Origin of the sequence: Bradyrhizobium sp. 87 (assembly GCF_023073015.1) — a bacterium.
Taxonomy (GTDB): Bacteria; Pseudomonadota; Alphaproteobacteria; order Rhizobiales; family Xanthobacteraceae; genus Bradyrhizobium; species Bradyrhizobium canariense_D.
The window spans coordinates 1-55,183 of record NZ_JADPIQ010000107.1; the positions used below are offsets into that span (position 1 = coordinate 1).

At 62.4% G+C, this 55,183-nt stretch carries 61 protein-coding genes and 1 tRNA gene (1 of these 62 cut by a window edge); 41 read left to right on the forward strand and 21 right to left on the reverse strand.

Annotated elements, in window-relative coordinates:
* Positions 1-367 precede the first annotated feature (367 nt).
* The 5 genes from IVB50_RS27275 to IVB50_RS27295 all read left to right on the forward strand — a co-directional run bounded on the left by IVB50_RS27275 (position 368) and on the right by IVB50_RS27295 (position 2,204).
* On the forward strand, positions 368-709 hold the full coding sequence (locus IVB50_RS27275) for a hypothetical protein (RefSeq protein WP_247298164.1): 342 nt from the start codon (positions 368-370) through the stop codon (positions 707-709).
* A 375-nt stretch (positions 710-1,084) separates the two neighbouring features.
* The gene (locus IVB50_RS27280) at positions 1,085-1,327 is read left to right on the forward strand and encodes a hypothetical protein (RefSeq protein ID WP_247298168.1); all 243 of its coding nucleotides are present in this window, start codon (positions 1,085-1,087) and stop codon (positions 1,325-1,327) included.
* Positions 1,328-1,381: 54 nt separating this feature from the next.
* On the forward strand, positions 1,382-1,648 hold the full coding sequence (locus IVB50_RS27285; protein WP_247298170.1) for a hypothetical protein: 267 nt from the start codon (positions 1,382-1,384) through the stop codon (positions 1,646-1,648).
* Positions 1,645-1,977 (forward strand): hypothetical protein, encoded by a 333-nt coding sequence (locus IVB50_RS27290; protein ID WP_247298172.1) that lies wholly within the window; start codon positions 1,645-1,647, stop codon positions 1,975-1,977. The genes IVB50_RS27285 and IVB50_RS27290 overlap by 4 nt, the downstream gene beginning before the upstream one ends.
* Positions 1,944-2,204, forward strand: a complete 261-nt coding sequence (locus IVB50_RS27295) for a hypothetical protein (protein WP_247298174.1) — start codon at positions 1,944-1,946, stop codon at positions 2,202-2,204. Before IVB50_RS27290 ends, IVB50_RS27295 begins: the two co-directional genes overlap by 34 nt.
* 124 nt (positions 2,205-2,328) lie before the next feature.
* Here IVB50_RS27295 and IVB50_RS27300 read toward each other — a convergent pair whose 3' ends face one another.
* Positions 2,329-2,907, reverse strand: coding sequence for a hypothetical protein (locus IVB50_RS27300; protein ID WP_247298176.1), 579 nt, complete (start codon positions 2,905-2,907; stop codon positions 2,329-2,331).
* Positions 2,908-3,309: 402 nt separating this feature from the next.
* Between IVB50_RS27300 and IVB50_RS27305 the strand changes: the two genes are divergently transcribed.
* Together IVB50_RS27305 and IVB50_RS27310 are read left to right on the forward strand one after the other, a co-directional pair.
* Entirely contained in the window at positions 3,310-4,401 is a 1,092-nt protein-coding gene (locus IVB50_RS27305) for an acyltransferase (RefSeq protein WP_247298179.1), read from the forward strand.
* A gap of 399 nt (positions 4,402-4,800) precedes the next feature.
* Positions 4,801-6,057: a serine hydrolase gene (locus IVB50_RS27310; protein ID WP_247298181.1), complete on the forward strand. Its 1,257-nt coding sequence runs from the start codon at positions 4,801-4,803 to the stop codon at positions 6,055-6,057.
* A 646-nt stretch (positions 6,058-6,703) separates the two neighbouring features.
* Here the strand turns inward: IVB50_RS27310 and IVB50_RS27315 are convergent.
* The 3 genes from IVB50_RS27315 to IVB50_RS27325 form a co-directional block, all read right to left on the reverse strand.
* On the reverse strand, positions 6,704-6,916 hold the full coding sequence (locus IVB50_RS27315; protein WP_247298184.1) for a hypothetical protein: 213 nt from the start codon (positions 6,914-6,916) through the stop codon (positions 6,704-6,706).
* A 2-nt stretch (positions 6,917-6,918) separates the two neighbouring features.
* Positions 6,919-7,278: a hypothetical protein gene (locus IVB50_RS27320; RefSeq protein ID WP_247298186.1), complete on the reverse strand. Its 360-nt coding sequence runs from the start codon at positions 7,276-7,278 to the stop codon at positions 6,919-6,921.
* An 85-nt stretch (positions 7,279-7,363) separates the two neighbouring features.
* Positions 7,364-7,930, reverse strand: a complete 567-nt coding sequence (locus tag IVB50_RS27325; RefSeq protein ID WP_247298189.1) for an RNA ligase family protein — start codon at positions 7,928-7,930, stop codon at positions 7,364-7,366.
* Between the two features lie 281 nt (positions 7,931-8,211).
* Between IVB50_RS27325 and IVB50_RS27330 the strand changes: the two genes are divergently transcribed.
* A complete protein-coding gene (locus tag IVB50_RS27330; protein WP_247298192.1) occupies positions 8,212-8,445 on the forward strand; it encodes a hypothetical protein in 234 nt (77 codons plus the stop codon).
* 697 nt (positions 8,446-9,142) lie between these two features.
* On the opposite strand, the gene IVB50_RS27335 is transcribed toward IVB50_RS27330, so the two are convergent.
* Together IVB50_RS27335 and IVB50_RS27340 are read right to left on the reverse strand one after the other, a co-directional pair.
* Positions 9,143-9,388: a hypothetical protein gene (locus IVB50_RS27335; protein WP_247298195.1), complete on the reverse strand. Its 246-nt coding sequence runs from the start codon at positions 9,386-9,388 to the stop codon at positions 9,143-9,145.
* Positions 9,389-9,883: 495 nt separating this feature from the next.
* On the reverse strand, positions 9,884-10,192 hold the full coding sequence (locus IVB50_RS27340) for a hypothetical protein (protein WP_247298197.1): 309 nt from the start codon (positions 10,190-10,192) through the stop codon (positions 9,884-9,886).
* 193 nt (positions 10,193-10,385) lie between these two features.
* Between IVB50_RS27340 and IVB50_RS27345 the strand changes: the two genes are divergently transcribed.
* On the forward strand, positions 10,386-10,775 hold the full coding sequence (locus tag IVB50_RS27345) for a response regulator (RefSeq protein ID WP_247298201.1): 390 nt from the start codon (positions 10,386-10,388) through the stop codon (positions 10,773-10,775).
* 174 nt (positions 10,776-10,949) lie between these two features.
* On the opposite strand, the gene IVB50_RS42310 is transcribed toward IVB50_RS27345, so the two are convergent.
* From IVB50_RS42310 to IVB50_RS27355, 3 genes are all read right to left on the reverse strand, one after another.
* Complete coding sequence (locus tag IVB50_RS42310; RefSeq protein ID WP_346771310.1) at positions 10,950-11,636, reverse strand: AIPR family protein; 687 nt, start codon at positions 11,634-11,636, stop codon at positions 10,950-10,952.
* A complete protein-coding gene (locus tag IVB50_RS42315; RefSeq protein WP_253076221.1) occupies positions 11,621-12,646 on the reverse strand; it encodes an AIPR family protein in 1,026 nt (341 codons plus the stop codon). The genes IVB50_RS42310 and IVB50_RS42315 overlap by 16 nt, the downstream gene beginning before the upstream one ends.
* A gap of 432 nt (positions 12,647-13,078) precedes the next feature.
* Positions 13,079-14,494, reverse strand: coding sequence for a site-specific integrase (locus IVB50_RS27355; protein ID WP_247298204.1), 1,416 nt, complete (start codon positions 14,492-14,494; stop codon positions 13,079-13,081).
* 832 nt (positions 14,495-15,326) lie between these two features.
* Between IVB50_RS27355 and IVB50_RS27360 the strand changes: the two genes are divergently transcribed.
* Positions 15,327-15,716, forward strand: a complete 390-nt coding sequence (locus IVB50_RS27360) for a nuclear transport factor 2 family protein (protein ID WP_247298205.1) — start codon at positions 15,327-15,329, stop codon at positions 15,714-15,716.
* 196 nt (positions 15,717-15,912) lie between these two features.
* Here the strand turns inward: IVB50_RS27360 and IVB50_RS27365 are convergent, their stop codons facing one another.
* The 3 genes from IVB50_RS27365 to IVB50_RS27375 all read right to left on the reverse strand — a co-directional run bounded on the left by IVB50_RS27365 (position 15,913) and on the right by IVB50_RS27375 (position 19,090).
* Positions 15,913-16,608, reverse strand: coding sequence for a DUF899 family protein (locus IVB50_RS27365; protein WP_247298207.1), 696 nt, complete (start codon positions 16,606-16,608; stop codon positions 15,913-15,915).
* A gap of 278 nt (positions 16,609-16,886) precedes the next feature.
* Positions 16,887-18,272 (reverse strand): chromate efflux transporter, encoded by a 1,386-nt coding sequence (gene chrA / locus IVB50_RS27370; protein ID WP_247298209.1) that lies wholly within the window; start codon positions 18,270-18,272, stop codon positions 16,887-16,889.
* Positions 18,272-19,090: a chromate resistance protein ChrB domain-containing protein gene (locus IVB50_RS27375; RefSeq protein WP_247298211.1), complete on the reverse strand. Its 819-nt coding sequence runs from the start codon at positions 19,088-19,090 to the stop codon at positions 18,272-18,274. Before IVB50_RS27375 ends, chrA begins: the two co-directional genes overlap by 1 nt.
* A 193-nt stretch (positions 19,091-19,283) precedes the next feature.
* Between IVB50_RS27375 and dmeF the strand changes: the two genes are divergently transcribed.
* From dmeF to IVB50_RS27390, 3 genes are all read left to right on the forward strand, one after another.
* Positions 19,284-20,228 carry a CDF family Co(II)/Ni(II) efflux transporter DmeF gene (gene dmeF, locus IVB50_RS27380; RefSeq protein WP_247298223.1) on the forward strand — a complete coding sequence of 315 codons (945 nt, stop codon included), beginning with the start codon at positions 19,284-19,286 and terminating at the stop codon, positions 20,226-20,228.
* Between the two features lie 86 nt (positions 20,229-20,314).
* Complete coding sequence (locus tag IVB50_RS27385) at positions 20,315-21,154, forward strand: N-acyl homoserine lactonase family protein (RefSeq protein ID WP_247298225.1); 840 nt, start codon at positions 20,315-20,317, stop codon at positions 21,152-21,154.
* An 83-nt stretch (positions 21,155-21,237) separates the two neighbouring features.
* A complete protein-coding gene (locus tag IVB50_RS27390) occupies positions 21,238-22,116 on the forward strand; it encodes a DMT family transporter (RefSeq protein ID WP_247298226.1) in 879 nt (292 codons plus the stop codon).
* On the opposite strand, the gene IVB50_RS27395 is transcribed toward IVB50_RS27390, so the two are convergent.
* Together IVB50_RS27395 and IVB50_RS27400 are read right to left on the reverse strand one after the other, a co-directional pair.
* The gene (locus tag IVB50_RS27395) at positions 22,113-22,304 is read right to left on the reverse strand and encodes a hypothetical protein (protein WP_085353412.1); all 192 of its coding nucleotides are present in this window, start codon (positions 22,302-22,304) and stop codon (positions 22,113-22,115) included. The two genes, IVB50_RS27390 and IVB50_RS27395, sit on opposite strands and share 4 nt — an antisense overlap.
* A gap of 31 nt (positions 22,305-22,335) precedes the next feature.
* The gene (locus IVB50_RS27400) at positions 22,336-23,493 is read right to left on the reverse strand and encodes an MFS transporter (RefSeq protein WP_247298227.1); all 1,158 of its coding nucleotides are present in this window, start codon (positions 23,491-23,493) and stop codon (positions 22,336-22,338) included.
* Between the two features lie 184 nt (positions 23,494-23,677).
* Here IVB50_RS27400 and IVB50_RS27405 point away from each other — a divergent pair, with 184 nt between their 5' ends.
* The gene (locus tag IVB50_RS27405) at positions 23,678-24,937 is read left to right on the forward strand and encodes an adenylate/guanylate cyclase domain-containing protein (protein WP_247298228.1); all 1,260 of its coding nucleotides are present in this window, start codon (positions 23,678-23,680) and stop codon (positions 24,935-24,937) included.
* Positions 24,938-25,051: 114 nt separating this feature from the next.
* Here the strand turns inward: IVB50_RS27405 and IVB50_RS27410 are convergent, their stop codons facing one another.
* Entirely contained in the window at positions 25,052-26,296 is a 1,245-nt protein-coding gene (locus IVB50_RS27410; protein WP_247298230.1) for an MFS transporter, read from the reverse strand.
* Positions 26,297-26,463: 167 nt separating this feature from the next.
* On the opposite strand from IVB50_RS27410, the gene IVB50_RS27415 reads away from it, so the two are divergent.
* Positions 26,464-27,816 (forward strand): Nramp family divalent metal transporter, encoded by a 1,353-nt coding sequence (locus IVB50_RS27415; protein ID WP_018458388.1) that lies wholly within the window; start codon positions 26,464-26,466, stop codon positions 27,814-27,816.
* 121 nt (positions 27,817-27,937) lie between these two features.
* Here the strand turns inward: IVB50_RS27415 and IVB50_RS27420 are convergent, their stop codons facing one another.
* From IVB50_RS27420 to hemB, 3 genes are all read right to left on the reverse strand, one after another.
* Complete coding sequence (locus tag IVB50_RS27420) at positions 27,938-28,714, reverse strand: arginyltransferase (RefSeq protein ID WP_018458387.1); 777 nt, start codon at positions 28,712-28,714, stop codon at positions 27,938-27,940.
* 163 nt (positions 28,715-28,877) lie between these two features.
* Positions 28,878-29,417 carry an RDD family protein gene (locus IVB50_RS27425; protein ID WP_007611123.1) on the reverse strand — a complete coding sequence of 180 codons (540 nt, stop codon included), beginning with the start codon at positions 29,415-29,417 and terminating at the stop codon, positions 28,878-28,880.
* A 338-nt stretch (positions 29,418-29,755) separates the two neighbouring features.
* Positions 29,756-30,817 carry a porphobilinogen synthase gene (hemB, locus tag IVB50_RS27430; RefSeq protein ID WP_247298233.1) on the reverse strand — a complete coding sequence of 354 codons (1,062 nt, stop codon included), beginning with the start codon at positions 30,815-30,817 and terminating at the stop codon, positions 29,756-29,758.
* 122 nt (positions 30,818-30,939) lie between these two features.
* On the opposite strand from hemB, the gene IVB50_RS27435 reads away from it, so the two are divergent.
* From IVB50_RS27435 to IVB50_RS27510, 16 genes are all read left to right on the forward strand, one after another.
* Entirely contained in the window at positions 30,940-31,437 is a 498-nt protein-coding gene (locus IVB50_RS27435; RefSeq protein ID WP_007611119.1) for a DUF6163 family protein, read from the forward strand.
* Between the two features lie 406 nt (positions 31,438-31,843).
* Complete coding sequence (locus IVB50_RS27440) at positions 31,844-32,362, forward strand: MarR family winged helix-turn-helix transcriptional regulator (RefSeq protein ID WP_018456861.1); 519 nt, start codon at positions 31,844-31,846, stop codon at positions 32,360-32,362.
* Positions 32,363-32,565: 203 nt separating this feature from the next.
* Complete coding sequence (locus IVB50_RS27445) at positions 32,566-32,802, forward strand: hypothetical protein (RefSeq protein WP_026233256.1); 237 nt, start codon at positions 32,566-32,568, stop codon at positions 32,800-32,802.
* A gap of 37 nt (positions 32,803-32,839) precedes the next feature.
* Positions 32,840-33,061: a hypothetical protein gene (locus IVB50_RS27450; protein WP_018456859.1), complete on the forward strand. Its 222-nt coding sequence runs from the start codon at positions 32,840-32,842 to the stop codon at positions 33,059-33,061.
* Positions 33,062-33,308: 247 nt separating this feature from the next.
* On the forward strand, positions 33,309-34,607 hold the full coding sequence (gene glyA, locus IVB50_RS27455) for a serine hydroxymethyltransferase (RefSeq protein ID WP_018456858.1): 1,299 nt from the start codon (positions 33,309-33,311) through the stop codon (positions 34,605-34,607).
* Between the two features lie 29 nt (positions 34,608-34,636).
* A complete protein-coding gene (gene nrdR / locus IVB50_RS27460; protein ID WP_247298235.1) occupies positions 34,637-35,119 on the forward strand; it encodes a transcriptional regulator NrdR in 483 nt (160 codons plus the stop codon).
* The gene (ribD, locus tag IVB50_RS27465; RefSeq protein ID WP_247298237.1) at positions 35,116-36,264 is read left to right on the forward strand and encodes a bifunctional diaminohydroxyphosphoribosylaminopyrimidine deaminase/5-amino-6-(5-phosphoribosylamino)uracil reductase RibD; all 1,149 of its coding nucleotides are present in this window, start codon (positions 35,116-35,118) and stop codon (positions 36,262-36,264) included. Before nrdR ends, ribD begins: the two co-directional genes overlap by 4 nt.
* Positions 36,264-36,887, forward strand: a complete 624-nt coding sequence (locus IVB50_RS27470; protein ID WP_018456855.1) for a riboflavin synthase — start codon at positions 36,264-36,266, stop codon at positions 36,885-36,887. Before ribD ends, IVB50_RS27470 begins: the two co-directional genes overlap by 1 nt.
* A gap of 72 nt (positions 36,888-36,959) precedes the next feature.
* Positions 36,960-37,451, forward strand: coding sequence for a 6,7-dimethyl-8-ribityllumazine synthase (ribH, locus tag IVB50_RS27475; RefSeq protein ID WP_018456854.1), 492 nt, complete (start codon positions 36,960-36,962; stop codon positions 37,449-37,451).
* Positions 37,452-37,453: 2 nt separating this feature from the next.
* Positions 37,454-37,951 (forward strand): transcription antitermination factor NusB, encoded by a 498-nt coding sequence (nusB, locus tag IVB50_RS27480; protein WP_007611091.1) that lies wholly within the window; start codon positions 37,454-37,456, stop codon positions 37,949-37,951.
* Between the two features lie 176 nt (positions 37,952-38,127).
* Positions 38,128-39,126 (forward strand): thiamine-phosphate kinase, encoded by a 999-nt coding sequence (thiL, locus tag IVB50_RS27485; protein ID WP_026233255.1) that lies wholly within the window; start codon positions 38,128-38,130, stop codon positions 39,124-39,126.
* A 235-nt stretch (positions 39,127-39,361) separates the two neighbouring features.
* Complete coding sequence (locus IVB50_RS27490; protein ID WP_026233254.1) at positions 39,362-41,482, forward strand: sodium-translocating pyrophosphatase; 2,121 nt, start codon at positions 39,362-39,364, stop codon at positions 41,480-41,482.
* A 650-nt stretch (positions 41,483-42,132) separates the two neighbouring features.
* Positions 42,133-43,041 (forward strand): class I SAM-dependent methyltransferase, encoded by a 909-nt coding sequence (locus IVB50_RS27495; RefSeq protein ID WP_245288454.1) that lies wholly within the window; start codon positions 42,133-42,135, stop codon positions 43,039-43,041.
* Positions 43,038-44,588, forward strand: coding sequence for an amino acid adenylation domain-containing protein (locus IVB50_RS27500; RefSeq protein ID WP_247298239.1), 1,551 nt, complete (start codon positions 43,038-43,040; stop codon positions 44,586-44,588). The genes IVB50_RS27495 and IVB50_RS27500 overlap by 4 nt, the downstream gene beginning before the upstream one ends.
* Before the next feature lie 35 nt (positions 44,589-44,623).
* On the forward strand, positions 44,624-46,102 hold the full coding sequence (locus IVB50_RS27505; RefSeq protein ID WP_247298240.1) for a hypothetical protein: 1,479 nt from the start codon (positions 44,624-44,626) through the stop codon (positions 46,100-46,102).
* Positions 46,099-46,371, forward strand: coding sequence for an acyl carrier protein (locus IVB50_RS27510; RefSeq protein WP_007603436.1), 273 nt, complete (start codon positions 46,099-46,101; stop codon positions 46,369-46,371). Before IVB50_RS27505 ends, IVB50_RS27510 begins: the two co-directional genes overlap by 4 nt.
* 78 nt (positions 46,372-46,449) lie before the next feature.
* Here IVB50_RS27510 and IVB50_RS27515 read toward each other — a convergent pair whose 3' ends face one another.
* Together IVB50_RS27515 and bamE are read right to left on the reverse strand one after the other, a co-directional pair.
* Positions 46,450-47,451, reverse strand: a complete 1,002-nt coding sequence (locus IVB50_RS27515; protein WP_026233252.1) for a tripartite tricarboxylate transporter substrate binding protein — start codon at positions 47,449-47,451, stop codon at positions 46,450-46,452.
* 85 nt (positions 47,452-47,536) lie between these two features.
* Complete coding sequence (gene bamE, locus IVB50_RS27520; RefSeq protein WP_018456846.1) at positions 47,537-48,022, reverse strand: outer membrane protein assembly factor BamE; 486 nt, start codon at positions 48,020-48,022, stop codon at positions 47,537-47,539.
* A gap of 98 nt (positions 48,023-48,120) precedes the next feature.
* Between bamE and IVB50_RS27525 the strand changes: the two genes are divergently transcribed.
* The 7 genes from IVB50_RS27525 (at position 48,121) to IVB50_RS27555 (ending at position 52,837) form a co-directional block, all read left to right on the forward strand.
* Entirely contained in the window at positions 48,121-48,672 is a 552-nt protein-coding gene (locus tag IVB50_RS27525; protein ID WP_026233251.1) for a ubiquinol-cytochrome C chaperone family protein, read from the forward strand.
* Complete coding sequence (locus tag IVB50_RS27530; protein ID WP_026233250.1) at positions 48,669-49,232, forward strand: DUF177 domain-containing protein; 564 nt, start codon at positions 48,669-48,671, stop codon at positions 49,230-49,232. Before IVB50_RS27525 ends, IVB50_RS27530 begins: the two co-directional genes overlap by 4 nt.
* 297 nt (positions 49,233-49,529) lie before the next feature.
* On the forward strand, positions 49,530-50,591 hold the full coding sequence (gene plsX / locus IVB50_RS27535) for a phosphate acyltransferase PlsX (RefSeq protein ID WP_247298243.1): 1,062 nt from the start codon (positions 49,530-49,532) through the stop codon (positions 50,589-50,591).
* Positions 50,588-51,568 (forward strand): beta-ketoacyl-ACP synthase III, encoded by a 981-nt coding sequence (locus IVB50_RS27540; RefSeq protein WP_026233249.1) that lies wholly within the window; start codon positions 50,588-50,590, stop codon positions 51,566-51,568. Before plsX ends, IVB50_RS27540 begins: the two co-directional genes overlap by 4 nt.
* A gap of 133 nt (positions 51,569-51,701) precedes the next feature.
* Positions 51,702-52,043, forward strand: coding sequence for an integration host factor subunit alpha (locus IVB50_RS27545; RefSeq protein WP_018456841.1), 342 nt, complete (start codon positions 51,702-51,704; stop codon positions 52,041-52,043).
* A 27-nt stretch (positions 52,044-52,070) separates the two neighbouring features.
* Positions 52,071-52,649 carry a MerR family transcriptional regulator gene (locus IVB50_RS27550; protein ID WP_018456840.1) on the forward strand — a complete coding sequence of 193 codons (579 nt, stop codon included), beginning with the start codon at positions 52,071-52,073 and terminating at the stop codon, positions 52,647-52,649.
* A gap of 110 nt (positions 52,650-52,759) precedes the next feature.
* A tRNA-Pro gene (locus IVB50_RS27555) sits at positions 52,760-52,837 on the forward strand.
* 61 nt (positions 52,838-52,898) lie between these two features.
* Here IVB50_RS27555 and IVB50_RS27560 read toward each other — a convergent pair.
* A complete protein-coding gene (locus tag IVB50_RS27560) occupies positions 52,899-53,327 on the reverse strand; it encodes a hypothetical protein (RefSeq protein ID WP_018456779.1) in 429 nt (142 codons plus the stop codon).
* Positions 53,328-53,363: 36 nt separating this feature from the next.
* Between IVB50_RS27560 and IVB50_RS27565 the strand changes: the two genes are divergently transcribed.
* From IVB50_RS27565 to IVB50_RS27575, 3 genes are all read left to right on the forward strand, one after another.
* Positions 53,364-53,837, forward strand: coding sequence for a hypothetical protein (locus tag IVB50_RS27565; protein WP_247298245.1), 474 nt, complete (start codon positions 53,364-53,366; stop codon positions 53,835-53,837).
* A 665-nt stretch (positions 53,838-54,502) separates the two neighbouring features.
* The gene (locus IVB50_RS27570; protein WP_018455146.1) at positions 54,503-54,850 is read left to right on the forward strand and encodes a hypothetical protein; all 348 of its coding nucleotides are present in this window, start codon (positions 54,503-54,505) and stop codon (positions 54,848-54,850) included.
* Between the two features lie 231 nt (positions 54,851-55,081).
* Positions 55,082-55,183, forward strand: the 5' portion of a protein-coding gene (locus tag IVB50_RS27575) for a hypothetical protein (protein WP_157642930.1). The gene runs 285 nt beyond the window's last position; only the first 102 of its 387 coding nucleotides appear in the window; the start codon lies at positions 55,082-55,084; the stop codon falls past the right edge of the window.

The window sequence follows — 55,183 nt, forward strand, 5'->3', positions numbered from 1 at the left end:
CTGCCTCGATGGATTGGTCTGGCTGGTGCGCGATGATGGCTGAGCAGAGCGCGGACAGCGGACAAAAACGGACAATGTCCGGTCTTGTCTGCTTGTCCGCTTCCGGACGGACACGGACACACCCCTATAGGGGTGTCCGTCTGTCCGGAGGACCGTGGGGGTCGAGGGCAATTCGTTGGTCGCCACGGCGCGGCCCGGCCGCATTGGCCGACCACATGGCAGCAAGCCGGGGAATTCTACGGTTACGCTGCTTTGAGCGTGGACCAACAGGAACAAGGAGGTTCGGACATGGAGCACTGACCTTATCTGCGGCGGACGTTAGGTCCGAGAAACAAGTCAACGCGTGAACATGAAACGGAGTCAAACAATGACTGAAATCCAAAGCGACCACTGCGCCACCGGCATCACCGAGCAGCCGGAGACGATCCTTGCGGGCCAGAAGCGCGCGCGCTCGTCTGCTGGGTCGATGCGTGCTGCCATCAAAGCTTGGCCGAAGCTCCGAGAGATCAAGAACGTGCTTCCGGAAATCTGTGGGATTGGGTTTCTTGCTTATGACACGGAGTTCGCCGAGGAAAGTGAACTGGACACGGTCTCGGCCTACTGGGAGTACCTGAAGCTCGCGGGTGAGGACTTCGGTGATCGGACGAACGAGCTGGAGCTTGCAATCAAAACGTTAACGGCGATCCTTGCAGCCAAGCCCAACGCCTAGCAGTCGAAGGCAGCACGTAGCGGCGCCCGCCGGTCCGACCGACCGGCGGGACAGAGACTAAAAGGTTCTTCCTACAAGGGGGCCATCGCCGATGAACTCGAAAAGACGCACAAGGAGCTGGACGCGAAACGCGAGCTGATCAAGGTGCAGCCCACGCTCGACGCCAAGCAACCGTATCGCGGGCTGCGAATTTGAACGGCTGCGTGATCTGTACGGCCTCGCGCGGGGCGCAGCGGATCGAAAGCTGGTCGGGGGGGTATGTTCAAACATGGCCCAGCAAGGCCCCAGAACCGCACCGGCTCGTCCTTACGCAGTGAGATTAGATTCCTAGGAGGGGGTTGCCATTTTGACGGCATTTAGCCCGGGAGGTCCACCGTGAAAATCAAGCCGAAGGCGCACCTTGCACCGACGGCCGCCGCCCAGCGCATGCGGGAACACCGCGCGCGCCGGGCGAGCGGCGCTACGCGAGTTGCGATCGATCTCGACTGGAACGACGTGGATTGGCTTCGCAGCCAGGGCGTGCTGCAGGAATGGAACGAGGCGGATCGGAAAGAACTCTCAAAAGCTTTGAAGCTGGCGCTGCGGAAACTCGCAGCGTTACGGCGTAACGAGGGTTGAGATCGCGATCTGCTATTGAGAACGTTGAGATCAAACACGTTGAGGGCAGGACAAATGGTCGTCCGGTTGACTGCGAGCGAGCTGGAGTATGGGCGGCGGATCGCCGCAATAAAGGCAAAGTGCCGGGTGGTTCGGCTTTCGCCCGAAGTCGACGATCTGATTCCTATTGCTCGGCTGGAAAAGCGCATCCGCGAACTGCTGTGGCATCGCGACCCCGAGAACGTTTCGGCTGCGCGCATACTGGTTCGAGAACAGTCGCGGTTGCAGCTTGCCTACGAAAGGCGGCATGGCAAGCCGGCGAACACGAAGCACATGCCATGAACGTTCCAACTCTCGAAGAGCGCCGTGCGATCGAAGCACAGGTTTCGCCCCAGCGGCGAGCCGAGATCGAAGGCCTCGTCAAATCGCTGGCCCCAGTGATCGGCGATTTCGTGCTGGCAGCAATCACGCCGCTGAAAAAGCGGGTCAAGGAACTCGAGTCGCGCCCGACACTGCGGTACCTGGGCATTTGGGATGCATCGCGGACGTATCAGCCGGGATCCTTCGTCACACATTCCGGCTCGGTCTGGCATGCCGACGTGCAAAGCACAGGCATTCGGCCGGGGGAAGGCGGCTTTTGGAAACTGGCAGTGAAGCGTGGCTCGAAATGAAAGTATTGGATCAAGCGAACGCCGAGTTGTGTCGCCATCGCGATCTTGCGCTCACCGCCTATGCGCGGCGTCTGCTTGCTCGCGGTGAAGACATTGACGGGGAAGAGTTTCGTGCGGCTTTGTCGAAATACGCCGGCGAGCTTGAGGCGTGGCGGACCAAAGCCATGGATGCCTTGCGGCAATTTGTCGAGGCGATGATCGAGCGGCCGTCCGCGACGCTGCATTAACTGGCCGCGCTTAGCGCATCCAGGAGTTCGTAAGCGCCGTTAGTCTGCTGTTGTGGGAAAAGCGGAAGTCGCGATTGCGTAGTTCGACTTCCGAGTCTGACTTCAACAGCTTGACTAGCTGCTTTCACCGGGTTCTGCTTTTTAAGCGATACATCAACACTTCATGGGTTTCGATTTGCTGATCTTGTCGGAACATCTGTAGGAAGGTCGAAACAGCTTCAAAAATGACCTTAGCGGCAAACAACGTTCTGAAGGGTTGATGCGCAATTCTTCTCAGTTGCGCTAGCTTGGCGAGCTTGCCGCCGAGGTTCCCGCTTTTAAATGATCGACCGTACCACACAGCAGCTCTCAACTGGCTCAAGCGCCCATGTTGTGATTGATAGTGCGTTCCAAGCCAAAATTGCGCATTCCAGTTGCCCTTAAGAGCGAGCTTACGAAGTTCACGTAGCCCTTCTGGTACGCCGCGAAGCTGAAGGAAGCGGGCTCGATGCAAAACACCGTTCTCTTGACCGGACGAAGCGGCACGATCAAACCAATTCCATGCCGTCACGAAATCCGGGTCAACGGCGTCGCCTCGGGCATACTCCCAAGCGAGAGCCAACTGAGCGTCAACGTCGCCGGATGATGCAGCAGCAATCCATTCCGGAATTTTGCTGCGGCGTTTGGTGCGCTCATCAGCGCGGCTTGGTAGTGCTAGTCGCATCGTTTAAGCAATGCCTCTATGGCCCGCGCGGAGTGTCACTCATACGACATTAAGGAAACATCACTCTGCGACTAGCAATTGGAAGCGACGTTCGTCCGCTTGTGGCCCGAAGGCGAAGGTAGCCGTCGTGTCGGGGCCTCGGCAGTCCGAGGCCAAACCGGCCATCGGTAAGGCGCGGGCAAATCGACGCGGACCGACGGATCGGCTTTGTTCCAACGCTCTCTTCCGACGAAAGTCGTAGAGGTGCTAGTTTAGGTTGTAACGTTAGGAAATTTGCAATCTATTCAACCTTAACTTGCGTCGGAATGCAATTCCTTCAAGGCGCGAAGAAACCTCCTTGAACGTGGCACTTCAACAATAACAACCCAATGCGGCGGCGCCGCGATTTTCCTGGAGGCTCGGTTGGCACTCCCAAATAAATACAATCCCGCACTAGATGGACTGCGGGCCCTGGCGATTGGCCTTGTCATTCTGGGGCACTGCCGCGTTCCCCTGTTCCGCCAAGGCTATTTTGGCGTCGATATATTCTTTATCCTTAGCGGCTTCCTGATTACCCGACTCCTTGTTGACGAATTAGACGCAACCGGACGAATCGCGCTGCGACGTTTTTATCTGCGCAGATTCCTTCGCCTCGCGCCGGCTCTCCTAGTATGCTTGAGCGCATATGTTCTGGTCGCCCCATGGCTTTGGCCGCAATATGAGGTCATCTCACACATCCGGGACGCGGGACTAGCAGCATTCTATCTGGCCGACTATTCGCAGGCCTTTTGGCGTAGTCCGAACGTGCTCGTTCACATGTGGTCGCTTTCAGTTGAAGAGCACTTCTACCTTATCTGGCCGCTGGCAATCCTGGTGTTAGCTCGCATCGATCTCCGTTGGAGTCTGTACGGTCTCTTGGCGCTCTACCTGCTTGGCAGCGCGTGGCGCATCTTCGAGTATGAAAGTATGGGATGGGACGCTACCTATTATCGTTTTGATACGCGCTTCAGTGGGCTGGTGTGCGGCTCCATGCTGTCGATGTTCCTGCAAAACAAAGCGCCAATCTCGAAGAGCGCGGCCGATGCAGCGGGCGTCGGCGGGTGGACGGCGCTCGTTGTCTGTCTCTCTATCGGCTACTGGGGCGCCCCCTGGTCCCTTGTCGTGATGACGCCTCTGGCTCATGTGGCCGGTCTCTGTTTGGTTATCTCAGCCTCAACACAAAGCTCCTGGGTCAACTCGATCTTGTCAGCGCCGCCCTTGGTCGGCATCGGTGTCATCTCTTACGGGATGTATCTCTGGCACTATCCCGCAGCTTTTTATCTTAGAGAGTTGATGCCCTGGTACCTGACCGCTCCAATCGTACTGGGCTTTTCAGTCATCGCGGCTGCGGGCAGTTACCTGAGCATTGAGCGACCGCTCAACCGATATCGCCGCAATCTCGGGGCTGATCACAACGCAAGCGCAGAAAGCGACGGTCGAGCGTCACAGCCGGCACTCGCTCCGGCAGCAACGTAGCTCTCCTATTCTCTGTTCGGCTTAAGGCTATTGCGCAGGAACTCCTGACGTCGAGCACGCTGAGACCGTGGCGGCGAAGTCTGCCTGTGGCCCATCGCTGCCGTCCACAGCGCGGCCGCTAACGTCCGCATTGGGGGTTACTGCCGTCATGCCTCTCGGAATTTGGGAAGGCAGCCGTGACCCAAAGCTGACCTCGCTCAAAAGCTGTAGGCCATTGACACAGCACGCTGCTTGGCTCAATGTTACTCACCGTAGCATTCGTGGTGAGGAGCAGTTGGCCCTCTCCAGCGATTTCGAGGTCGGATGGGCCAGGTTTGCGAACCGCGATTTTATCACTCTTGCAAGCGGCGCAGCGGTAGCTCCGATACCAGCGCCGGGAAAGTACTCTCGCGACGCTCTGTGCTGACCGGACTTGCGGCAACCTGCGTTGCGGCGTCGGCGAAATGGAGTTGGGCTGCTGAAATCGGTGGTGGTCCGTCCTTTTTCGCCGATGGCCCGGACGCCGAACTTTACGGCGCGGCCGAGAACTACCCGATCAAGGACCGATGGAGGATCTTCCAGCCCGGCAATCCGGCCTCGCCAAAATACCGCGTCGGCGCATTCAGTCATTACGATGAGATATTCCCGACACGCCACGTCGATCGCGCGGCCACATCCTGGCCATTCAAGCGAACGCCGGCGGATGTCAGCTACCACTACAAGGGAAACCGCGCTTCGCTTGCGGATTATCTGTCGCGCAATCCGGTGACGGGCCTGTTGATCGCTAAGGACGACCGGATTCTGGTTGAGTGCTATCAGTACGGCCGCACCGATCGAGACCGGCTGATATCGCAGTCGATGGCAAAATCTATCACTGGCATGCTGATAGGGATCGCGACCGCAGAAGGCGCGATCAACTCGATCGACGATGCTGCGGAGACCTATGTTCCCGGCTTGAAAGGCACGGAATACGGTGCAACGCCGATCCGCGCGCTGCTGCACATGTCGTCTGGCGTGAAGTTCGGTGAAGAGAACGATGAAGCGAAAGGCAGCGGAGACGACCTCGATCGCCTGTGGGGCGACATGGTGCGCAAATACTGGTTTTCCCAAAAAGGCACCGTTGCCAGCATCGCGCAATTCAACCAACGGATCGCGCCGCCGGGGACGCGATTCCATTACGCCAGTATCGAGACGGACGTGCTTGGTCTCGTGCTGCATTACGCGACCGGTCAATCAATGTGCGGCTATCTCCAGGAAAAAGTTTGGCAGCCGATCGGCTCGGAAGCGGATGCCAAATGGCTGATTGATGCGGAAGGCCGTGAGGTAGCGCACGGGTTCTTCAATGCGGTACTGCGCGATTACGCGCGGCTCGCCCGTCTGCTGGCCCACGACGGAGCGTGGGAAGGCAAACAGATAATACCTGCACAGTGGATGATTGATGCGACCACGGTGCTTGCCTCCGAGACGTATCTGGCAAAAGCCGAGGGAGGGTTCGGGTACGGCTATCAGGTCTACCTGTTTCCCGGCAGCAGACGGCAATTCGCGCTCTTGGGGCACCTCGGGCAGCGTATCCTCGTTGATCCGCCCTCGAAGCTGGTCATGGTGCAGACCGCCGTCGATGAAAAGTCCCCCGAAATCTGGCGTCTGTGGTCGGCCGTGGTCGCGCAGTTCGGGTGACGCCACCTTTTCTCCCAGGGGAAGAGAGGTCCTCCGCCCTCGACGTCGGAATAGAAAAGCCGAATGAGCTGCAAGGTCTGCTTCTGGCCCTGCGCTCCCGTTCAGGCGTGCCGCGACATGTCGGTTCTGAGGGGTAGACCGGAAGTTTGCAGCGGAGTGCTAGACTGACGCTTTTGACCCCGCAGCAGTCGCTTGCGGTGCTCATTCACTTCGGATTTCAGCTCTTCGCCCATGCGGACACCCGCGCCCTTGTTCGGTCGGCTGCAATCGCAGCGTCTAAACCTTCGTATGTAGTTCTTTCGTCGGATTTGACGTGCACTGAGAAATCCAAATCGGTAAGCATGCGCTTGGGACATGTGGGCGGGTGCGGATGATCAGGGCAGCACGGCAAAGCTCTGAAGAGTGCCGCAAACTCGTGGCTGAATATCGAGCACTCGCCAACATTGAAGGTACGACAAAGCGGGTCGCCAACCTGCTTTTAAACGTGTCCCGAACCTACGCTGGCCTTGCCGCCACCCTCGATTTGCTTGAGCAGGTCCAGAACGAGGAGGCACAACGGCTCTCGCACCAGCCTAGGTCAGATCCACCGGAACCATAGGTGTGCTATTTGTTCCGCTTCAGCCGGTAAGCCGCGTGGCCGCTCCGCCTATTCCGGCACCTCCGCTATCGGCCTTGGATGCACCCGTTCATTGACCAAAACCTCGGTCATGGCATCTCGGAGGCTGTCGCGATCGAGGATGCGGAGCAGCCGGTCTATGGTGGCCTCGGCATCGCAGTCGCGCGTGAGGTAGTCGGCCAGCGCCTGCATGGCGTCGTCATAGCTCTGCTCGATCTTCTCGGGGGGGGTGAGGCACGCCATGCTCAAGCAACTCCACGTAGTGGAAGCGCCAGTTGGACCGCAAAGGGCCGGGTAGCATTCGCTTCGATGAAGGCCCGCAAGGCCGGCGTGATCTCGGTGTTGCCGGCGGCGCGCTCACCAAGCTCATCTGCGACTTCGCCGGTCGCGTCGCGGGACCAACCTTCAATGGCATTGAAAACCACGATTCGGACCGGATAGGCATACTGGCCGGAGATGAGGTCGCGGAGCACGGTCTCGCGATCGGTGTCCTGCTCGTCGGTCTCGCGCCAGGAGCAGCCAGCGCGCGCGCCGAAGTCCTCCAGCACCAGGTAAACATCCCGGTCGAGCCGATCCAGCGGCACGATCGACGGCGCATGACGCATGACGCAACTCCTACTCAGGGAGCAATTGCGCTGCTGGCTCATCGTTCCCGTGGGCTCGGCCCACGCCATCGGTCGACCAGTTCCTTCAAAGCTCCCGTCCGATCGCGGGATGGCTGCGGTTCTTCACCTTGAGCCAGTGCTTCTGTCGGCCCCCGCGATATGGCCGATCGCGATGCTTCGACACGAGACCTTCAAGGCCCATGCGACACGCCGCCAGGAACAGCTCCGGCCCGATCTCGCCGCGCTCGAACGGCGCGGCGGTGATCCCGTCTGGCCGGCGGGCCAGCAGCCGCGCCAGGTTGGTCTTGCGCAGGTGTAGCGGGAGCTGCCGGAGATCATCCCCTCCGATGGCGAGAACATCGAAAGCGTAGAGCTGCACCTTGTGCTCGTGCTTGCGACTGTGCAGCGCGTTGAAGTCGGAGACGCCATCGACGCCGAGCACCACGGCCTCGCCATCGATGACGAAATGCTTCTGCCGGCTCTTAAGCGCCGCCTCGACGATCCATGGATAGCGCCTGGTCCAGTCGGTGCCGTTACGAGAGAACAGCCGCACGCGCTCGTTCTCCGGAATGACCAGCATCCGGTAGCCGTCGTGTTTGATTTCGTGAATCCAGTCCGGTCCTGACGGGACCTGCTTGCCGGTACTCGCCAAGCAAAGCTCGTACGCTTACGCATTTGCCACAGATAGGGCTTTGCGGGCGTTTTGGGAGTAGGGAACAACCGGCAATCAAGGGCATTCCCATTCAGCTACCATTCGGTCATCTGAGAGTCCCAAGGGGTTGATCGCCAAGGAGTTGTAAGACATGCGCAAACTAGCACTCGCAGTGGCTGCCGTTGCGGCTCTTTCAGTGTTCCCAGTTTCAGCTTTTTCACAATCTATCGAAATCGGACCTGGCGGGGTCCGGGTGGATGACGGCCGCCGGGCGAGAGGCGGTGGACAATGTGAACAATTGCGCCTTGCCTGCGAAAACAAGGATAGGCTGGGAGAGCAAGGCGAAGGAAATTGTCGCCGCTATCGCGAGACCTGCCAACGGCCCGTTCGGCAAGATGTTTGCGGCGAGCTACGATCCGCCTGTCTCAACAAGGATCGGTTGGGCGAGCAAGGTGAGGGTAATTGTCGCCGCTACAGAGAAACGTGTCGCGGCGGGCGTATGTAGCCAATTCTAGGAGCTTCTGCGCGCAACGAGAGGCCGCCTCGCTGGCGGCCTCTTTGCGTGCCGGTTCACGCTGACGGCCCCGCTGTTCTCCGGGCGAGAACAGATTGTGATTTTAATAAATCTTCGTTCGTTCCTCGCGCGTGTATTTATAAGCGGAACACCTAGAAGTACGGCCGCCTCAGTTGGCGGCCTGATGCTGCTCTCTTTTCGGGGGGCGCCTATAAGTTAGGCTATTTGGAACTTGTGTACACTCTGGCACTTAGTGAGTCCTCCGCGAGGGCAGCACTGTGGACCGCGATTTTAAGAACGAAGTCTTTTCCAGCTATCAGCCAAATCCAGTGAAGCCGTGCAATCAGTGTGGCCGCCAGCCGATCTTTGCGGCGAAGATGCTCAACACCCAGACCGGTGGGATCGTTCGCATGTTCAAGTGCCAGTGCGGTGAGCAGACCTGGACCGAGAGTAAAGAGTAGTCGGTGGCCGCCAACTGACCGCTCGCCCTAGCTGCTCCGTCGCAAATCACAATCGCCTGATTTGACTTCGGCGGCCCGTCGCCGGGCATAATCGTTCCGTTTATGGAACGAAGTCAGGGACTACCGCGCTTACATCCTCAACGATGAGGGGCATATCATCGGCGTGCCTAAACTGAATTGTGCGGATGAGGATGAGGCTAAACAGCGGGGTGTAGACAGAGGCCAAGTGAGGCGGCCTTAATTGATCTCGTGGCGGAGCTTCCGCTGTAGCTCGCGTTGATCGTTCGCATATTCCTCAGCCACTAGGCGAGCTTCAGCCGTGCGTCCGATTTGCTCAGCGCTTCGCGCGAGGTCGTCGTAGTTCTTGGCAACACTGCGAAGCGCATCTCGCGTTTCGGGATACTCGCAGTTGTCTGCCTTGGCGCGAAGCTCCTCCGCGCGAGTCCGCCAGTATTTCGCCGAGTGCATGCACTCGATGCCCATGGCCAATCCCCTGATATGGTCCTTCCTGGGTAACGGGTTGTAGCGGTCCCGGCCCACTGAGGCGGTCTTACTATTCGATGCGGTTTCTATGCCAGGCGTCCCTGATCTCACAGGCGAGGATTATCAATATCGTCAGCACCACGACAGGCGCGGCGAGCGTTGCCATCATCGTAAGCATCTTTGCAGCTTCCCGAGCAACAATGCTCGGAAACATGCAGACCGCCCGTTTGTTCCAAAAATGAAACCCGGCAGGCTGCTGAGGGTATGAGGCTTAGGGCGGCATGTCCTCAGGGCCTCACCAATGAGCGAGCGGATCGGCTCCGCTCCTTTCCCGTGCGCAGACAAGTTACGTTTCTCGCGGTCTAGCGGCGGCTCGCGCCGACATAGTGACGCGGCGCTCAGGCTTGTGCGCGAGATCAGCCGCGCGTTTGGCGCGTAGGCCGGCATTGCATCGCGGAAGCGCTCGCCCGCTTGCTCTCGAACCTTGTGGCGTGGTCACCGCCGGACTGCGGTCTCCACAAACTCCTGCACAGAACTTGGCACGTCATCGTACTCGACAAAACGGCGACGCAGCTCGTCGGCAATATCTACCGTCACGTCGCGCGACCAGCCCTCGGCGGTATTGAACGCGACGATCCGCACGGGATGACTAAATTGGTCTTCCAAAAGGCGGCGGAGAAGTGATGCGCGGTCACTGTCTTTTTCGTCAGCCTCGCACCAGGCGCGCCCGAAGCTGCCAAAATCGTTCAGCACAAGATAGGTGTCGTGATCGACATGCGGCACGATGGAGGGGGAGCGAGGCATACACAGCAACTCCCGTTGGAGCGAAGAGGAACCTTACCGTGTTCCGGCCACCCTGTGTAGGGGCGCATTCGGGAATTTGGAGGTATATCAAGCGGATAAGCCCCGACAGGCCCAAGCTGCTGCTCAGCGGTAATATCTTCCGGAACAAGTGTGCACTTTGTAACTTAAGCTAAGGGTTCAGGGGAACTTCGGTGTGAAAGAGTTGCTGCCGGTCGTTCTCGTCGTCGAAGACGAGCACGCCATTCAGGGGTTCATCGAGGACGCACTCAACGAGGCCGGCTTTGGCGCCGTATCCTTGTCATCAGGCGAAGAGGCGCTGATGATACTCAGCGCCGACAAAGAGAAGTTTCGCGCTCTGCTGACAGATGTCAATCTGGCGGGTCGATTGAGCGGTTGGAAGGTCGCCAAGCGCGTGAGCGAGATCAAGCCCGACATGCCGGTGATCTACATGACGGGTGTCTCGGGCGACGAGTGGCCTTCTCACGGCGTGCCGGGCAGCATCCTTCTCACCAAACCGTTCGCACCAGTTCAGGTCGTCACCGCTGTCGCTCAGCTTCTGAACGTTGCCTCGACAAAAACATAGGCCCGTTTCAGTTGCAGCCATTCAGCCAATGGATTGGCGGCTTCTACCAAGGGACCGCTGCTTACCACTCGGTTGAGCGCGAGGATGGCGGCCCGGCTTGTGGTGGCGCTGTCACCGGCATCCGACCCTAGCCGATGCCTCCTTGAGCCGAGAAAAAGCACGCTAGTGTAGGAATCACAATGTAGCGCAATAAAGCATCAGCTCTTCGGTGAATTTCGCTTCGTGAAGTTTGTCGCGATCCAGACTCGCTCCAGCCACCGCATCGATTGCTTTAAGGGCCTTGTCGAACAGCGCGTCAGCTTTTGAGGCGTCCCAGAGGCTCTCGCAAATAGCTTCGCAGTACTTGTCCATGGCATTCGCGTTCCATTTCGGAATTGGACTGCTGTTGCCCAGCAGTCGAACCGCCAAGAGAATTTGGAATCTTGCAACCTTGTATTTGCTGTCAACCTTCTGATTGCGGAAAAGAAACTCCAGTAGGTACAGCGCGTAAGCTGAGGTGTAATAGGGATAGAGCTTGTGCTCATGAATGAAAATATCCTTGCCTACACGCTCTGAAAGACTCTTATAGCGGCGAACCGTGCTGTGAGGTTCGGCAAGAAACATCGCAGAAAAAGCCCGAACAGCATTCGTTTGAAGCACGACGCGGGTTTTCTCTATCGGCAGACCATCGTATTGGCGAGAACGTCGCTCATAGTACAGTCTCTTTCCTTCCGGAAAATTCTTGAAGAATGCTTCAAGATGTCGGGCGAATGTGGTGATAGCAAAGAACTGCTCGCTGGTGACTTCAGTCTGTTTGTTTGTTGCGTGAATAATATCCTCAATCACTTCCTCGTCCTGCGTCCAGATCAGACGCAGTGGCACGAGGACGGTTTCATCGAGATGCTCCTATTTTCGAAAAGAACGTGGCTCGTCTGACAGCCGTTCACAATTTGAAAGTCTTCAATGACGAACTTGCTCCCAGTGTGCGTCATATTCCTAGCAATGATCGTTATGCCATTGTTCATCAGCACGAAGCGTTTTCGGCGATCCGACTTAAGGGTCGCGCGAATTTCGTCATTTACGTCGTTATATCCCTGCCAGTCGCGAACATTGTCGTAGAATACGCTTCGCACGACTTCGTCATTGTCGCAGACAATCGGGAGATAGTGCAGCGCGGGTATGAAGCCGACAAACGCTTCCTTCACTCCTGGAATCTCGGGGATGTCCTGTCGGCTAGAGAATGCAAACTCTCGCGAGATGGAATTCTTCGAGAAAGTATAAAGTTTTAAGATGTCCGCCGCCCCAATGAGGTTCACGTCCACCTCACTAAAATACTCCAACGAAACAAGCTCTTGCATTACCTTCGCGGACCTAGCCGCGAGAGACGCATCGCCAACCACCTTTCCGGTGGTCACGTAATAGAGCAGGCATGCGGGATTGCCCCGCTTGAACTTGCTGCTCCGTGCATAGATTGCGCGCATGATCTCAACAAAATCCATGATGCGTGCATTACGAGGTTCTTTAGTGCTGGGATCAAAAAACTCGCCTACCCCGTAACCAAAGCTTCCCAGCTTGGCGGCCTCGAAGTTAGACCCTCGGTCCGCTTGAACGAAGATGAACACGACGTCCAAGTAGTCAGGATTGTCGCCGAGCATATCCTCAAGCTGATCTCTGTCTGTAACGAGAATGCCATTCACGACGATTCCGATAGCGTCAATGCCTAGGTCCCCACCTGCGCCTACGACAATCTCTTTTGGGTCGAAGGTCTCCGAGTAATGACGCTTTACGACGATGAATCCACAAAGGTGCTCAAATCGCTTATCCTCCTGCAATGCTTCGATCTGGAATTCCTTGGAAAACTCGGCCAACAGACCTTCAGTGATCATATCCATGACGTGCCCCCTCCCAACGGCTGGCTTTCTTGAAGCCGATTCGGGAGCCTTCACGATGGCACAATGCAAGGTAGTAACGGGAGGATCGGGACGCTTGTCCCGGTTATTCACAGGCCGATCATTCGAATCAGGCGGTAAGCCCTTGCCCAACGGCTTGCTAACGGCATTCCTCCGCCTCTTTTCGGAACCTGTTTGCATCTATTTCGGTCATGGCAAAGCATGTAGGGCGCTGGTCAAGCACTGCCAACTGGGGCGCGTTACTTCCAAATTTCTTCCTTTCCTAAGCACCAAAGTCCACATCAAGCCTTTCTCCCTCCGTCTGCCGGGACGCGGTAGCTTCATCAAGGGTCAAGGAAGGCGGGGCCGTCACCTATTCAGAAGCCGCGCATGGGCGGCTTCTGTTATCCTTGGCGCAAACGGTTGGGCAGTGAATTAGGCTGCGGCCCCCAACTCCGCCACGACAGACGCGGCGCCGACGATCCGCCGCAGCTCGGCTGCGATGCCGTCCAGCACCGCGCGTTTCTGGTTCATGCGCTTCGAGCGGACATAGACGCCGGTCACCCGCTGCACCCTCTCGCCATCGTCCTTGGTCACAGCATGGTCGAGGCACTTGGCAATAGCCGCCTCTGAGAAGCCGAGTTCGCCAGCCAGCGTCGCAGCGGTGCGGCGCAGATCATGCGGCGAGAACGGCTTCAGGCCCAGCAACTCGCACAGGCCGGGCGTCTTGGTCTTGCCCTTGCACTTCTCGTGCTTGGTGCCGCGCAGCGCCGTCGCCATCACGGTGCGATGGATCGGCTGCCCGGGATAAACCGGGCTCTCAAAGACGAACTGCTGATCGGTCCTTGCGAGCGCCTCCTTGACGATCTCCACCGCAAGCGACGAGAGCGGTTGTTCAATGACCCGACGCTTCTTGACCCGCTTAGCCGGGATGCGCAACAACGGCGCGTCGCCGTCGAGATCAATCAGCTCGTCACGATTGGCGGCGACCAATTCGGCCGAGCGGAGCATGGTGACCAGCTCGAACTTGATCGCCAGCCGGGTGCGGCGATCCCACGGCAGGTTGTCGCGATCTAGGCCATGCCAAAGCGTTCTGATCTCGCCCTCGCTCAAAACCCGCTTGCGGGCGTGCTCCGTTGGCAGCTTGGGCAGGTTGAAGCAGGGGCGGCATGTTTCGGGGACGTAGTCGCGGCCTGCCTCCGACGCCCAGCGGTACAGGCCGGATACGGCGCGGCGCGTGTGCCGGGCATTGCTGATCGAAGGCCTGCCATACTTGCCGTCGAGGATGTCGTTCGACAGCTCTGCGATATCTTGCCGCGTCACGTCGCTGGCGATCTTGTTGCCCAGCGACGGATTGACGAACCGCCGCAGGTGGCTGGCGACGTTCTCCCAGCTCTCTATGCGGGGGCGTTTTTCGCCGTCAGCCTTCTGTTCCAATTGCTGCATCCAGTCGATGCGAGCCTCAACGATCTCCGCCACCGTTCTGCCGTGCTTGCCCTTTGCGGTCTTGGTCTGACGCAGTTGCTCGACCAGTGCCGCCGGATCGAGGGCCTTCAGCGCGTAGACCTTGCTGCGGGCATCCTCGACTCCGAAGGTCTCGGGATTGTAGACACCCAGCACCGTCGAGCGCTGCTTGCCCGTCGCGGGATCGGTGAACTTGAGATTGAAGGTCGCCACGCCAGCCGGAATGATGCTGACATAGAGTCCCCGGCACTTGCGGTCATAGACCTTGGTGCGCTCGTTGACGCGCTTCTGGCAGAGGCGGTCGGTGAGAATGGTGCTGGTGCGGCGGGGGCGCTTGGCAACTGGGGATTTTTCCCCAGTTGGTTCGATGATGTCGGTGCTGGTCATGTGCTTTGGCTTTCCTGCTTTTGGGACTTAGGGCCAGGCCCTAGATTTGACGAACCCCGCAGAAACGCCCCGCAACAAACCTAACCAAAAAGGCTTGTTTTCATAGGGTTTTCATAGTTTCGGCGTGTTTCACCGAATGCCAAAATATAGACCACACGACTTGTTCGTCCGCGCACGTCCTCGCTGGGACTTCGGGTGCTGGCGTGTGCTCACACCCGAAGCCATGCCAAGACGCTTTCGGCATCGTGTCGTAGGCACGAAAGCCATTGCTCACAGCCGAAGCCGCCCTGCAATGCCTATTATGCCCGACGCCGTCGCGTCCATCGCTGCCCAGCCCGCGGTTCGTGACGATCGCGATCCGCCCCTTGTCTCGGGCCAGGGTATGTCGCTTATACGTCAAATCCGAATTTCGGTAAAGTGGAATGTTTTACGAGGTGGGCTTGACGGGCGATGTGGCGGAAGTGGTCGTCGCTGTTTTGCCCGACGGGCACGGGCAGGCGAGGACGACGGCTTCGCCCAAAGAGTTGAGACGGCAGCTTTTGAGGACAGAGAGTAAGTCCGCCGGCGCGGTCATCATCGACGGCTTGTGCCCCTGGACGGACATTCAACGGAAACCTCGAAATTCCTCATGGAATTCTGGCCAAGCGCGTGCAGCGCGAGCCCGGAACGATTTTTACCGAAGGTTGTTAAGGCTCAAATTATCTGATGTCGCTTCTATCGTGGCATGACGCCAGCAAGGGAAGGCGCTTTCGCCCAGCTTGAGACCCCGAGCTCTTTGTTGAAGAGTCGCGGTCGGCCTTACGTTCGGTCGAACTCTAAAAGGAAAAACGGCATGACGAAAAGCACGCTCGATCTGGCACGTGCCAGGTTAAAGGCATACGTCGATAAGGATCGGACAGCGATCGAAGCGCTTCTTGCGGACGACTATCACTTCTCAAGTCCAATCGACAATGAGTTGGATCGTGCGACTTATCTGCGCCGTTGCTGGCCCAACAGCGAGAAGACCAATTCGTTCGATGAAGTCATCGCGACCGAGGATGGAAGCCGAGCAGTCATCGTCTATGAGGCAGCTGCCGCAGGGGGGCACAGGTTTCGTAATTGCGAGGTAACCACTGCTCGCGGAGACAAGATCGTTCGGGTGGAAGTCTACTTTGGATGGGATATGCCTCACAAAGCGCCGAAAGGCGGCTCCGTCGAAAATGACGGCGAGGGTCACGCTTAGCGGGATGCCGGTCGAGCTACGATCAACAACGCAGCTTTGGCATTTGTAGGCCCTTGGTCTCATCCCATGCGCGGTCATCCACGTCTCGACCTCGTCCGGGTTCGTCAGGATCACAGGCATCGCTTTCGCGCGGATGGCATTGCAACATGCTAGCGAAGCCGCGCGCGCATTATCACTATCACTGACGGCAGGAGGCTCAGTAAGCGAGCTTTGGGTACCAGTCGGTGCCGCGGCCTTCTGGCGTGGTATCGAGGATGGTCCAGAGCGGATCGAAGTCGGGCGCGCCGCGCGGATCCTGTTGGGGGTCGGCCATCGTGCCGCTCATCTCGCCGGACCAAAAATGTCGGATCGTGCCGTCGCGCTGTGTGAACACGCTGTAGCCGGGCACGTCGGCATCCTCGGCGCTGACATAGTCGCGCGTGTAATCGCCGGAGATGTCAGAGAAGACCTTGTGCCGCGTCCAGCCGCGCGCCTTCTTTGCCTCGATCAACCTGGCGATCGGTGACCGCGCGATGAAGACGAACCCGATACGCTGCTCGATGTCGGGTAATTTGTGCTCCCATGTGCTCATGAATGAGGTGCACATCGGGCAGGGCGTCTGCCGCTGCGGCCCGAACATGTAGCTGTAGACCGCGAGCGTCTGCTTGCCGTCGAACAAATCGACGAAATTCACTTTGCCATTCTCGCCTTCAAACACGTAGTTTTTCTTCACCTCGCCGCCGGGCGGAAGCGCCCGGCGCAGTTCAGCGACAAGCTCGATCTGACGACGCAGCTCGATCTCCTTCGTCAGGAGGTCTTGCCGGGCGCGGCGATAATCGACGCTTTCGTTGGGAAAATGAGCCTTGTTCGTACCAGCAAGCTCCGAAGCAGGCTTCAGGATGGAACTATCCATTGCATGACCTCTGGTTGGGGCCGATATCTGGGAAGACGTCCGGCGGCACCTCGTTCCGACACCTTCGCTCAACTATTTGGAAAGCGCTCGGTTGGTCCAAAAGATCCTGCTGCGGGTCGCTGCGGTGTTTCGAGCGCGCGTGGCCTCTAGGCCAAACGCCTGCTCATCAAGGTCGGTCCTTGGGTCCTTGCCCCTGAGCATAGTCGCCATGCAACCCTGACCGCTTAGCGATGCCTTCCATTGGCAAACCGGACGTGACGAACCAATCAGTCGGTGTCCTAGATCACCCCCGCCAGCCGCAACGCCACGCCCGCCGCGCAACTGCCGGCCAGCACCGTCAACATCCCCAGCTTGAACCGGAAGATCGCAGTTGCCGCCGCGATCGACAGCAGCAGCGCGGGGATGTCGATGCTGGTCAGCACCGGCATGTCGAAGTCCAGCGGAAACGCATGCACCGGCACGGTCTCGCGGAACAGCGTGTGCAGCGCGAACCAGATCGAGAGGTTGAGGATCACGCCGACGACGGCGGCGGTGATAGCGCTCAGCGCGCCCGCAAGCCCGGTGTTGCCGCGCAGCCGTTCGATGTAGGGAGCACCGACAAAGATCCAGAGGAAGCAGGGCGTGAAGGTGACCCAGGTCGCGAGCAATCCGCCGAGCGTGGCCGCAAGCATCGGCGACAGACCGCTGGCGTCGCGGTAGGCGGCCATGAAGCCCACGAACTGGAGCACCATGATCAGCGGACCCGGCGTGGTCTCGGCCATGCCGAGGCCGTCGAGCATCTCGTGCGGCTTGAGCCAGTGATAGTGCTCGACCGCCTGCTGGGCGACATAGGCCAGCACTGCGTAGGCGCCGCCGAAGGTGACCATCGCCATTTTCGAGAAGAACAGCGCGATGTGACTGAAGACATTGGCCTGCCCGAGCACAAGCACGAGCGCGATCACCGGCACCAGCCAGAGCGCAAGCCACAGCGCGCCGACGCGAATGGTGCGGGCGGTGTTGGGTCGGACATGATCGGGCACGGCGTCGCCCAGCATGCTGTCGATCAAGGCGCTGCTGCCGCCGTGACCATGACCGGCCGGCGCGAACTCCGGACGGCCGCTTCTCGCGCCGGCATAGCCGATGATGCCTGCGGCGATGATGATGATGGGGAAGGGGACGGCAAAGAAGAAGATCGCGACGAAGGCCATCGCGGCGAGCGCGATCATGATGCGGTTCTTCAGCGCGCGCTTGCCGACGCGCACCACGGCCTCGACGACGATGGCAAGCACGGCGGCTTTCAAGCCGAAGAACAGCGCCTCGACGAAGCTGACATTGCCGTAGGCGGCGTAGACGTAGCTGAGGCCCATGATGGCGATGATGCCGGGCAGGATGAACAGTCCGCCCGCCATCAGCCCGCCGGCAGTGCGATGCATCAGCCAGCCGATATAGGTTGCGAGCTGCTGCGCCTCCGGGCCCGGCAAGAGCATGCAGTAGTTCAGCGCATGGAGGAAGCGGCCTTCCGAGATCCACTTCTTTTCCTCGACCAGGATGCGGTGCATCACCGCGATCTGGCCCGCGGGCCCGCCAAAACTCAGGCAGGCGACACGGAGCCAGACGCGAAAGGCTTCACTGAAGCTGACGCCGTGACCGGCATCAGCTCCGGTTTCGATCGTACGCGTATCCATCAAGCCTTTGCCTTGTTGGTCGGCCAGTTATGGGTCTCAGACGTCGCGTCACGGCACCAGCGGTAGAACGCGTCGTAGAGCAGCATGCCGGCCTCGAGCTGTTCGAGGTCGTCATCATACATCCGCGACAGCCCGAGCGAAGCCGCGAGCAGACCGGGAGCCTCCGGCGCAAGGTCGGGCCGCGCGGTGTCGGCGCCGCGCACCAGCGTTGCGAGCCGGAGCAGCGCCGGCGCAGCAATCCCGAACTCCTCGATCATCACGTCGAAGGTGCAGAGCTCGCCACGGTGGCTCCAGAACACGTTCTCGATGTCGAACGGGGCTGCCTTGAAGCGTTCGCCGACGGCGACCACTTCGGACGGTGCCACGAACAGGAACACCGCATTGGGATCGACGAAGCGTCGGATCAGCCAGGGGCAGGCAATGCGGTCGACCTTGGGCCGCGCCCGCGTCACCCAGACGGTGCGTCCCTTGGCGTCGCGCGGCGGCAGCTTGCGGGTATCGAGCAGCGGCAGCTTTGCGTCCTTCCAGCCCTCGAATCCGCCTTCCAGCGTCTCGGCCTGGACCCCAAGCTGCCTAAGCCAGGCCGCCGTGCCCTGCGCCAGCTTTGCGCCGCGCAGGCAGGAGACGATGGCGGTGCGGCCGGCGAATTCGGCACCCCATTCCGGAACATTGTCGTGGCTGAGCTTGATCGAACCTGGGATCAACCGCCGGTCGGCGGCAAAATCCTCGTCGGTGCGCACGTCAATCAGGGCAGGGGCATTCGCCGTGCCGATCAACCGTGCCAGCTTGTCAGATGATATCGTCGTGTAGGAAGACATGATGCGCCCTCGTAAGAACAAACGGGACGCGATACTTGGGCATGTCGCCTCGTGGGGAGATCGCTCAAATCCCCATGACCTTCATTACACCGAAACGCCCCCGACCTGTCAATCGGCTCGTTCCTCGATTTTGCCCGGACCTCCCGCAGGTCTATATTGGTGTCAACGGGCCGAACCTCTCGGAGACTTTGCGATGCATTCCCATTCCGTCGAACAATGGACCCATGACCACGCCTTCCTGGGCGAGAAGCACGACGAGAACGAGCGGCGCACCTGGCTCGTCGTCATCCTGACGCTGGTCATGATGGTCGGCGAGATCGTCGCCGGCTCGCTGTTCGGCTCGATGGCGCTGCTCGCCGACGGCTGGCACATGGGCACGCATGCGGCGGCGCTGGGGATTGCCGCGTTCGCGTATCGCTTTGCGCGGCGGCACCTGGGGAGCTCGCATTTCAGCTTCGGCACCGGCAAATTCGGCGATCTCGCCGCCTTCGCCAGCGCGATCATCCTCGGCCTGATCGCGGTCGAGATCGCCTATGAGAGCGTGCTGCGGCTGATCAATCCGGTGCCGATCGTTTATGGCGAGGCGATAGTGGTCGCCGCCCTCGGCCTGTGCGTCAACCTCGCCAGTGCCTGGCTGCTCCGCGACAACCATGGTCATCACCATCATGGCCATGCGCATGATGATCACGATGACCATGATCACCACCACCACGACAACAATCTCCGCGCGGCCTATGTCCACGTCATGGCGGACGCGGCGACCTCGGTGCTGGCGATCGCCGCGCTCCTGGTTGCCATGTATTCGGGATGGGCCTGGGCCGATCCGGCGGTCGGCCTGATCGGCAGCGCCGTGATCGCGAGCTGGGCGTTCGGCCTGATCAAGACATCAGGCGCGGTGCTGCTTGACGTGCGCGCCGACGAGAAGCTCGAGCGTGTGATCCGGGCGCGCATGGAGATCGGCGACGACCGCGTCACCGATTTGCATCTCTGGCAGGTCGGCCCCGGCCATTGTGCCGTGCTGGTGTCGGTGGTGTCGGACCAGCCGAAGCAGCCGGCGGTCTACAAGAAGCGGCTCGCCGGACTGAAGGGGCTCAGCCACGTCACCGTCGAGGTCGAGACCTGCCCGCATTGGCGATAGTTTTTAAGGGAATTCTGCGAACGGACCAGGGTTGATCCTCGGTCACAGCCGACAAGACAGCCGACCTGGCTGCAAGGGAGGAACGAATGATGCCAAAGATCAAAAAGATCAAGCTCGCCGTCGTTGTCGCTGCACTCGTTCTGTCCGGTCATGCGGTGCTCGCGCAGTCCGAAAAGACCGGTGTCGAGAAGCTCTACGTGTTCAATTGCGGGGAGGGCACCGCCGGCGACATCTCGCGCTGGACGCCCGGCCTCAACGAGGGCAAGACGATGGACTTCGTCGACAGCTGCTATCTCGTCAAGCACGCCAAGGGCTGGTTTCTGTGGGATACCGGCATCGCCGACGCAGTCGCCGCGATGCCGAATGGCCTTGCGCCCGCCGATCCCAAAGCCGTGACCTGGCGCCGGCCGAAGATGCTTGCCGCGCAGCTCGAACAGCTCGGCCTCAAGCCCGGTGACGTCAAGATGATGGCCGTCTCGCACACCCATCCCGACCATACCGGCAATGTCGAGCTGTTCCCGCAGGCCATGCTCTATGTGCAGAAGGCCGAGTATGACTGGCCCGGCGCCAACAACGAGCCGCGCTTCAAGCCGTCGCATCCGGTCGAACTGCTTGCGGGCGACAAGGACGTGTTCGGCGACGGCAGCGTGACCATCCTGTCGACGCCCGGCCATACGCCGGGACACCAATCGCTGCTGGTGAAGCTGCCGAAGACCGGCGCCGTCGTGCTGTCGGGCGATGCGGTGCACTTCAAAGACAATTGGGACAACCGCCGTGTGCCGAGCATGAACGCCAACAAGGACCAGAGCGCGGCCTCGATGCAGAAGATCGCCGACACGCTCGGCAAGGAGAAGGCGCAACTCTGGATCAACCACGACAAGATCCAGCGCGACAGCCAGAAGATGTCGCCCGAGTTTTACGACTAGCTTCCCGCGACGCCCCTGTTGCCACTACGGTGGCAGCAGGGGCGTGCTAGCGCCCTCAGCAAGCTCCGCAACGGGAGACGATTGTGGGTGAGTGGGCCGGGGTTGCGATCGCGCTGGCGTCGAGCAGCCTTGGCGGCACTGCCGCGGCGATCACCCGCTATCTGGTCGGCGGCGCCGATCCGATCCTGCTCGCGATCCTGCGCTGGGGGATCGGCTTTCTCTGCCTGCTGCCGTGCGCGCTTCTGCTCGGCGTGCGCTGGCCGCAGCGGTCCGACTGGCCGGCCGTGGCGCTGCTCGGCATCTGCTTTTTCGGCGTGTTCTTCATCCTCTACAACATCGCGGTGTCCTACACGACCGCCGCGCGCGCCAGTCTCGCGCTGGCGACGCTGCCGCTCCACACCATGGTGGTCGGCGCCATCCTCGGCGTCGAGCGGCTGACGGCGCGCAAGATCACCGGCGTCGGCATCGCGGTGCTCGGCGTGGCGGCGGCACTGGCCGCGGGCCTGGCGCAAAGCCCGCCCGAGGCCTGGCGCGGCGAGCTGATCATGACCGGTGCCGTGTTCTGCATGGCGTTCTACAACGTGCTGTCGCGCCCGCTGATGCAGCGCTCCAGCCCGCTCGGCTTTCTCACGGTCGGCATGGGAGCAGGCGCCGCCGTGCTGGTGCTTGCGGGTATCGTGAAGGGCAGCTTTGCAGCGCTGGGGCAGTTCACGACGGCGCAGTGGATTGCCGGCATCTATCTCGGCATCGGCGGCGGTGCGCTCGCCTTCATCCTCTGGGTCATGGCGCTGGCGCGCGCGACGCCGACCCGGGTCGCCAATACGATGACGGTCAATCCGATCGCCGCCACCTTGCTCGCCGCGCTGCTGATCGGCGAGCCGATCACGCCAAATCTACTGATCGGGCTGGTCGCCGTGTTCGCCGGCATCTGGATCGCGACCGGCGAAACGAAGCCGGTCTAGGTGCGCGGTGCCGTGACCGGCGGCGGGCTCGCTTCCGGCGCCTTCTTCGGTTTCAGCGAGCCGGCGTAGAAGGAGATCAGCCAGACCAGGATGACGGCGAGGAGATAGACACCCCAGGCCTGCGGCGGCGTAGTCGCCCAGCGCAGGAGGCCTTTGAATGTGCGGGGTGGGCGCGTGTCTTCGGTCATGCTGCGCTTGTGCGCGAAAGCTCCGGCCCGGTCAATCCGGCCGCGGTTGCGCGCGGATCATGAACAGCGCGGCCAGCGCCGAGAGGCTGAGCGCGGAGGAGACGATCAGCACCTTGGCGCCCATGACGTCGATGAGCAGGCCAAAGGCCAGCGGCGCCACGGCCTGCGCCATCCGTGCCGGCGCGCCGATGATGCCGAGGCGATAGCCGAAATCCTTGGGGCCGAAGATCGACAGCGGCAGCGTGCCGCGCGCGATGGTCAGGATGCCGTTGCCGGAGCCGTGGAATAGCGCAAACGCACTGGCCGCGGCGCCGCCGAAGATCGCCACGACCACCGCGCCGATCGGGTGAGTGAGGCAGGCGAGCCGCGTCGACCACAGCGGATGAAAGCGGCTGAGGAAGCCTGCCTCCAGAACCCGTGCGGCCACTTGCGCGGGGCCGATCAGCGCACCGGCCGCGATCGCCTCGACCGGCGTCGCGCCGGTTGCCTCCAGGATGCGCGGGAAATGCGCGGCCATCGCGCCGGTGACGGTCCAGACCGCGGCAAAGATGAAGGCGAGCAGCACCATGGTGCGGTCGAGCGGCAGATGCGGCTTCGCCGCTGTCGCCGCTGCTTGCTTGGCGCCCTTGATCGTCGGCAGCAGGAAGAGATTGAGCGGCAGGCCGATCAGGATATTGGCAGCGGCCCAGGCGAAGCAGGTGTCGCGCCAGCCAAAATGCGACAGGCCCCAGGCGGTGAGCGGCCAGCCGACGGTCGATGCAAAGCCCGCCATCAGCGTGATGCCGGTGATCGGCCTGCGCGCCTCGGTGCCGTAGATGCGCCCGAGCGCGGCGAAGGCGGCGTCGTAGAGACCCATCGCCATGCCGATGCCGAGCACGAGCCAGGCCATTGCCATCACCGCCACCGATTGCGAGAGGCCGAGCAGAACGAGGCCGGCGGCGATCGTCAGGTTCGACACCGAGAGGACCTGCCGGCCGCCGACCAGATCGATCTGTCGCCCGATGCGCGGCCCGAGCAGCGCCGAAATCACCAGCGAGGCCGAGAACGCGCCAAACACCCAGTTGGAGGAGATACCGAGATCGCGCGCCATGGGATCGGCGAGCAGCGCCGGCAGATAGTAGCTCGAGGCCCAGGCCAGGGTCTGCGTGGTACCGAGCGCCAGGATGATCGGAAGCTGGCGCTGGCTCATATCCCCGTATTTCTGATCGGCGGTGTCATCATTCGCATTTGCCGCCCGAGGCGGGAGCGCGTCAACAGCGTCCGCGACATATGCGACCTGCCGCGGGCGGGAGCCTTGGCCGTGAGCGGAGCTTTGGCGACGCAAGCTCCGCGCGCCGCCTTTCGCTCGTCACGAATGCACGCCATAATGGCGCATGCAATTGACCTCTCGCCTTGCGCTGATGAACTGGTTGGCCGGCCAGGGGCTCACCGGCCTGCCCGAACCCGAACTGCTGCGCGGCTTCTGCGAGCGCTGCCGCGCCGAGGGGCTGGAACTCTCGCGTGGCCTTGTCGTCATCGATACGCTGCACCCGATCTACGAGGGTCGCGCCTTCCGCTGGAGCGATACACCGACCAACGAGAGCGACGTCGTCGAATACGGCTCGACGGCCGAGGGCGACGCGGCCAACAATTGGCGCCGGTCGGTTTTCTATCATTTGCTCGAGCACGGTCACGACGAGATGGTGATCGACCTCGCCGACGCGCCCTCGCTCGATTTTTCGCAAATCGGCGAGCTCGCCGAAACCGGTCATCGCCATTTCCTGGCCTTTGTGCACCGCTTCGGGGAGACCGGAGCGCTGGGGCAAATGGACTGCCTCTACTCCTCCTGGACAACGCGATGCGACAGCGGCTTCGCCGACGCCGAACTCGCCGCGCTGCGCGATCTCGTGCCGGTGCTGGGGCTCGCGATCAAGTCGGCGCAGCAGGTCGACATCGCGCGCACGCTCGGCCGCGTCTATCTCGGCCGCGATGCGTCAGAGCAGGTCTTGAGCGGACGTATCTCGCGCGGCGTCACCGAGCGCATCAACGCCGTGCTGTGGTATTCGGATCTGCGCGGCTCGACCGGAATCAGCGAGAGCATCGGCCCCGACGAGATCATCCCGTTCCTCAACGACTATGCGCAGGCCGTGATCGACGCGATCCACGACGCCGGCGGCGACGTGCTGAAGCTGATCGGCGACGGCGTGCTTGCGATGTTCACCGGTGAAGACATGGCGCATGCCCGGCGCGCGGCGCTGCGCGCCGAGCATCTGTTCCGCAAGAACGTCGCTGCGCTGAACCTGAGGCGGGGCGCGGAGGGCCGTCCCACCACGTCCGCCTATATCGGCCTGCATGTCGGCGAGGTCTTCTACGGCAATATTGGCAGCGAGGACCGGCTCGACTTCACCGTGGTCGGTCCGACCGTGAACGAGGTCAGCCGCATCGCCTCGATGAGCCGTTCGGTCGATCGCGAGCTGCTGGCATCGGCAGAATTCTACAAGGGCCTCGACGCCGCCGGCCGCCGCTATCTCGTCTCCACAGGCCGCTACGCGCTGCGTGGCATCGGCCGTGCGCAGGATCTCTACACGCTTGATCCGGAGGTGGACGCGAGCGAGCCGGTGACAGGCAGCTACGAACGGTATCTGGCGAACTAGGCTGGCTGCTTCAACATACTCCGTCATTGCGAGGAGCTCTTGCGACGAAGCAATCCAGACTGTCTCCGCGGACGGATTCTGGATTGCTTCGCTTCGCTCGCAATGACGGTGCAGCTAACACCGCGCCACCGCCTCATCGCCCACCATGTCCGGCTGCCGGTCCAGCGCCACCGCGGGCGAGAGCCAAATGACCAGCGCCTGCACGCCGAACACGGCGGCGGCGAGATAGAGGCACGCTTCGGCGCTCCACAGGCCGCCGACGATCGCACCCAGCGCCGAGCCGACCGGACGGGCGCCATAGCTCATGATGTTGATGGCGGAGACGCGGCCGAGCAGGCGAGGCGGCGTCACCGACTGGCGCAGCGTCGTGGTCGAGATCACCCACAGGATCGGCCCGACGCCGAGCAGAAAGAAGCTCAAGGCCGCAAGCCAGGGCGAGGGGACCAGCACCGTCAGCGCCATCACCACCGCCGCGACGAAGCCGGTAACGGGGCCGAGGCCGACGACCGTGCCGAACGCGATGCGCTTCATCACCCGCGTCGCGAACAGCGCGCCGATCACCATGCCGACACCGTACATCGTCAGCACGGTGCCGACGCCGACCGCGTTTAGGCCGAGGTGACGTACGGCATAGGGCACGAACACCGCGATCTGCAGGAACCATCCGGTGTTGAAGATGAACTGGGTGATGAACACCGGCCGCAGCAGCGGATGATGAAACACGAAGGCCGCGCCTTCGCGGATGTCCTGAAACGGATGCCGCCGTGGCGCCGGCGTGCGGGCGGGCTCGTAGATGCCGGAGAGCAGCACGACGGCGATCGCGGACAGCGCGGCCGCAAAGCCGAAGGCCGGGCTCGCGCCCCACCACCCGACCAGCGCGCCGCCGAGCGCAGGGCCGCTGGCGAAGGCGATGGTGCGTGCGAGCTCGATCCGCGCATTGGCCGCCGGTAGCAGGTCCGAACTCACCAGCGAGGGCACCAGCGCCGGCGCGGCCACGCTGTAGACGACGGTGCCGCACACGGCGGCAAAGCCGAGCAGCGCCAGCAGCGGCAGATTGAGCGCGCCGAGCGCGAGCAGCAGCACGATCACTGCAAGGGCCGCGGCCCGCAGCGCCTCGGCGCCCGCCATCAGCGAACGGCGGGAGATGCGGTCGGCCAGCAGGCCGGCGGGGATGGCGAAGAGGACGAAGGGCAGGGTCAGCGCGGTCTGGAGCAGGCCGGTCTGGCCTTCTGCCACGCCGAGCGTCAGCACCGCGACGATGGGGGCCGCGGCCAGCGCGATCTGTTCGGCCGACTGTGCCGCCAAATTGGACCAGGCGAGGCGGTTGAATGTCTCGGGGAGGCGCGGGGGAATTGACATGGCTCGTTTCCTGCAAAGTCGGGTTGGCGCCAGTATCCGCCTCGGGAGGCTCCCAAACCCACCCGCTTCCCGACAGGGGCGACACATAGCGACCGCCGAGGGACCGACGCGGCTAGATGCAGTTGCAAATGAGTTGCAATAAGGCTCGACTTCGGTATTCTCGCCGCATGGATGCTCGCTCTCCCGATCTGACCCGAGATGCTGCCGGCTGGCGCAATGACGCGCCGATGACAAAGAGCCTGGCCGAGGTGAATGCCTCGGTCGCCCTCCCCATCGCGGGGGTGTGGTGGCGGCGCCTGCTCGCCTTCGTCGGCCCGGGCTATCTGGTTTCGGTCGGCTACATGGACCCCGGCAATTGGGCGACGGATCTCGCCGGCGGGTCCAAGTTCGGCTACACGCTGCTCTCCGTCATCCTGCTCTCGAATTTGATGGCGATCCTGCTGCAATCGCTGGCGGCACGGCTCGGCATCGTCACCGACCGCGACCTCGCGCAGGCCTGCCGCGGGACCTATTCGCCGGCCGTGAACTTTCTACTCTGGCTTGCCTGCGAGGCGGCGATCATCGCCTGCGATCTCGCCGAGGTCATCGGCACCGCGATCGCGCTCAAGCTGCTGTTCGGCATTCCCCTGATTGGCGGCGCGCTGATCGCCGCGCTGGATGCCTTTTTGCTGCTCATCCTGATGAATCGGGGCTTCCGTTTCCTCGAAGCCTTCGTCATCGCGCTGCTCGTCGTGATCGCAGTCTGCTTCACCGTCCAGCTTGCCGCGGCAGCCCCGCCGGTCGCCGAGATGCTGAGGGGATTTGTGCCGAAGACCGAGATCTTCACCAACCCCGAAATGCTCTACATCGCGATCGGCATCATCGGCGCCACCGTGATGCCGCATAATCTCTATCTGCACTCCTCGATCGTGCAGACGCGCGCCTATGAGCGCAACGACGAAGGCCGGCGCGAGGCGATCAAATGGGCGACGACGGATTCGACCATCGCCCTGATGCTGGCGCTGTTCATCAATGCCGCGATCCTCGTGGTGGCTGCTGCAACCTTCCACAAGAGCGGCCATTCCGACGTCGCCGAGATCGGCCAGGCGTTCGAGCTGCTGTCTCCGTTGCTCGGCCTCGGCATCGCCTCGACGCTGTTCGCAGTGGCGCTGCTCGCCTCGGGCCTGAATTCAACGGTGACGGCGACGCTCGCCGGCCAGATCGTGATGGAGGGCTTTCTCGACCTGCGCCTGCCGAGCTGGGCGCGGCGGTTGCTGACCCGCGGCATCGCGATCATTCCCGTGATCGTCGTCACCGCGATCTATGGCGAGCGCGGCACGGCTGATCTGCTGGTATTCAGCCAGGTCGTGTTGTCGATGCAATTGCCCTTCGCCGTCATCCCGCTGGTCCGCTTCGTCTCCGACCGCCGCAAGATGGGCAAGTTCGTCATACCGGTATGGGTCGCGGCGATCGCGTGGATCGTCGCCGGCATCATCGTGGTTTTGAACTTGAAGCTGCTCGCGGACACGCTGTTCGGGTGACCACACCACGGCTGTCGTCGTCCGGCTTGACCGGACGACCCAGTATTCCAGAGACAGTAGTGACTGAGCCGAGGCGCCGCGGCGTACTGGATGCCCCGCTTTCGCGGGGCATGACGGAGAGCTAATCCTGCGGCTCGGACGTCGCATCGCCTTGCGCGTCGATGCGCAGCCAACCTGACGGCGCGAGGCGCTGCTGCGGCAGGAAGCGGGCCTTGTAGTCCATCTTCTTGGAGCCCTCGATCCAGTAGCCGAGATAGACGTAAGGCAATCCCTGCCGCCGGGCGCGGGCAATGTGGTCGAGGATCATGAAGGTGCCCATCGAGCGGCTGACTTCGCCCGGCTCGAAGAACGAATAGACCATCGACAGGCCGTCGCTGAGCACGTCGGTCAGCGCCACCGCGATCAACTCCTCGCCGCGGCCGGTGATGCCGCTGTCGGGACCGCGTTTGCGGTACTCGATGATACGGGTCTCGACGTGGCTGTCCTCGACCATCATGGCGTAGTCGAGCACGGTCATGTCGGCCATGCCGCCATGGCGGTGACGGGAATCGAGATAGGCGCGGAACACCGAATATTGCTCGGAGGTCGGCACCGCGCTGCGCTGCTCGCCGATGATGTCGGCGTTGCGCGCGATGACTTTGCGGAAGTTGCGGGAGGGGCGGAACTCGTTGGCGATCACCCGGACCGAGACGCAGGCGCGACACTGGTCGCAGGCGGGACGGTAGGCGATCGACTGGCTGCGACGAAAGCCGCCATGGGTCAGGAGGTCGTTGAGGTCACCGGCGCGCTCACCTACGAGGTGCGTAAACACCTTGCGCTCGTGCCGGCCCGGCAGATAGGGGCAGGGGGAGGGCGCCGTGAGGTAAAATTGTGGGGTGTCGCGCGAGTGCTGGGTCAAGGGACGTCGTGGGCCTCCAAAATGTGCATCAGCATCGCGCTACGAAAGCCCCCGGTCAATCGGTCTACTCGGCAGGTCAGATCGGACAGCATAGCGGGTCCAGGTTGATAGGTTCTTGATCCAGGTTGGTTGATGAGTAGGTCCTTGATCGAAAGGTCGCTGATCAGTAGGTCCTGGCGCCCTGGGGCACCGGCGCACGAACGGAATTGTTGATCACGACCGTCCCCAACACGAAATCCTGCAGCAAGCGCCTGCGGCCGTTGAAGAGGCCGACCAGGACGACGAAAGGCGACAGGAACGAGACGGTCACCCAGAACAGCACGGCGTGGGTGGCCCCGAGCACGAAATAGCCGGGCGCGCCGTACCAGGTGCGCAACTCAAGATCCATCACGCGCATGCCGATGGTCGCGGACGACGGACCGCCGATGCAGGCGCCGTAATAGACGATGGCCCAGATCACGGAGGCCGGCCAGGCCAGCCAGAACAGCGCCCAGCCGATGCCGAGCGTGACCACGCCGAACACCGCGATGAAGAGGTAGCCGAGGATCACCGGCACCGAGATCACAACCATGTCGATCAGGAAGGCGAAGACCCGCCGCGTCGCAACGCCGCGGAACAGTTCCGGGTGCAGATAGGGATCGTAGGCATGTGGCTGCGCCCCACCGTCATTGCGCCAGGCATTGCCCGAGTCCGAATACGACATGACCATTCTCCCGAGGGAAACTCCCGTGGCAGGACTCCCGTGGAAGGACATGGGAACAGGCCGTCCGCGTGCCAAGGGCGCCGAGATTAACAAGCCGAAATATTCCGGCGATTCGGGGGCGGCGGAGGCGGGAGGAAAGGACGCGGCGCCACACCCTCAGTGTCGTCCTGGCGAAAGCAGGACCCATTACCCCAGGGACAAGCTTGGCGAAAAGTTAGTACGTTCGCCGGTATCGATACCGCGTGCTCTCGCTAGATCACCCGGTATGGGTCCTGGCTTTCGCCAGGACGACGATTAGAGACAGGGGCGCTCGGCCTTCGCCGGGACGACCTTGGGGCCTACCCCTGCGTCCGCAGCTTCTCCGCCGCCTTCGGTGCGAAATAACTCAGCACACCGTCGGCGCCGGCGCGCTTGAAGGCGAGCAGGCTCTCCATCATGGCGCGGTCGCCGTCGAGCCAGCCGTTGTTGGCGGCGGCCGCGATCATCGCGTATTCGCCGGACACCTGATAGGCGAAGGTCGGCATCGCGAACGTGTCCTTCACGCGGCGGACGACGTCGAGATAGGGCATGCCGGGCTTGACCATCACCATGTCGGCGCCCTCGGCGATGTCGAGCTCGACCTCGCGGAGCGCCTCGTCGGTGTTGGCGCTGTCCATCTGGTAAGTGCGCTTGTCACCGGTGAGCGTCTTGGCCGAGCCGATGGCGTCGCGGAACGGGCCGTAAAAGGCGGAGGCGTATTTTGCGGCATAGGCCATGATCTGCACGTCGAGCAGGCCGGTGCGATCCAGGCCCTCGCGGATCGCGGCAACGCGGCCGTCCATCATGTCGGAGGGCGCGATGATGTCGCAGCCGGCTTCGGCCTGCACCAGGGCCTGACGCACGAGCACAGCGACCGTCTCGTCGTTCAGGATCTTGCCGTCGGAGATCAGGCCGTCATGGCCGTGGCTGGTGAAGGGATCGAGCGCGACGTCGCAGAGAATGCCGATCTCCGGGAATTCCTTCTTGATCGCGCGCACCGCCTGGCAGACCAGATTGTTCGGGTTGGTGGCTTCCGAGCCCTCCTCGTCGCGCAGGGACGGATCGGTGTAGGGAAACAACGCGAGGCACGGGATGGTGAGCTTCATCGCCCGCTCGGCGTCGCGCACGGCCTGGTCGACACTGAGACGCTCGACACCCGGCATCGAGGCGATCTGCTCGCGCTTGTTGTTGCCGTCGATCAGAAACAGCGGCCAGATCAGATCGTCCGTCGTGAGCACGTTCTCGCGCACCATGCGCCGGGCCCATTCGGCCTTGCGGTTGCGGCGCGGGCGGACGGTCAGATCGAGGGCAGGGGCGGCCCCAGTGCCATCCCGGCGCGAGACCTCGCGCAACTCGATCGGACGTCCGTATTTGATCGCCATTACTTTTCCTCCGGCTGGAATTATTCTTATACCAGCTCGCATGGTTCCCGTCACCGCGGGTTGACCTGTCGCAAAAGATGGCAGCCGATTGATTTTGCGGGGCAAAGCAGCCAGAAGGGGGCATGTCCGAGATCTCCACCCGCGATGCGGCCCGCGACAGCACCAGGGATGCCGTCCGAGACAATGCCAGAGACAGCGCCATGTCGGTGGCGGCGATCTCGTCGGAGCGGGCTGAATCCGACGACAATGTCTGGACGCGCCGGCTCGTGCTGTTCCTGCGGGTGATGGCGCTGCTCTCGATCCTCAAGGGCCTCTATCATTGGGCGCAGGTGACGGGCTTCGTGGGCGGCGAGGACGAGGCCTTCGAGAACCAGTCGATGGCCTGGCAGGCCTCGACCATTTACTTCGCCGTGATCGAACTCGTTGCCGCGGTCGGGCTGTGGCTGGCGACGCCTTGGGGCGCCGTGGTGTGGCTGACGACCGTGGTGTCGATGGCGGTGATCGAGCTGATGTTCCCGGGCATCTACGGCGGCAGCCTGGTCGTGGTCGGCGTCGAAGCCTTCATGCTGGCGGCCTATCTCGCGCTCGCCTGGATGGCCGCACGCGAACGACCGCCATAGCAAACTCTCTTGCCCCGACTCTGCGCTCGGCTTCGCTGTGCTGGTCCGGGACACGAGATTGTCGCGCTTGGTTGACGGTTGGTTGCGTAAAATTCGACGTAAGTTTTCGCTAACCAGCGTGTTCCGCCACAGCTCTTACGCGGCCGTTTCGAAACGGGGCGGGGCTGTTCTGGAATGCGACAATCGGGGCGGACGGAGGGTGAACAGGATCTTGCGAGAGTCAACAGATTGTTGCGAAAAGTGCTTGTGGGACAGGCTTAATCCGCAATTCACTGTCTTAAATTCATGATCTCTTTATTCTCTTATTTAAGCCGATCTTCAAACGAGCCCCTTAAGTTGCACCTATCAGACGGGACACAAGTTTCGTCGAATGAGTGTCGATAAAAACGACAACAGGGGAAGTGTCATGATGAAAGCCGTCGCAACTGCGGCAGATACCGCAGAGCGCGTCTCCGGCCAGCAGGGTTCGGTGCAGACGCTCTATCTGGAAGCTTTGACTCTGGTGGAGCGGCTGCATCGCCGGCTGCTCGACGTCATCAAGGACGAGTTCGATCGCCGCGGCCGTGCGGACATCAACTCGGTGCAGGCGCTGCTGCTCTACAACATCGGCGACAAGGAGCTGACCGCGGGCGAACTGCGCACGCGCGGTTATTACCTCGGCTCCAACGTTTCCTACAATCTGAAGAAGCTCGTCGAACTCGGCTTCCTCGACCATCAGCGCTCGCGCGTCGATCGCCGCTCGGTGCGCATCCGCCTGACGCCGCAGGGCCAGGAAATCCGCCGCATCGTCGACTCGCTCTACCAGAAGCACGTCAAGACGGTCGAACAGGTCGGCGGCATCTCGGGCGAGGAGTTCTCGACCCTGAACAAATCGCTGCACCGCCTCGAGCGGTTCTGGACCGACCAAATCCTGTATCGTCTCTGAGTTCTTTTCGACGGGACAAGGCCAAGCCGGCCCGCAACAAGACCGGCAAGCCTCCCGAACGTGCCTGAGCTTCCCCGAGCGCGCCGGCCCGGCTGTGTGTCCGGACCGGTGCGTTTTTCCATTTCGCGGTTGCGAAAAAATCCCCGACACCAGGGAACGAGTTCCCGGTTCGATGCTTATCTCCTCCGGATCGGAGGTTGACGATGCTGGTCGAGCGTGGCGTGGGGGTGATGAACGTGGAACTCGTGAGCGAGGCCTACGCCATCGCCGCGAACTATCTTCGCCGCTCCGGCGCGATCCGGGACACCCTCGTCACCGACGAGCGCCTGCTCGAGATCGTCATCAAGTTGCTCCAGCACGGCGAATTCAACAAGATCAGGCTGGCCAACAAGGCCATTGTCAGGTTCGAGGCGCAGTCCGAGGCCAAAGCGGTTGCCTGATCTCAAGTCCCAAACGCGGCAAGAACCAGAGGGTGCCATGGAAGCTGCCATCGACCGGATCATGCATACCTACGATTTGCTCGCCAACCGCACGTCCGCGGCGAGCGCGGAGGCGCGGGAAAAGGTCACGAACTACATCACCACCTTGATGGAAGCCGGCGAGAAGGACACCCACAGGTTGACGGTTTGCGGCCTGACCTATCTGCGGCAGCTCGACGGTAGCGTGGATCCCGTGAAGGCGGGGTATACCGGGCTGTAGAGGCCGGCCGCTCGCACCCGCGCGGCCTTTCGAGTCCAAAGCGGACCTTTCCTGGACATGGACGCCGGATACCACCCCGTCGTCCCAATCCTCCAATCCCACCATATCTTGCATAAATCACAGGTCCGACCCGCAAACCCTTGGCCTGTTGCGGGCGATGTGGTAGATCGCGCTCGCCGCTTCCGATCGCCACACCAGACCCGCCCGTAGCCCGCCAAAAGGCTGCGGCGGTGGAGATATTCGCAAGATGACCTTCGCCAAAACCGCCTCCGCGCCCGATTCGTTTTTCACCGCCTCGCTCGAGCAGGCTGACCCGGAAATCGCAGCCGCCATCAAGGGCGAGCTCGGCCGCCAGCGCCACGAGGTCGAGCTAATCGCCTCCGAGAACATCGTCAGCCGTGCCGTGCTGGAAGCGCAGGGTTCGGTGATGACCAACAAATACGCGGAAGGCTATCCGGGCGCGCGCTACTACGGCGGTTGTGAGTGGGTCGACGTCGCCGAGAACCTCGCGATCGATCGTGCCAAGAAGCTGTTCGGCGCCAACTTCGCCAACGTGCAGCCGAACTCCGGCAGCCAGATGAACCAGGCGGTGTTTCTGGCGCTGCTTCAGCCCGGCGACACCTTCATGGGCCTCGATCTCGCGGCCGGCGGCCATCTCACCCACGGCTCCCCGGTCAACATGAGCGGCAAGTGGTTCAAGGCCGCGCACTACACCGTGCGCCGCGAGGACCAGATCATCGACATGGACGCGGTCGCCAAGCAGGCCGAGGAGGTCAAGCCGAAGCTGATCGTGGCCGGCGGCTCGGCTTATTCGCGCGCCTGGGACTTCAAGCGCTTCCGCGAGATCGCGGACAGCGTCGGCGCGTATCTCCTGGTCGACATGGCGCACTTCGCCGGTCTCGTCGCCGGCGGCGTGCATGCCTCGCCCGTGCCTCACGCGCACATCACCACCACCACGACCCACAAGTCGCTGCGCGGTCCGCGTGGCGGCCTGATGCTGTGGAATGATGAGGCGCTGACCAAGAAATTCAACTCGGCGATCTTCCCGGGCCTGCAGGGCGGCCCCCTGATGCATGTCATCGCGGCCAAGGCGGTCGCCTTCGCCGAGGCGCTGCGGCCGGACTTCAAGGTCTATGCCAAGAACGTCGTCGAGAACGCCAAGGCTCTGGCGGAGGCGATGAAGGGCCACGGGTTCGACATTGTCTCGGGCGGCACCGATAATCATCTGATGCTGGTTGACCTCCGGCCGAAGGGCCTGAAGGGCAACGCCTCGGAGAAGGCGCTGGTTCGCGCCGCCATCACTTGCAACAAGAACGGCATTCCGTTCGATCCCGAGTCACCGTTCGTCACCTCCGGTATTCGTCTGGGCACGCCGGCTGCGACCACGCGCGGCTTTGGTGTCGCTGAATTCCAGCAGGTCGGCGGCATGATCGCCGAAGTCCTCAACGCGATCGCGCAGTCCGACGACGGCAAGGCGCCGCTGGTGGAAGCCGCGATCAAGGAACGGGTCAAGGTGCTCACCGACCGTTTCCCGATCTATCAGTAAGGCTCAAGAAAACCGGTCAAGGTCAACGGATGCGCTGCCCGAACTGCAACAGTCTCGATACGCAGGTGAAGGACTCGCGTCCGACCGAGGACTCTTCCGTGATACGCAGGCGGCGCGTGTGCGTCGCCTGCAATTTCCGCTTCACCACCTTCGAGCGCGTGCAGCTGCGCGAGCTCACGGTGATCAAGCGCAACGGCCGCCGCGTGCCGTTCGACCGCGACAAGCTGATGCGCTCGGTGTCGATCAGCTTGCGCAAGCGGCAGGTCGAGCCGGAACGGGTGGAGAAGATGGTCTCCACCATCGTGCGCGAGCTCGAGACCGGGGGCGAGGCTGAAATCTCCTCGGAGGTGATCGGCGAGACCGTGATGGAGCATCTGCGCACGCTCGACGACGTCGCCTATGTCCGCTTCGCCTCGGTCTACCGCAATTTCCGCGAGGCCAAGGATTTCGTCGACGTGCTCGGCGAGCTCTCCGGCGAGGAGGAAGCGCGGCTCGCCGCGATCCGCAAATGATCTTCCGCATCCTGGAGGATCAATTCGCGCAGAAGGCGCGCGAGTCCAGGGATGCCGACCGGCGCTTGATGGAGCTTGCGCTGGCGCTCGGCCGGCGCGGGCAGGGAAGTACCTGGCCCAATCCCGCCGTCGGCGCCGTCATCGTCAAGGACGGCGTGATCGTCGGCCGCGGTTGGACCCAACCTGGCGGACGGCCGCATGGCGAGCCTGAAGCGCTGCGGCGCGCAGGCGAGGCCGCGCGAGGCGCCACGCTCTACGTCACGCTGGAGCCGTGCTCGCATTTCGGCAAGTCGCCACCGTGCGCGGACGCCGTGATCGCCGCCGGCATCAAACGCGTGGTGGCCGCGATCGAGGATCCCAATCCGGAAGTCGCCGGTCAGGGCCACGCACGCCTGCGCGCCGCCGGCATCATGGTGGATGTGGGTCTGTGCGCGCGCGAAGCCGCCTTCGATCACGCCGGGCATTTCCGTCGCATCAGGGATCGCCGCCCGCATGTGATCCTGAAGCTCGCGGTCTCGCCCGACGGCAAGATCGGCGCGGCCGGCGGCAAGCCGGTCGCGATCACCGGCGAGGCGGCGCGCAACCGGGTGCATCTCCTCCGCGCGCAAAGCGACGCCATCCTAGTCGGCATCGGCACCGTGCTGGCGGACGATCCGCAGCTCGACTGCCGCCTGCCGGGCATGGCGGTGCGCTCGCCGGTGCGGGTGGTGCTCGACCAGAATCTGCGTATTCCCGGCGCAAGCAGGCTCGTGGGCTCCGCGCGCGAGATTCCGCTATGGGTGGTGGGTTCTGAACTCGCGGAGGCCGCGGCCGCCACGCGGCTCGGTGCGGCCGGTGCGCAGGTGATCCGCGTGCCGCCCGGCAATGCCTCGGGACTCGATCTTGCGGCCGTGCTGCATGCATTGGCCGGCAAGGGCATCACGCGGCTGATGGTCGAGGGCGGCAGCCGCGTCGCGGCGTCCTTCGCCGCCGCGGACCTCGTTGACGAGATCTGGCTGTTCCACGGCGCGGAAGCGGTGGGCGCCGACGGGGTGGATGCGCTCGCTGCATTGCCCCTGTCGAAAATCACGCAGTCGCAGGCCTACAAGGTTCATGCTAGCGAGACCTTCGATCAGGATACTCTCACCATCTACGAGCGCGCGTGATGTTCACCGGCATTGTCACCGATATCGGCGAGATCGTCGGCTTCACGCCGACGGCGCAGGGCCAGTTGCACCGGCTGCGCATCGCCTGCCGCTACGAGCAGACCACCATTGCGGACGGCGCCTCGATCGCCTGCAACGGCGTCTGCCTGACGGTGGTTGCTTCCGGCGTCGAAGGCGGCAAGGACTCTGCTCAAAGGACCTGGTTCGACGTCGATGCCGCGGCCGAGACGTTGGCGCTGACGACCGCAAAGCATTGGAGGGTCGGCACCAGGCTCAATCTCGAGCGTGCGCTCAAGATCGGCGACGAGCTTGGCGGGCATATCGTCGCCGGCCATGCCGATGGCATCGCGACCCTCGTCAGCCGCGAGGACCTGCCCGACATGGCGCGGTTCGAGCTCTCCACGACGCGGGAGCTGGCGCGGTTCATCGCGACCAAGGGCTCGATCACGCTCGACGGCGTCTCGCTGACGGTTAATACGGTGAAGGACGTGACCTTTTCGGTGCTGATCATCCCGCACACCCTGACGGTCACGACGATCGGCGGCTGGAAGGCGGGAGATGAGGTCAATATCGAGGTCGATCTGATGGCCCGCTACGCGGCGCGGCTGACGGAAATGAAGTGACGGCGTCTTTAAACTTGGCTTACCCGCTGGTGGCGACTACATAGCGCCAACCCCTGTGGAACGGATTTGACGATGGCAGACGCGCGGCGCGCACCCCTGAAGGACCAGACCGACGTTTCCGGCGCACGCGCGCTGATCGTCGAGGCGCGGTTCTATGACGATCTCCAGGACGCGATGCTCGAAGGCGCGGTGGCCGAGCTGAAGGCGGCCGGTCTGACCCACGACGTCATCACGGTTCCCGGTGCACTGGAGATTCCTGCGGCGATCGCCATCGCGGTTGACGCCGCGGCGACCAATGGCAAGCCCTATGATGCCGCGATCGCGCTCGGCTGCGTGATCCGTGGCGACACCATCCATTTCGAGATCGTCTCGCAGGAATCCTCGCGCGCGCTGATGGACCTGGCGGTGGCGCGAAAGCTGCCGCTCGGCAACGGCATCCTCACCGTCAACACCGAGGCGCAGGCCTGGGCGCGGGCGCGCGCCAGCGAGCTGAACAAGGGCGGCGATGCCGCGCGGGCCGCGATTGCGATGCTGCGCATAAAGCGCCGGCTGGCGCGGGCTTGATCATGGCCGATAACAACAAGAAGCCGCCGGCCGGCACGGAGAAGAAGGCGAACCGGCGCGGTGCGGCGCGGCTCGCAGCCGTACAGGCGCTGTACCAGATGGATATCGGCGGTGCCGGCATCAACGACATTTTTGCGGAGTTCGAGAGCCACTGGCTCGGCAACGAGGTCGAGGGCGACACATATCTCCCGGCGGAAGCGGCGTTCTTCCGCGACGTCGTCTCCGGCGTCGTGCGCGACCAGAAGAAACTCGATCCGCTGATCGACGAGGCGCTGTCGAAGGGCTGGCCATTGAAGCGCATCGAAGCGATCCTGCGCGCGGTGCTGCGGGCAGGGGCCTACGAATTGGAACACCGCAAGGACGTGCCGGGCCGCGTCGTCGTGTCCGAATATGTCGACGTCGCCAATGCCTTCGTCGACCGCGAGGAGACCGGCATGGTCAACGCGGTGCTCGACCAGATCGGCCGCCAGTTTCGCGGTGACGAGTTCGGGCGGGGGTGAATTGAGGCGCAGGGCGGTGAATTGATGCGATGTGGCTGCCCCATATTCCGCCGTCATCACCCGCGAAGGCGGGTGATCCAGTACGCCGCGGCCTATCGATGTCACACGATCGTCTCTGGAATACTGGATCGCCCGGTCAAGCCCGGCGATGACAGCGAAGTGTGTGGCTGACGCTGATGACAAACCCGCACAATCCCTCCGCCGAAGACTCCCTCATCGCGCGCTATTTCAAGCCGCTGGCGACTGATCCCGGCGCCTTGGGGCTGGTGGACGATGCCGCCATCCTGCAGGCGCTCGGCAGCGACATCGTCGTCACCACCGACGCGGTGGTCGAGGGCGTGCATTATCTTGCCACCGATCCGCCCGATACCATCGCGCGCAAGGCGCTGCGGGTGAACCTGTCCGATCTCGCCGCCAAGGGGGCCGTGCCGGCCGGCTTCGTGCTGACATTGGCGCTGCGCAGCAAGGAAGACGCTTGGCTCAGGCCGTTCGCGGACGCGCTCGGCGAGGATGCGAAAACCTTCGTCTGTCCGCTGCTCGGCGGCGACACGGTGTCGACGCCGGGGCCGCAAATGATCTCGATTACCGCCTTTGGCCGCGTGCCGCAGGGGCGGATGGTCGGCCGCACCGGCGCCCAACCGGGCGACCGTATCCTGGTGACGGGGACGATCGGCGACGCCGCGCTTGGCCTTGACGTGCTCAAGGGCGGCGCGGTCGCGAATGCGCTGGCCTCCGATCCGCACGCGCGCGAGACGCTGATCTCGCGCTATCGCGTGCCGCAGCCGCGCAATGCTCTCGCGCAGTCCGTGCGTGACCATGCGACGGCTGCGATGGATGTCTCCGACGGCCTTGCTGGAGATCTGACCAAGCTCTGTGCGGCATCAGGCGTCTCGGCCACGATCGACGTGACGAGCGTGCCGCTCTCGGCCGCTGCCGCCGGCCTGATCGCAGGCAAGGTCGTTTCCGTCGAGACGCTGCTGGCCGGAGGGGACGATTACGAGGTGCTGTGCACCGCTCCGCCAGCGCAAGCCAACGCGCTGATTGCCTTGGGGCGTGCGGCAGGCCTTGCCGTCACGGCCATCGGCACGATCGTCGCGGGCCATGAGCGGCCGCGCTTCCTGGACGGGCAGGGCCAGGAGCTGGTCTTGAAGCGGCTCTCCTACAGCCACTTCTAGGAATTGCTCCAAACCGGCGTCCCGGCTGCCAAGACAGGCTAAATACCTGCCGAGATCGGCTTTTCGGCCTTATCTGGCGTTGCACCCTCAATTTGATTTTGGCAAGGTCGTGACCGACTAAGGCCGCGCCTTCGGGCAAGGAGCGGCCTTCTTCAAAATCAAGGCGCCGCACCGCACGACGGAAAACAAAAGGCGCCGGGGGTACGTTCATCAAGGATCTGAGGCAAAAAATCACATGACAGCATTATGGTTGATTGTGCTCTGCGGAGTGCTTTCCGTCGTCTACGCGATCTGGGCGACGTCTTCGGTGTTGAGCGCGGATGCGGGGTCTCCGCGCATGCAGGAAATCGCGGCAGCGGTGCGCGAAGGCGCCCAGGCCTACCTGCGGCGTCAATACACCACGATCGGGATGGTCGGCATCGTCATCTTCGTGCTGCTTGCCTATTTCCTGGGACTCTACGTCGCGATCGGTTTTGCCATCGGCGCGATCCTGTCGGGGGCGGCCGGCTTCATCGGCATGAACGTCTCGGTCCGCGCCAATGTGCGCACCGCCCAGGCGGCGACCACGTCGCTCGCAGGTGGTCTCGAGCTCGCCTTCAAGGCGGGCGCCATCACCGGCATGCTGGTGGCGGGTCTCGCGCTGCTTGGCGTGACCCTCTATTTCGGCTTCCTGGTCCATTCGCTGAAGCTTGCGCCTGACAGCCGCGTCGTCATCGACGCCATGGTGGCGCTCGGCTTCGGCGCCTCGCTGATCTCGATCTTCGCTCGTCTCGGCGGCGGCATCTTCACCAAGGGTGCGGACGTCGGCGGCGACCTCGTCGGCAAGGTCGAGGCCGGCATCCCCGAGGACGATCCGCGCAACCCGGCCACCATCGCCGACAACGTGGGCGACAATGTCGGCGACTGCGCCGGCATGGCCGCCGACCTGTTCGAAACCTATGCGGTGACCGCGGTCGCCACCATGGTCCTGGCGGCGATCTTCTTCGCCAAGACGCCGATCCTCGCCGACATGATGACGTTGCCGCTCGCCATCGGCGGCATCTGCATCATCACCTCGATTATCGGCACCTTCTTCGTGAAGCTCGGGCCGAGCCAGTCGATCATGGGCGCGCTTTACAAGGGTCTGATCGCAACCGGCGTCCTCTCGCTGGTCGGCATCGCCGGTGTGATCCATTACCTGATCGGCTTCGGCAAGCTCGCCGGCGTCGACTATACCGGCATGGCGCTGTTCGAGTGCGGCGTGGTCGGCCTTGCCGTCACCGCGCTGATCATCTGGATCACCGAATACTACACCGGCACCGACTATCGTCCGGTGAAGTCGATCGCCCAGGCCTCGGTGACCGGCCACGGCACCAACGTGATCCAGGGCCTCGCCATCTCGATGGAAGCGACCGCGCTGCCCGCGATCGTCATCATCGCCGGCATCCTGGTCACCCACAGCCTCGCCGGCCTGTTCGGCATCGCGATCGCGACCGCCACGATGCTGGCGCTCGCCGGCATGGTCGTCGCGCTCGACGCGTTCGGTCCGGTGACCGACAACGCCGGCGGTATTGCCGAGATGGCGGGCCTGCCGAAGGAGGTTCGCAAGTCGACCGACGCGCTCGATGCAGTCGGCAACACCACCAAGGCGGTGACCAAGGGCTACGCGATCGGCTCCGCCGGTCTCGGCGCCCTGGTGCTGTTCGCGGCCTACAACGAGGATCTCAAGTTCTTCATTGCGGACTCCGCGCACCACGCCTACTTCGCCGGCGTCAAACCGGACTTCTCGCTCAACAATCCCTACGTCGTGGTAGGCCTGTTGTTCGGCGGTCTCTTGCCGTATCTGTTCGGCGCGATGGGCATGACCGCCGTGGGCCGCGCGGCGAGCGCGATCGTCGAGGAGGTCCGCCGACAATTCCGCGAGAAGCCGGGCATTATGCAAGGCACCGACAAGCCGGATTACGGCAAGGCGGTCGACCTTCTGACCAAAGCGGCGATCAAGGAAATGATCATCCCCTCGCTGCTTCCGGTGCTGTCACCGATCTTCGTCTACTTCGTGATCTATGCGATCGCGGGGGGCGGGGCGGCCGGCAAGTCGGCGGCGTTCTCGGCGGTGGGCGCGATGCTGCTCGGCGTGATCGTGACGGGCCTGTTCGTCGCGATCTCGATGACCTCGGGCGGGGGCGCCTGGGACAACGCCAAGAAGTACATCGAAGACGGTCATTTCGGCGGCAAGGGCAGTGACGCCCACAAGGCGGCCGTGACCGGCGACACCGTCGGCGATCCCTACAAGGACACGGCCGGCCCGGCGGTGAACCCGATGATCAAGATCACCAACATCGTGGCGTTGCTGCTGCTGGCAGTCCTCGCGCACTGAGGTAGACGTTGCTGAACGAAGACCCCGCGGCGCAGGCCTGCGGGGTCTTTCTTTGCGTGTGTGCTGCCGGAGGCCGGCGCATCATCTGAACATGAAACCCGCCCGGCGGGACGCGGAACGCAACAATCCGGTCATCAGAGCGATCCATCGATGCCGAGGGCGTAAGCCGCCCGAAAATGTGCACCCTACGCGTGCGCACATTTAGGGTTGCTTAACCGGCCGAGTTCTAGAAATACGAGAGACTGTCAGCGGCATCTTAGGGAGCTCCGCAGCACGCGTGTGGTGCTCCGCGCGCGGCGCGCTCTCGACATGCTCAGGGGTTCGCTGCCCGCCGCGAGAGGGAGGTTCCGTTGCCTGCACGGCCTGTGAACGAGATTGAGCGGGCATTGATGGCGCATCCGGGCGTGGCGGATGCTTTCCTCAGCGCCGAGCCTGGCCACGGCGGTCAGTCCGAGGTCGCTTTCGTCGCAATTGACCCCGATCATCTGAGCGCCGGCAAGGCGAAGCATCTCCAGGCCGAGTCGGATCGCAGAGTTGCGCAATGGCGTCGCGCTTTCGATCAAGCATATCGCCATGACGCCGACGGTGTTGTGCCGTCATTCGTCGGTTGGACCAGCAACTTCACCAACAGGCCCATTCCCGAACCCGATATGGTCGATTGGCTCGATCATACGATCCTGCAAATTCGTGCTCTTGGCGCAAGGCGGTTGTTGGAGATCGGGTGCGGCGTCGGCTTGCTCGTCGAAAAGCTCGCGCCCGGCTGTGACGTATATTGCGGGACCGACCTCTCGCCGGTGGCCGTTCAGCGGCTGCGTGCGTTCGCGCAGTCGAAGCCCGAGCTTCGGCATGTCGAGTTTCTAGAGCGGGAAGCCGCCGATTTGAGCGGCTTGCCGCTGAATTCGTTCGATGCAGTGGTGCTAAATTCGGTCGTGCAATACTTTCCCGGCATCGAATACCTGCACTTAGTCTTGGAGCAAGCCGCAGGCCTGGTGGCTCCTGGGGGGCACATCTTCGTCGGCGACGTTCGTAACCTCGAGCTCCTGCCGGTCTTCCATCGCGAAGTTCAATCCGCGAAAGTTTCGGGAGCCACGGATGCCGCGCTCGCGCGAAAGATCTTCCTGTCGATCGCCCAGGAGCGCGAGTTGGTGATCGACCCCCGCTACTTTCAGGGTATTTCCGGATCCATCCGGCGGATATCGGGTGCGGAAATCCTGCTCAAGCGCGGATCAAGCTACGAACTGACCCGCTATCGCTACGACGTGGTGCTGCGTGTCGATCGCGAAGCTGCTTCAGCTGACAGCGAGAACAGCAGCCTCGTGCCGGACATGAAGCAAGGGGAAAGTGAGGGCAGGCCGCTGGCGACCGATCCGATGGCCGCCGCGTTCCTTCAGCATCTCGGCATGGAGCTCGGGGACGTGTTGCAGGCCCAGTTTCCGGACGCGAAATTGCCCGCGGCCGTGATCGCGCTCAACCAGCGAGATTTTGCCGAGATCGTGCAGGCCTCGTCGAACGCGCCGGGCAATCCCGGCGACAATGAATTGATCGAGGCGTCGGTATGACCGCCCATAATCTGGCGCTGCGTTTCGAAGAGACCGTTGCGTCCTCGCCGGACGCCGTCGCCCTGTTGTGCGAAGGCGACAGCTTTGCCTTTTCGGAGCTCAACCGATTGGCAAACCGGTTGGCGCGCTGGTTGACATCGCGTGGCGTCAACAAGGGCGCCGTCGTGTGCCTTGAATTGCCGAAAATCGCCGAGGCCTATGCGCTCGCGATCGCCTGCATCAAGATCGGAGCACCCTATGCCTTCCTCGATCCTGCGGCCCCCGAGGAACGTGCCCGGCTGATGCTGGAGCGATGCCGGCCCGCGCTGATCGTCAGCGTGCGCGAGGGAGCTGGGCCGCGGACATTGATCGGCGATGCAATTGCCCGGGCTGCCTTGCATCATGCCCTGTCGCAGCTTGAAGACGACAATCTGCCGCTGACATCCCTGATCACCGGGGCCGATCCGGCCTATGTCATGTTCACCTCGGGATCGACGGGCGAACCGAAGGGCGTGGTCATCCCCCATCAAGGGGTGCTTCACCTGATCGCCTGGGCGAAGAGCGATCTTGGAATTGGACCCGGTGACCGGCTGACGAATGTCAACCCGATCTATTTCGACAATTCGGTCTTCGACATCTATGCCGGCTTCCTGAACGGAGCGGCGGTTGTCGCGCTGGACGCGCAGAAGGGGCGGCCCCCCGCAGAGCTGGTGTCGGAGATCACCAAGCATCAGTGCACGTTCTTCTTCGCCGTGCCGACCCTCTTCATGTTCCTGGACTCCCTGCACCTTCTGAGCCCGGATTGGCTGCCGAGCGTCAGCCGATTCATGTTCGGCGGTGAGGGGTTTCCGCTGGCCCGGCTTCGTCGGTTCCACGACGCGTTTGCCGGCAAGGCGAAGCTGATCAATTGCTACGGCCCGACCGAGACGAGCTGCATTTGCAGCGGTTTCGAGATCGTCGAATCCGTTTTTGAGTCCAAGGACGGGTTGGCCCCGCTGGGGCGACTCAATCCCAATTTCAGCTACCGGATCCTGGACGAAGAGATGAAGCCGGCGCTTGCGGGCACTGCCGGCGAGTTGTGGCTGGGAGGCCCTGGGGTAGGGCTCGGCTACATCAACAACCCGGAAGAGACCGCCCGCCGTTTCTGTCAGGACCCTCTGATCGACGGCTATCGGTCGATCCTCTATCGGAGCGGCGACCTCGTGGAGGCCGACCTTGAAACCGGCGTCCTGCGTTTCCGCGGTCGCGCGGATAATCAGGTCAAGCTTCGGGGGTATCGGGTCGAGCTGGAGGAGATCGACCACGCGCTGATGGCGTGCAGGGGAATAACCCGTGCGCTCGCCGTGGTGCAGCACGACGCCAGTGGCGCCAGTCGGCTGCTGGCCGCGTATTCGGGTGCAAGAATGGCGGAAAGCGATCTGCGCCAGCACTGCACTGCGCACCTTCCCGCCTACATGGTGCCGGGCCGGTTCATCTGGATGGAAGACATTCCCGTCAATGCCAATGGCAAGGCGGACCGGCGCTCGGTAGCGTCACTGCTCGGCGAAGCTGTTGCAAGGGCCTCGTAGATGCAACAGCTCGTAGTGATCGCGCGCGTTGTCCGATGAGTGTTGAAAGCCAGCCCTACGGCTACGCGCCATCGGGTCCTCTTGCGAAGCCGTCGTGGCGGTTGATCCCCAAGATCGATCGGGACCCGAGGCTCGTGGCGGGGGTCCAGGACATCGGTGGCCGCGTGCTGCTCTGCTGCGCGGTCGGACTGCTCGCGGTTTTGTTTCGGCAGATAGGTATCGATTTTTCAGCGGCGGGACTCGCGCTGGTGTGCGCCTATGCCGGCCGGTACCGGCGCGTCCTGATCTTGCTCGCAACCTTGTTGCTGCTCTATCGCAGCGGCTTCCTGATCGACCGCGGTTTTCTCGAACGGCTGACGATCGACGAAGGCGTCGGCGACCGGATCCATCAGCCGCTGCTGGAAGCGGTCATGCTGGTCGTCGTGTTTGCGCTGTTCGCGGGCCTGCTGATCATGCAGGGGCCAGGGAAGGTGGTCTTCCGCCGCCCGACGCTCAGCCTGTTGCTGGCGTTCCTGGCACTCGTCGCGCTGACGCAGGCCACGATGATGGCCGGCCTGCCGCGTGTTCTGCTGTGGTCGTTTCTGATGACGTTCCAGCCCTATTTGTGGTTTCTTGCCTATGGTTTGGCCGATGCGGGCAGGAAGCGATCTCCGGTGTGGCGGCACCTGAGCGTTTTCCACCCCTTCTGGGGATCGTCGCTGACGCCGTTCGGGAAGGGGCTGTCTTATCTCGACCGCTTCGAGGCCAAGACACCCGAGGAGCTTGCAGTGACGCAGCTCAAGGGCGTCAAGCTTGCGGTCTGGATCCTTGTGCTCGCCATCGTCAGAGTCTGTCTCGTCGAGATCGTCCACGGACGTTTGCAGCTTCCAATGTTCGACGACAACCTGCTGCAATATCTCGCGCGCCATCCCTGGCCGCGTTTCGTCGGATGGGCGAGCCTCGTCAGCTTCTTCGTCGAGGACTTGCTGAGCATGACCGTGTTCGGCGGCGTCATCATCGCCACGGCGCGACTTGCCGGCTTTCGCCTGCTGCGCAACACCTACCGGCCTCTGGAGTCAACGACGCTGGCGGAATTCTGGAATCGCTACTATTTCTATTACAAAGAACTGCTCGTCGACCATTTCTTCTACCCCACCTTTGTTCGCTGCCTCCGCGGCCATCGCCGGCTTCGCATGTTCTTCGCCACCTTTGCCGCGGCCTGTGTCGGCAACCTGCTGTTTCACTTCATCCGCGATATTCATTTCGTCGGCGAAATGGGCCTTTGGCGGGCGGTGGTCGGTCAGCAATCGCACGCGTTCTACACGTTTGTCCTGGCCATCAGTGTCGGGCTCTCGCAGATGCGCCGCGCCCCGCAACTGGCGCCGCGAGGATGGCTGCGTGGCCGCTTGCTGCCTTGCCTGTGGGTGTCGAGCTTCTTTTGTCTCATTCACGTCTTCGATGCGCCGCTCGACCGCGAGCATTCGCTCGGGCAACGCGCCGAATTCCTGTTCTATCTCCTGGGAGTCTCGACATGACCACGAAAGCCGGCCCTGAAGTCAGATCGCAGATGCGACGCTACATCGTGCAGCGGCTGCTGATGAAGGGCGACAGCGCGCCGCTTGGTGACGATGATCTGCTGTTCACCAGCGGCCGCCTCGATTCGCTCGACGCGGTCGAGCTGATCATGAGCATTGAGACCGACCACGGGATCAACTTCTCCGACATCGGCTTCGATTTGACGCGCCTGGACTCGATTTCGGCGATTGCCGCTTTGGTGGGACAGCCGTCGGCCGAGCTTGCATAGCAACCGAGGGTCGCCACGCACTCAACGCGAAAGCGCGGCCCGGCGCTGCATGTTGGGCCGCGTCCGCGGATGCGAAAGCTACTGCACGTCCATCTGCAGCCCTTCCTTCTGGATGATGCCGGCGAACTTCTTCGTCTCGGCGTCCACGAAGGCGGCAAACTGGTCGGGCGTGCCGTAGTCGGCGCGGGCCCCCATGGCCAGGATGTTCTTCTTGATGTCGTCGCGCTCGAGCATCGCCTTCACTTGAAGGTTGAGCGCTTCGAGAACGGCGGGCTGCACACCCTTCGGCAGGAACACCGAGAACCACGACGAGACGTCGAAAGCCGCAAGCTCCGGCGCGCTCTCGCGCATGGTCGGCAGGTTCGGCGCGAGGTCGCTGCGCTCCGTCGTGGTGACGCAGAGGCCGGTGAGGGTGCCGTTCTGTACCTGCGGCAGGCTCGGATAGAGGTTGTCGAACAGGATCTGGATGTCGCCGGCGAGCGCCGCCTGGAGCGCGGGACCGGCGCCGCGGAACGGGATGTGCGTCATCTTCAGCCCGGTGAGCTGCAGGAACCAGGCGCCGGTGAGGTGAGGGCTCTGGCCGACGCCGGAGGAGGCGTAGCTGAGCTTGTCCGGATTGGCCTTGAGATAGGCGACCAGCTCGGCGATCGACTTGATGCCGGTCTTGGGATGCGCCGAGACGATGTTCGGGATCCGGATCATGTTGGAGACCGGCTGGAGCTGGTCCGGCTTGTAGGTGAGGTTCTTGAAAATGCTGTAGGCGATCGCGTTCGGGCCGGGATTGCCGATCAGGATGGTGTGGCCGTCCGGCTTGGCGCGGACCACCTCGGCCGTGCCGATCGTACCGCCGCCGCCGGACCGGTTTTCCACCACGGCCGATTGGCCCCAGGCGGCCTGCAGATGCGCCGCCAGAAGCCGACCCATCACGTCGGTCGAACCGCCGGCGGCAGCCGGCACGACGAGGCGGACGTTTTCGGTCGGCTTCCAGTCCGCCAGGCTCGATCGCGGCAGGATCGCTGCGGCCGAGATAGCGGCAGCGCCAGTGAGCACGCGACGGCGGGACAGCAATTGATTGGGCACGAATCCACTCCCTGCATCTTATTTTGCAGGAGCGTATGGAAGCGTATGCGCAACGGCAAGCCGCACGAAGCCGCAGGCTGAAGGCTCAGTTAAAGCTGAGCAGCTTGAAGATCGGCGTGAGGTAGCTCATCTCCTGGCCCGAGGTCGGCGTCGTCCGGCTGATGAAATCGAAGATCTTGCCGTCCTGGAGACCGTAATTCGCAAGCCGGCGCACACGCCGGTTCTTGTCGAAATAGACCGCGATGACGCGCTGGTCGACCACCCTCTGGTTCATGAAGGCGACAATGCGCTCGGAGCGCTGGGAGATGTAATAGAACACCTCGCCGTCGAGGGTTGCGACGGTGGAGGGGGTGCCCATCACGATCAGCACCTGGTCCTGGCTCGCACCGATCGGGATCTGCTCCAGTGCGCCGGGCGGCAGGATGTAACCCTTCTGGAACTGCTCGCCGGTGCAGCCCGCAAGCGCGGCGCCAACCAGGGCCGCGGCCGCGAAAAGGCGCAAGCCGCGCCAACGTGCATGAAGGCCGCGCGGCTTGTCTGCACGCAGGCTGGTCTGGTTCGTTATCGTCATAGCGGAACTGATTCCGTCCCCTTGCGTCGCGCGAGGCGCTGAAGTACCGGGCGGAGGCTCTGAATGCAACACGGGCGCGCCCGCTTGCGGAAACCACAATGCTTTGGCCGTTCAATCACTTCAGGAAACCCCGCCTAGCCTCGCCGGGCACCATTGAAGCCATCTATGGCATGATCGTGACGCAGGCGCGAGAACCCATGTTTTACCGCGACTTGGGCGTGCCGGATACCGTTAACGGGCGTTTCGATCTGTTGCTGCTGCACCTCTGGCTGCTGCTGCGCCGCCTGCGCACGGTCCAGAGCGCCACCGAGCTGTCGCAGGCGCTGTTCGACCGTTTCTGCGAGGACATGGACGACAATCTGCGCGAGATGGGGATAGGCGACCAGACCGTGCCGAAGCGGATGCGGGCCTTCGGCGAGGCGTTTTACGGCCGGGTCCAGGCCTACGATCAGGCCATGGAAGGCGGCGGCGAGGCGCTGGCATCCGCGATCTGCAAGAATATCTTGAATGGGGCCGGCATGGACCAGGCGCAGCAGCTCGCAGCCTATGCCAGGGCGGCCGAGGCCAACCTCGCCCAGACCGGCGAGGCCGCACTGCTGGGTGCGTCCTTCAAGTTTCCTCCAGCGCTTCCTGAGGATGTGACGCCATGACCCGACCGATACCAGCATCCGGGCCCGATCCCTGGCGGGTGCCCGTCATCGTTGCACAGATCCCGGATACCGGCCTGCATCGCAAGCTCGAGGCCTCGGCCGCCGAGCGGCAGGCCATGGCTGAGACGGCAGGCTTGCGCGAGGTTATCTCGGTCCAGGCCGATTTCGATGTCGTGCCGAAAAGCGGCAACCGGATCCAGGTCACGGGGCACGTTCGCGCCCGGATCGGCCAGACCTGTGTGGTCACGCTTGACCCGATGGAGAGCGACATCGACGAGGAGGTGGACCTGATATTCGCCCCCGAGGCCGAGGTCCGCCGCCTGGCCGACCTGATGGAGGAGGGGCACGACGATCGGGAGCAGGTCGCCGACCCGCCGGAGGCGATCGTCAATGGCATCATCGACCTTGGGAGGCTTGCCACCGATGCCCTGTTCCTGGCGGTCGATCCCTATCCGCGCAAGCCGGGGGTCGTGTTTGAGCCCGAGGTTATCGCCCCCGATCCGGAGGACCACCCCTTTGCGGTCCTGAAGGCACTTCAGGACGGGAAGAAAGACAAATAGGTGCCACCTTCTCCAGAGGACCGCTTCGGGACGGGGCGAGATGTTTGCGGCGGTGGTTTGAAAAGCTCGATTATCCGTTTGATTTTGATGTACTTCTTGTGAATTAGTCCGTCCGCAGCCCGATGCTCCCGAATGCAAAAGGCTGGGGGCAAGAGGTTGTTTCGGGATAACAAAACGCTATTGTCGCGCCCCGGTCCGGGTGCGGCGTGGCGCTTGACCGACCGCCATGTTCGTGGCGAACCCATTTGCGGCCCCGCTCGTTCAAGACCGCACCAGACCCAGGTTTCCAGGACTTTTATGCCAAGCAAGGTTCGCATCGCGCTTGACGCCATGGGGGGCGACGCCGGCGCCGCGGTGGTCATCCCAGGCGCCGCCATCTCGCTCCAAAGGCATCGCGAGATCGAATTCCTGCTGATCGGGGACCGCGCCAAGATCGAACCCGAGCTCGACCGCCACCCCGCGCTGAAGGCGGCCTCGAAGATCATCCACACCGATGTCGCGGTCAGCGGCGAGGAAAAGCCGAGCCAGGCGCTGCGGCGCGGCCGCAGGACCTCGTCCATGTGGCTTGCCATCGATGCGGTGAAAAAGGGCGAGGCGGATGTTGCGGTCTCCGCCGGGAATACCGGGGCGCTGATGGCGATGTCGCGCTTCCACCTGCGCACGCTGCCGGGCATCGACCGTCCGGCCATTGCCGGCATGTGGCCGACCAGGCGCGGCGATTCCGTCGTCCTCGACCTCGGCGCCAGCATCGGCGGCGATACGCATCATCTGGTGTCGCTCGCCATCATGGGCGCGGCGATGGCCAGCGTGTTGTTCAACAAAAAGCGTCCCACGGTCGGCCTGCTCAATATCGGGGTCGAGGAGATCAAGGGGCATGAGGAGATTCGCGAGGCCGGCGAAATCCTGCGCGCCAGGAACCTGCCCGAGCTCGACTATCTCGGGTTCGTGGAGGGCGACGGCATCGGCAAGGGGGTGGCGGATGTCATCGTCACCGAGGGCTACAGCGGCAACATCGCGCTGAAGGCCGCGGAGGGAACCGCGCGGCAGATGGCGGAATTGCTCCGGGACGAGATGAAGCGGGGCTGGCTGTCAAAGCTCGGCTATCTCTTTGCGCGCAAGGCCTTCCAGGCCCTGCGCAACAAGATGGATCCGAACAAATCCAACGGCGGCGTGTTGCTGGGGTTGAACGGGATCGTGGTCAAGAGCCATGGCGGAATCGCTGCCGAAGGCTTTGCCTATGCGATCGATGTTGGCTATGAGATGGTCAAATTCGATCTCCTCAACAAGATCAATCAGATGCTCAATCGCGAAGGTGGTGCACTCAGTTCCGTGCAGGCCGCGCAGGAGGCTGTTTCGTGACTCAAATTCGTTCGGTCGTGCTGGGCTGCGGCTCTTATTTGCCGGAGCAGGTGGTGACCAACGCCCAATTGGCGGCGCGCATTGACACGTCCGACGAGTGGATCGTGCAACGCACCGGCATTCGCGAGCGGCATATCGCGGCCGAGGGCGAGTTCACCTCGCATCTGGCGCTGAAGGCGGCGCAGGCTGCGCTCGCGGACGCCGGCGTGGACGCGCAGTCGATCGACCTGATCGTGCTCGCGACCTCGACGCCTGACAACACCTTCCCCGCGAGCGCGGTCGCCGTGCAGCACGGGCTCGGCATCAACCATGGCGCGGCCTTCGACCTTCAGGCGGTGTGCTCGGGCTTCGTGTTCGGGCTCGCCACCGCCGATAATTTCCTGCGCACCGGCGCCTTCAAGCGCGCGCTGGTGATCGGCGCGGAAACCTTCTCGCGCATCCTCGACTGGACCGATCGCGGCACCTGCGTGCTGTTCGGCGACGGTGCCGGTGCGGTGGTGCTGGAGGCGCAGGAGCAGCCGGGCAATGCCGCGACCGACCGCGGGATCGTGACCACGCATCTGCGCTCCGACGGCCGTCACAAGGCGAAGCTGTTCGTCGACGGCGGCCCGTCCTCGACCCAGACTGTCGGCCATCTTCGCATGGAGGGCCGCGAGGTCTTCAAGCACGCGGTCGGCATGATCACCGACGTGATCGTCGACGCCTTCAAGGCGACCGGGCTCAATGCCGACAGCATCGACTGGTTCGTGCCGCACCAGGCCAACAAGCGAATCATCGACGCGTCCGCGCACAAGCTCCATATCGCGCCGGAGAAGGTGGTGCTGACGGTGGACCTTCACGGCAACACCTCGGCGGCCTCGATCCCGCTGGCGCTGTCGGTGGCGCGCAAGGACGGCCGCATCAAGCGCGGCGACCTGGTTCTGCTCGAAGCCATGGGCGGCGGCTTCACCTGGGGCTCCGCGCTGGTGCGCTGGTAAGCCACACTCGGTAAAATTTTGCCCGAATCAGCGCGGATTATCGATGCGCCTGCATTGATGAGCGCTGTTGACCGCTGTATCGTAAGCTCATAATTTCAGACAACAATTGTTCGCCGTGATGTGGGGCAGGGCGATGACCGATCAAAGTAAAACCGTAACGCGTGTCGATCTGTGCGAAGCCGTCTACCAGAAGGTGGGGCTGTCGCGCACGGAATCGTCTGCCTTCGTGGAACTCGTGCTGAAGGAGATCACCGATTGCCTTGAGAAGGGCGAGACGGTGAAGCTGTCCTCGTTCGGCTCCTTCATGGTCCGCAAGAAGGGTCAGCGCATCGGTCGCAACCCGAAGACCGGCACCGAGGTGCCGATCTCGCCGCGCCGGGTCATGGTGTTCAAGCCGTCGGCGATCCTGAAGCAGCGGATCAACGCCCAGCACCGCACCAATGGCGACGCCAGCAAGGCGCAACCCGAGGCGTAATCCGCCCTCTGGATAAGGATTTGGCATTTGGACAAGGCGCCGGATGCGTTCCGAACCATCAGCGAAGTAGCGCAGGAACTCGACATTCCGCAGCACGTGCTGCGGTTCTGGGAGACCCGATTCTCCCAGATCAAGCCGATGAAGCGCAGCGGCGGCCGCCGCTATTACCGCCCCGACGACGTCGACCTGCTCAAGGGCATCCGCCGTCTGCTCTACGGGGAGGGCTACACCATCCGCGGGGTGCAGCGGATCCTGAAAGAGCACGGCGTCAAATCGGTGCAGGGCCTCGCCGACAGCGCGGCCGCGGTCTCGTTCGGCGCCATCGAGGACGCCGTCGGCGCCAGCCTGATGGAGCCCGAGGAGGAGACCGGCGTCCGCGGCGCCCGCGACAGCGACGATGACGACTACCAGGGCGAGGAGGAGGAGGGCATCGACTTCCGCTTCTCCGAGACCGATGACGAGGAAATCCTCACCACCTTCCGCAAGGGCGGCACCCCCGCCGCGCCCGCAGGCCCCAGCGCCATCCACCGGGAGCGCCTCGGACGGGTGCTCGCCGAGCTCATCGCCTGCCGCGAAATGCTGGATCAGGCATTGAAGGACGCCTGACGCCGGACTCCGTCGGCTTTGGGCCAGTTCCGAGGCCTTTCGGCGGAGACAGCAAAATGGTGTCACCTCGCCTTGCGCAAAGCGGCGATCCTAGCTAATGGAACGACGTTCGGAGCGTGGCGCAGCCCGGTTAGCGCACTAGTCTGGGAGACTAGGGGTCGGAGGTTCAAATCCTCTCGCTCCGACCAAAACTTAGCCGGATTTCAGGGCGTCCGGATTTTCTCAAGGGTAACGGATAGGGTAACGGGCTTATGTCGCCGGGATGTGAATAGCCCGGATAACCAACGACAGCTTGCCCGCGTGTACGTGGGGCGTACCACCATCGCGCGTTGATTCGCCCGGAGCCAGGCACATGGGCACCTCGGATCGTAGATCGCTGACCTTTGAACAAGCGAGGGTTTGGCACCTCTCCCGGCGCAGCTCGACCGCAAGGAACTTAGTCGAGAACTTCGGGCGAAGCTTTGGGCCTGCATTCATGCAAGGCTTGATCGAGCCTACACCGACATTCTCCATTATCGTGGAAACTGGTCCAGAATTCTGAAGGATCTGCATGTCGACCACCACCACGTTCGCATCGACAAATTCAATCCGAACGGGATCGTCACCAAGATCGGTGACTTGTTCGAAAAAGCCGAATGCCACAAGGTGTACGGTTGGCTTTAGGCTGTTCTTCGGCACCCAAATTGTCCGCCTGATCTCGGTCCAGCAGTTCAGTTGGTATTAGAGAACTGCCGCGCGGCTTACCGCATTGAAGACGGTGTGTTCTGGCCGACTGCCTCAACAGAGGAAGCCGACGCGCTTATCCAGGCGAACACAGCATTATCTGCTTCGCAATTCGGTGGCGCAAAAACTCACTTAAAAAATGCTGCTTCGAAACTCACCGAAGGAGATTACCCAGCAAGCGTTCGTGAAAGTATCAGCGCAGCGGAGTCAGTTGCGCGCGTGCTCGAACCTACTGGCGATCTTTCGAAGGCATTGTCGGGATTAGAACAGAGGATTGCTCTCCATCCGGCGCTTAAAAAGGCGTTCCTATCACTCTATGGATATACGAGCGATGAGAAGGGCATCCGACATGCGCTCTTAAGTGAGGCTGAAGCGGACGTTGATGAAGCTGACGCGATCTTCTTTATCGGAGCATGCGCATCGTTCCTCACCTATCTGATTTCCAAGTCGCACACCAGGCGGTAGGGCAATCGGAGTAATCGACGACGTCCGTAAGTGGCTAAACGACGTACCGCTATGGAAGGAACTCGGGACGATACCTGATCGGACGAAGGCGCTTGAGGAAAAGGTTGCCGCATTGGAGGCGGCCCTAAACGGCAAACGGCCAGGCGACGTATGCCCTTCTGCGGTGCGCAAGGCGGTTCCGATGGCGACGATTTACGCAACTCTGGAAGCCCTCGAAAAGAAGGGGTTCGAATCCATGAAAAAGTGCTGCAATTAGCGTAACGCAGCGTAACGGAGCACTAGTCAGCAGAACTAAGGCGCTGCAATCCAGCGCGCGAGGGCGCTGCGATTCGGTGCGAACGAGCGCGCGGATTAATGGACGGCTTCGAGGGCTTCGAGCGGATTGAAGAACGGCTTCGGTTGGCCGCAATACAATTCTTGCCTGCGCTTGAACTTAGCAGCACAATGAAGACACATTAGTACGGGCTTTGATCTGGGGATCATGCTGTCGGGAATGAGGGTATCAGATGGTCACGTATCGTCTATCGAAACCCGGAATTGTAAAGCAACCATCGGTAGGAACTGGCGACGACGAAGTTTCACTGCCCGTGTGTTGGGCTTGCGCCCTTAGCTCCTGGCTTGAAGCCACTCGCGGGGTCAGTTGGTCATATAGCTCAATCATCCAAATGTTTCAGATGTACTGCAATGGAAATGCGCTCGATCTTGCGTACTTTGGTGAGATTGCAAACAGCCTCTCGATCAACATGGATTACGAGGAAATCGACAGAGCCGACCTCACGTTCGACTATGTATACGAAAAGATGTTTCCTCTGGCGGGGACGTCCGGGAACCATCTCTACATAGTAATGGAAGGGAAAAACCCAGCTCATGTAGTCGTCGCTTATGGGATTCAGCGGGACAACACCGACTACATCGCGATTATGGATCCGCTTCGGGGTGTGCTCGCTGCTCCTACCCTTTCTACCTTCAGAAACAAGGCCACTGGCTTCTTGATAGGCTGGCCCAGGCGATAACGATTGTGAAGCCTACGTCGGGCGCAGCGATTTCTTTCTATTTGTTGCGTTGTAGCCCCGCCCTTACCATTTACCACCGTCGCCGTACCCCGGGCAGTTGGGCGCGGTCTCTCTTGTGCTCTATTTTCTCTCTCTTTTTCCTGTCTACACATTAGTGTCCTGTCCATTTCAATTCACTTCCAAGTTGACTCATGTCGTTGGTTCACTGGTTCACCTATAGGGATAACCAAAGTGAAATCAAAACGATTGGAGCCTTCAACCATAGAAGTCGCGCTGGAGCTTGAACGGATCGCTGCTGTGTTGCGGAATAGCCAAGCCATTGCGGACCAATCT

Excerpts from the sequence above, each read along its gene's own strand:
- IVB50_RS27275 (WP_247298164.1), top strand. The coding sequence starts at position 368 with ATGACTGAAATCCAAAGCGACCACTGCGCCACCGGCATCACCGAGCAG.
- IVB50_RS27285 (WP_247298170.1), top strand. The coding sequence starts at position 1,382 with ATGGTCGTCCGGTTGACTGCGAGCGAGCTGGAGTATGGGCGGCGGATC.
- IVB50_RS27290 (WP_247298172.1), top strand. The coding sequence starts at position 1,645 with ATGAACGTTCCAACTCTCGAAGAGCGCCGTGCGATCGAAGCACAGGTT.
- IVB50_RS27300 (WP_247298176.1), bottom strand. The coding sequence starts at position 2,907 with ATGCGACTAGCACTACCAAGCCGCGCTGATGAGCGCACCAAACGCCGC.
- IVB50_RS27315 (WP_247298184.1), bottom strand. The coding sequence starts at position 6,916 with ATGGCGTGCCTCACCCCCCCCGAGAAGATCGAGCAGAGCTATGACGAC.
- IVB50_RS27320 (WP_247298186.1), bottom strand. The coding sequence starts at position 7,278 with ATGCGTCATGCGCCGTCGATCGTGCCGCTGGATCGGCTCGACCGGGAT.
- IVB50_RS27335 (WP_247298195.1), bottom strand. The coding sequence starts at position 9,388 with ATGGGCATCGAGTGCATGCACTCGGCGAAATACTGGCGGACTCGCGCG.
- IVB50_RS27340 (WP_247298197.1), bottom strand. The coding sequence starts at position 10,192 with ATGCCTCGCTCCCCCTCCATCGTGCCGCATGTCGATCACGACACCTAT.
- IVB50_RS42315 (WP_253076221.1), bottom strand. The coding sequence starts at position 12,646 with ATGGATATGATCACTGAAGGTCTGTTGGCCGAGTTTTCCAAGGAATTC.
- IVB50_RS27355 (WP_247298204.1), bottom strand. The coding sequence starts at position 14,494 with ATGACCAGCACCGACATCATCGAACCAACTGGGGAAAAATCCCCAGTT.
- IVB50_RS27360 (WP_247298205.1), top strand. The coding sequence starts at position 15,327 with ATGACGAAAAGCACGCTCGATCTGGCACGTGCCAGGTTAAAGGCATAC.
- IVB50_RS27365 (WP_247298207.1), bottom strand. The coding sequence starts at position 16,608 with ATGGATAGTTCCATCCTGAAGCCTGCTTCGGAGCTTGCTGGTACGAAC.
- chrA (WP_247298209.1), bottom strand. The coding sequence starts at position 18,272 with ATGGATACGCGTACGATCGAAACCGGAGCTGATGCCGGTCACGGCGTC.
- IVB50_RS27375 (WP_247298211.1), bottom strand. The coding sequence starts at position 19,090 with ATGTCTTCCTACACGACGATATCATCTGACAAGCTGGCACGGTTGATC.
- dmeF (WP_247298223.1), top strand. The coding sequence starts at position 19,284 with ATGCATTCCCATTCCGTCGAACAATGGACCCATGACCACGCCTTCCTG.
- IVB50_RS27385 (WP_247298225.1), top strand. The coding sequence starts at position 20,315 with ATGATGCCAAAGATCAAAAAGATCAAGCTCGCCGTCGTTGTCGCTGCA.
- IVB50_RS27395 (WP_085353412.1), bottom strand. The coding sequence starts at position 22,304 with ATGACCGAAGACACGCGCCCACCCCGCACATTCAAAGGCCTCCTGCGC.
- IVB50_RS27400 (WP_247298227.1), bottom strand. The coding sequence starts at position 23,493 with ATGAGCCAGCGCCAGCTTCCGATCATCCTGGCGCTCGGTACCACGCAG.
- IVB50_RS27405 (WP_247298228.1), top strand. The coding sequence starts at position 23,678 with ATGCAATTGACCTCTCGCCTTGCGCTGATGAACTGGTTGGCCGGCCAG.
- IVB50_RS27410 (WP_247298230.1), bottom strand. The coding sequence starts at position 26,296 with ATGTCAATTCCCCCGCGCCTCCCCGAGACATTCAACCGCCTCGCCTGG.
- IVB50_RS27415 (WP_018458388.1), top strand. The coding sequence starts at position 26,464 with ATGGATGCTCGCTCTCCCGATCTGACCCGAGATGCTGCCGGCTGGCGC.
- IVB50_RS27425 (WP_007611123.1), bottom strand. The coding sequence starts at position 29,417 with ATGTCGTATTCGGACTCGGGCAATGCCTGGCGCAATGACGGTGGGGCG.
- hemB (WP_247298233.1), bottom strand. The coding sequence starts at position 30,817 with ATGGCGATCAAATACGGACGTCCGATCGAGTTGCGCGAGGTCTCGCGC.
- IVB50_RS27435 (WP_007611119.1), top strand. The coding sequence starts at position 30,940 with ATGTCCGAGATCTCCACCCGCGATGCGGCCCGCGACAGCACCAGGGAT.
- IVB50_RS27440 (WP_018456861.1), top strand. The coding sequence starts at position 31,844 with ATGATGAAAGCCGTCGCAACTGCGGCAGATACCGCAGAGCGCGTCTCC.
- IVB50_RS27445 (WP_026233256.1), top strand. The coding sequence starts at position 32,566 with ATGCTGGTCGAGCGTGGCGTGGGGGTGATGAACGTGGAACTCGTGAGC.
- IVB50_RS27450 (WP_018456859.1), top strand. The coding sequence starts at position 32,840 with ATGGAAGCTGCCATCGACCGGATCATGCATACCTACGATTTGCTCGCC.
- glyA (WP_018456858.1), top strand. The coding sequence starts at position 33,309 with ATGACCTTCGCCAAAACCGCCTCCGCGCCCGATTCGTTTTTCACCGCC.
- nrdR (WP_247298235.1), top strand. The coding sequence starts at position 34,637 with ATGCGCTGCCCGAACTGCAACAGTCTCGATACGCAGGTGAAGGACTCG.
- ribD (WP_247298237.1), top strand. The coding sequence starts at position 35,116 with ATGATCTTCCGCATCCTGGAGGATCAATTCGCGCAGAAGGCGCGCGAG.
- IVB50_RS27470 (WP_018456855.1), top strand. The coding sequence starts at position 36,264 with ATGTTCACCGGCATTGTCACCGATATCGGCGAGATCGTCGGCTTCACG.
- ribH (WP_018456854.1), top strand. The coding sequence starts at position 36,960 with ATGGCAGACGCGCGGCGCGCACCCCTGAAGGACCAGACCGACGTTTCC.
- nusB (WP_007611091.1), top strand. The coding sequence starts at position 37,454 with ATGGCCGATAACAACAAGAAGCCGCCGGCCGGCACGGAGAAGAAGGCG.
- thiL (WP_026233255.1), top strand. The coding sequence starts at position 38,128 with ATGACAAACCCGCACAATCCCTCCGCCGAAGACTCCCTCATCGCGCGC.
- IVB50_RS27490 (WP_026233254.1), top strand. The coding sequence starts at position 39,362 with ATGACAGCATTATGGTTGATTGTGCTCTGCGGAGTGCTTTCCGTCGTC.
- IVB50_RS27495 (WP_245288454.1), top strand. The coding sequence starts at position 42,133 with ATGGTCGATTGGCTCGATCATACGATCCTGCAAATTCGTGCTCTTGGC.
- IVB50_RS27500 (WP_247298239.1), top strand. The coding sequence starts at position 43,038 with ATGACCGCCCATAATCTGGCGCTGCGTTTCGAAGAGACCGTTGCGTCC.
- IVB50_RS27505 (WP_247298240.1), top strand. The coding sequence starts at position 44,624 with ATGAGTGTTGAAAGCCAGCCCTACGGCTACGCGCCATCGGGTCCTCTT.
- IVB50_RS27510 (WP_007603436.1), top strand. The coding sequence starts at position 46,099 with ATGACCACGAAAGCCGGCCCTGAAGTCAGATCGCAGATGCGACGCTAC.
- bamE (WP_018456846.1), bottom strand. The coding sequence starts at position 48,022 with ATGACGATAACGAACCAGACCAGCCTGCGTGCAGACAAGCCGCGCGGC.
- IVB50_RS27525 (WP_026233251.1), top strand. The coding sequence starts at position 48,121 with ATGCTTTGGCCGTTCAATCACTTCAGGAAACCCCGCCTAGCCTCGCCG.
- IVB50_RS27530 (WP_026233250.1), top strand. The coding sequence starts at position 48,669 with ATGACCCGACCGATACCAGCATCCGGGCCCGATCCCTGGCGGGTGCCC.
- plsX (WP_247298243.1), top strand. The coding sequence starts at position 49,530 with ATGCCAAGCAAGGTTCGCATCGCGCTTGACGCCATGGGGGGCGACGCC.
- IVB50_RS27545 (WP_018456841.1), top strand. The coding sequence starts at position 51,702 with ATGACCGATCAAAGTAAAACCGTAACGCGTGTCGATCTGTGCGAAGCC.
- IVB50_RS27570 (WP_018455146.1), top strand. The coding sequence starts at position 54,503 with ATGTTTCAGATGTACTGCAATGGAAATGCGCTCGATCTTGCGTACTTT.